Below are 57,206 nucleotides of genomic sequence, written 5' to 3'. Positions count from 1 at the left end.
GCGATGACGAAGCCGATCGTGGTGCCGCCGAGGCCAAGGCGCAGGAAGAAGGCGTAGATGGCGATGGCGAAGACCACCACCGGCAGCACCATCGGCGTCAGCAGAAGGCCACGCAGGATCTCGCGTCCGTGGAATTGGCCGCGAACCAGGGCGAAGGAGGCGAGCAGGCCGATCACCACTGCCAGGATCGCCGTCGTGGTGGCGATCTTGGCGCTGGTCAGCGCCGCGTCGAACCAGGCGGGGTCGGCAAAAAGCTCCTGGTACCATTTGAGCGTCCAGCCGGGCGGCGGAAAGGCCAGCCAGCGCGACGAGCCGAAGGAGAGCAGTACGATGAAGACCACCGGCAGCAGGAGAAAGCCGGCGACTAGCGCGGTGAAGCCGAGCAGGGCGATTTTCAGCCATCCCAGGCGGTCGTAGTCGAGCAGCATCTCAGATGCCTCCGCTCATGCGCCTGGCGCCGACGAGGCGCAGCTGCAACGCGTAGAGCACCATGGTGACGACCAGCAGGATGAAGGCGGCGGCGCTGCCGAGCCCCCAATTGAGCAGCGACTGGATCATCTGCGCGATCATTTCGGCCAGCATCATGTTCGACGTGCCGCCGAGCAGTGCCGGCGTGACGAAGTAGCCAAGCGACATGACGAAGACCATCAGGCCGCCGGCCGCGATGCCGGGCAGCGACAGCGGCAGCAGGATGCGGCGGAATGCCTGGAAGGGGCTTGCGCCGCACAGTGCCGCCGCCCGCAGCGTCATCGGATCGATCGCCCGCAGCGTGCCGACCAGCGGCAGGATCATGAACGGCAGCATGATGTAGACCATGCCGATGGTGACGCCGGTCAGGTTGTTGATGAGCGGCAGCGGCTGATCGATGACCCCAATGGCGAGCAGCGTCCGGTTGATGACACCGGTGCGCTGCAGCAGCACCATCCAGGCATAGGTGCGGGTCAGGAGATTGGTCCACATCGACAAGATGATAATGCCGAAGACGATCGAAGCCAGACGCGATGGCATGATCGCCAGCATCCAGGCGACCGGGAAGGCGACCAGCACGGTGACGGCGGTGACCACCGCGGCAACCAGGAAGGTGTTGAAGAACACCCGCGCATAGGTTCCGTCACCGAGCAGCGTTGCGTAGTTCTGCAGGCCGGGCTCGGGTTCGGTGATGCTGCGCAAAAGCAGGGTAAGCACGGGCACGACGAAAAACAGCGCAATCAGCACCAGTGCCGGAAAAAGGCCACCGAAGCCTGCCGGCATCCGAAATGTTGGTAGGCTCTGGCGTGTTTCGACCGACATGGCAGCGATCCGGCTGTGGGGACGAGACGCCGTCTCGTCCCTTTCTGTTCGAGGGCAGGCTTACTTCGCCTGCCAGGCATACCAGCGCGTGGCGATCTCGTCGCGGTGCTCGGCCCAGTAGTTCATGTCGAGGTTGATCTGCCCGTCGACGTGGGTATCCGGCAGCGCCTTCACCGCATCGGCCGGCATCTCGGCCTTGGCCTTGGTGTTGACAGGCGCATAGCCGCTGGCTTCGGCGAACTTCGCCTGGCCGGCCGGGCTGCTTGCCGCGGCGAGGAACTTCATCGCGGCGTCCTTGTTCTTGGCGCCCTTCGGCACCACCAGCACGTCGGCGGCGGTCAGGTTCTGGTTCCAGGAGACGCCGACATCGGCGCCATCCTTCTCCAGCGCGAAGACGCGGCCGTTCCACAGCTGGCCGAAGGTTGCTTCGCCGGATGCGATCAATTGCTGCGACTCCGCCCCGCCGCCCCACCAGACGATATCCGATTTGATGGTGTCGAGCTTCTTGAAGGCGCGGTCGAGGTCGAGCGGATAAAGCTTGTCGGCCGGAACGCCGTCGGCCAGCAGCGCGATCTCGATGACGCCGGGCGCCGACCATTTGTAGAAGGTCCGCTTGCCCGGGAACTTCTTGGTGTCGAACATGTCGGCCCAGCCGGCCGGGTCGCCCGAAACGGCGCCCTTGTTCCAGGCGAGCACGAAGGAATAGTAGAAGCTGCCCACGGCGTGATCGGTGGTGAAGCGTGGATCAAGGTCTGCCTTCGGCACGGCGGCGAAGTCGATCGGCTCCAGCAAGCCGTCCTTGGCCGCCTTGATGGCGAAATCCATTTCGACGTCGACGACATCCCAGTTGACGCTGCCGGCGTCGACCATTGCCTTCAGCTTGCCGTAGTCGGTCGGACCGTCCTGCATGACCTTGATGCCGGATGCGGCGCTGAACGGTTCGGCCCAGGATTTGGTCTGCGCTTCCTGGGTCGTCCCGCCCCAGCTGGTGAACACCATGTCCTCGGCCCTTGCGGCCGTCGATGCCAGAAGTGTCGTTGCGAGAAGTGTTGTTGCAAGAAGGCGGGCTAGGGCGCCGGTGATGATCAGTTTCATGTCGTTCTCCTCTGTTTGTTTTCGTTGGCTGTCCGCGACCGGCGTTTTCGCCTTGATCGCGTTTCCCCGGCATGCGGCGGCTACCGCATGACAAAAGGATCGGGAATGGGGTCGTCCGAGGTGCGTATCCAGACCGATTTCGAACGCGTGTAGTCGCGGATCGCGTCCATGCCGCCTTCGCGGCCGAGGCCTGACTGGCCATAACCGCCAAACGGAACCAGCGGCGAGACGGCGCGATAGGTGTTGACCCAGACCACGCCGGCATGGATGCCGCGCGCCATACGGTGCGCCTTGGCGAGATTGGTGGTGAAGACGCCGGAGGCGAGGCCGAACGGCGTGTCGTTGGCCAGCGTCAGGGCTTCGGCTTCCGTGTCGAAGGCGATCACGCTGAGCACCGGACCGAACAGCTCCTCGCGCACGCAGGGCAACCCGGTATTGTCATGCGCATCGATGATCGTCGGCGCGTAATAGAGCCCGCCTGCCTGACCGGCTGGTCTTTCACCGCCGGTGACCAGCCGCCCGCCTCCGGCAAGGCTTGCCGCGACGACGTTCTCGATCCATTCGCGCTGCCGCGACGTGGCCAGCGGCCCCATCTCGGTTGCCGGATCCTGCGGATCGCCTATCCGGATCGCCTCGGCCTTGCGCTTGAGCCTCGCCAGGAATTCGTCCTTTGCCGACCGCTCGACCAGCAGCCGGGAGCCGGCGACGCAGCTCTGGCCGGTGGCGGCGAAGATGCCGGAGACGACCGCGTTGGCGGCGCTGTCCAGGTCGGCATCGGCAAACACCACGACCGGGCTTTTGCCGCCCAGTTCGAGCGTCGTGTAGGCGAGGTTCTCGGCCGTGTTCCTGACGATCTGCCGGGCGGTTGCCGGACCGCCGGTGAAGGCGACGCGGGCGACGAGCGGATGGCTGGTCAGGCGCTGGCCGCAATCATGGCCGAAGCCGGTCAGGATGTTCACGGTCCCGGCCGGAAATCCTGCCTCATGGACGAGCTCGGCAAAGGCGAGCAACGGGGCAGGGCCGTCCTCGGAGGCCTTGAGGACGACGGTGCAGCCGGCCGCCAGCGCCGGCCCGAGTTTGACGGCGGACAGGAAGAGCTGCGAATTCCATGGCACCAGGGCGGCGACGACGCCGATCGGCTCGGGCCTGATCGTCACCTCCATGTCCGCCTTGTCGATGGGGACGAACGAGCCTTCGTGCTTGTCGGCCAGCCCGCCATAATAGCGGTAATAGTCGCCGACATAGGCGATCTGGGCGCGGGTCTCGCGGATGATCTTGCCGGTGTCGCGGGTTTCGAGTTGCGCCAGCCGATCGGCATTGGCGACGACGAGATCGCCGAGCCGCACCAGAATCTTGCCGCGCGCCGTCGCCGTCATCGATGCCCACGGGCCGGAGCGCAACGCCCGGTACGCTGCCTCGACGGCGCGGTCGACATCGGCGGTCGTCGCCGCCGGCATCTTTGCCCATGGCGTTCCTGTCGAAGGATCGATGCTGTCGAAAGTTGCCGCCGCTTCGGCGAAACCTCCGTCGATGTAGTTCCTGAATTCGTCGGTGCGCATCACGCGTGCGATCCTTCGAAGGCCGGCATCACTTTGTCGATGAAGAGCTGCAGCGACTTCTTCTTGCGCTGGTGGGAGAGGCCGCTGTCGATCCAGATCGAATACTGGTCGTAGCCGAGCGCCTCGTAGGCCTTCAGCCTGGCGATCACCTCGTCGGCTTCGCCGATGACCAGGTTCTGCCTGATCTTGTCCGGCGCATATTGCGGCATGGCCGCGATTTCGGCTTCGGTCAGCGGCTCCAATATGCCCTGGCGCACCGGCTTCTTGTTCTGGAACCAGGCGCCGAACTGGCAGTAGAATAGCGACAGATCCTTCGTCAGCTGCTCGGCATCGGCGGCGTCCTCGGCAACGAATGTGTGCATCAGCAGCATGATGTCAGGCCGCGCTATGTCGGGGTGGGCAGCACAGGCAGCGTTGAAGCGCTCCATAAGGCTCACCACTTCGCCATCGCCGGAGGCCAGCGGCGTCACCTGCACATTGCATTTGCTGGCGACAGCGAAGTCGTGCGAGTTGGGGTCGCGCGCCGCAACCCAGATCGGCGGATAGGGCTTTTGCAGCGGCTTGGGCGACGAGGTGGTCGAGGGGAACGACCAGAACTCGCCGGAGAGTTCGAAATCGCCATCCCACAGGCCACGGATTGCAGGCACCATTTCGCGCATGCGCTGGCCCGCGCCCCATGCTTCCAGGCCGGGGAACAGCCGCTGGTATTCGTAGGCGTAGGCGCCGCGCGCTATGCCGATATCGAGCCGGCCGCCGGCAATGACGTCGGCCATCGCGGCTTCGCCGGCGAGCTTGATCGGATGCCAGAACGGCGCGACGATGGTACCGGTGCCGAGCCGAATGCGCTTTGTCCTGGCTGCGAGCCAGGCGATGTTGATGAACGGGTTCGGCGAGATGGTGAATTCCATGCCATGGTGCTCGCCGATCCAGGCGGTCTCGAAGCCTGCCGCCTCGGCCTGCAGAACCAGCTCTTCCAGCTCGCCGACAAGCTCGGAATGCGGCTTTGCCAGATCCGAGCGCTCCATGTGGACAAAAAGCGAGAACTTCATCGGCTTCACCTGCGACCGGACTGAAGAATTGCGGAAGGCGAGGGCCAGGCGAGTGGCTGGACTTCACCTTCGACCTCGTTGCCGACATAGACGCCGAACGCATCTTGCGTACGTTCGCGCGCATAGCGGGCAAGCATCGAACGCACGGCCGGGTCGGCGATTTTCAACGCGGCGATCTGTTCGATGTCGACAAGCCTGACACGGCGGTCATCCGTGTAAGGGCCCTCGACCGTACCGCGATAATAGACATGCGTGCGCGAGGGGTTGGCTGCATCGTCCCACACGGCGAACAGGAAGCCGAGCTGCGCCTCGACAGCCCTGGCGGCAAGACATCCCTTGAGGCTGCGCGGATCTTTCGACGTGCCGAGCCCACGTCCGGCCGGCAATTCGTGAAACCCGTCGGATGTCTCGAAGAACAGCACACGGCCCTCATTTTCCAGAATGGCGCCGACTTCCGTGTCGGGCGGCACGGCCGCCAGCGCCTCCTGGCTGAGGCCGGGCGTCACATAGGTGCCCCGGCAATAGCCCAGCGGCTGCGCTCCATTGTGGCTGAAATCGCGAACGCGGCCGATGAGGATCGAATGATCGCCGGCGTCGACCAACTGCTCCATGGCGCAATCGAACACCGCCACGGAACCGTCGATCAGGGGATTGCCGGTCTGGCCGGCCTGCCAGCCGACGCTCGCGAACTTGTCCGCGGCCTTGGAGGCAAAGATGCCGGACTGGGCCTTTTGGCTCTCAGACAGGATGTTGATGGCAAAACCCCTCGATGTCGAGAAAGCGCTGTGACCCAGCGCTTTCTTGGCGATGCAGACAAGCACCAGCGGCGGTTCTAGCGAGACCGAGGTGAAGGAGTTGGCGGTGAAGCCGCGCGGCTCGCCCTCTGCCCCGATCGTGGTGACGATGGTGACGCCGGTCAGGAAGGAGCCGAGCGCACGCCGGAATTCGCTGCTGTCGAAGGCGCCGTCGGCCTGCGGCTTAGCGGCTTGCCCGGTGTCGAGGAAGGCATTGATGTGCCGGGTCACCCTTTCGGGCGAGGCGATCGCCATCATGTGCCTTTCTCCGCTCAGCACCAGGCATTGACCATGCGGCGCGAGCCTCGCCATCGCCGCCGACATCGCCGGGGTCGAATTGCTGTCTTGCGACCCGGTCATGAACAGGGCTGGTGCGGCAAGCCTGGCCAAGGTGTCGGCGTGCTCGGCATCGGCGCGGGCAAACAGGCGATAGGTGCGCGCGTAGCCCTCGGGGTCGACGCCTTCAAGGGCAGCACGTGCCGTCGCGGACGCACCGGCCAGGCTCTCCGGCAGCGGATCGCCGAACCAACGGGCCAATGTTGCCGCAATGGCGGAGGCATCGCCGTGCGAGCCAAGCGCCGCCGCACGCTCGCGCACCGCCTGCGCAAGGGTGGCCGGGCGGCGGAACACCGCGTTGAGGCAGACGAGGGAACGGACGCGCGACGGTGCGTGAAGGGCGATTTCCAGGGCGACCAGAGCCCCCATCGAATGACCGACGATCGACACCGAAGCCAGACCAAGATGGTCGATCAGGCGCAGTGCCTGATCGGCGAAGTCTGTGAGGCCAGCATCTTCAGGCGGCAGCGGCGAACCGCCATGGCCGAGCATGTCGATGGCGATCAGATCGTGATTGTCTTGCATCGACGCGATCTGATCGTGCCAGATCGTCGCGTTCATGCCGACGCCGTGGATGAGCAGCACCGGCGCGCCGGAGCCGGCACGGATGAAGCCGGTGCCGTCCGGCGCCGTTTGCCGGACCCATGCGGTGGCGGCGAGCTCAGCCATGCAGGTCCCCGACTTCCCTGAGGTCCTGATAGCGGTCGCCGATGCGGTGGTGCGGGCGCCCGCCGATCGACGCGCCGAGCGCCACCACCAGTTCATCGGGGGCGGGCGCATCGCCGATCTGGAAATGCACGGTCAGATAGTGCGAACGGCGGCCTTCATCGTTCTTGTCCATCAGCGGGATCATGATCGGCGTGTTCGGCCCGCCGCGCAGATTGGTGAAGGCGAGATAGGTCTTGGCGCCAACGGCCCGGCGGTAATGATTGCCGAAATGCAGCGTGTGGATCAGCGCGGATGCGTGCTCGATCTCGCCCGCCGTTCCGCAGATGGCGGCCTTGCCATAGCCTTCGATAGCCTCGCCCGAACCGGCGACGGCGATGATCCCGCGGGTCAGCATTTCGCCGAGGACGGGGGCAAAGGCGCGGATCTCCGGCGACAGGTCGTCGGTGAAGCCCCGGCCGGCCCAGGGGTTCGTCAGCACCGCGGCGACGCCGATAAGGCGCAACGGCTTGGGTACCGTCTTGCCGCCCTCGATCAGCGTGTTCTCGATGTAGGTGACGGTCTTGCGAATGGCCGGTTTCATCAGAAGTCCTTGGTCGGATGGCGCCTTGCCGCGCCGTCATCACTGTATCGTCTTATGGTATACCATGCTATGGAGCGCCAAGAACCTTGTCAATCGCCTATGGAATCTGTTTTGTGGCTGCGCGAGGAGGCAGAGAGAAATGTCAGACGATACGCTGCGGATCGACCGCTCTGCCAAGACATTGCGGACGCTGGCGCTGGAGCGCATGCGCGAGGCAATCATGGGCTTCCATTTCCAGCCTGGAGAAAGGCTGGTCGAGCGGCCGCTTTGCGATCAGCTCGGGGTCAGCCGTTCCGTTGTGCGCGAGGTCCTGCGGCAACTGGAGACGGAAGGCCTGGTGCAGATGATACCGGGCCACGGACCCGCCGTGGCCAAGCCGGACCTTGGCCGAACCGACGAGATCTATGAATTGCGGGCACTGCTGGAAGGCATCGCGGCGCGGGCCTGCGCGACCTCCGCGACCGAGGAGCAGATCGCCCTGCTCGACGGCGCCTTTGTGAAACTTCTTGAAGCCTGGGCGTCAGGGGAGCCGGTCGAGGTGATGCGGGCTACGGCGAACTTCTATGAGAAGTTCTTCGACGCTGCCGGAAAGCGCATCGCCTGGGAGATCGTGCAGGGATTGAATGTCCGCATCAATCAACTGCGCTCGATGACCATAAGTTCGACCAATCGCCGGGAGCCGGCGATAGCCGAAATGACCGCGATCATGGACGCCATCAAGTCGCGCGACCCTGACAAAGCCGAGGCCGCCGCCCGGCATCATGTCGAACAGGCCTGGTCCATCGCGCAGAAATTGCTGCGCTCGAGATGACCAGCCGTCTGTCATGAGGACCATGCGATAATTTGTCGACAACCTAGCCTGTGGACGCCGCGCGATCCGTCAGTCTCGGCGCTTGGGGAACGGCATGCATGCGCCACCGCATGTAAGCTTCGGTTCCCTGCGCTGGAATGGCGCTAGGGCATGATCCAATCCATCAAGGTTGCCGTGATCCCGACCGATGCCGTAGACAGGCGGCCGTAACGACGTTTTCCAGTGGTGGAGAAGAAACACATGTCGGACCAGATGAAGACCATCTCCGTTGCCAAGTCGCACGGCGGTGTGCAGGGCGTCTATTCCCACGCCTCGGATGCCTGCTCCTGCGACATGATTTTTGCCGTCTTCGTGCCGCCCCAGGCCCGTGAAAAGCCTTGCCCCGTCGTGTGGTACCTCTCCGGCCTCACCTGTACGCATGCCAATGTCATGGACAAGGGGGAATACAGGCGGATGGCCGCCGAGCTTGGCCTGATCGTCGTCTGTCCCGACACCAGTCCGCGTGGCGCCGATGTTCCCGACGAGAAGGACAATTGGCAGTTTGGCAGCGGTGCTGGCTTCTACGTCGACGCGACGCAAGCGCCCTACGCCACGAACTACCGCATGTATTCCTATGTGACCGAGGAATTGCCGGCGTTGATCGCGCGGGAATTTCCGGCCGACATGGCGCGCCAGGCGGTTTTTGGCCATTCCATGGGCGGGCATGGCGCACTGACCATAGCGCTCAAGAATCCCGGGCGCTTCAAAAGCTGCTCGGCCTTCGCGCCGATCGTGCAGCCGAGCATCGCCGGCTGGTCGCGCCCGGCCTTCGAAAAGTATCTCGGCGCGGACGAGACATCATGGCGGGGCTACGATGCCACCTGGCTCATCGAGGATGGCCACCGCTTCCCGGAGTTTTTCGTCGATCAAGGAACGTCGGACGGATTTCTCAATGACGGGCTGAGGCCCTGGCTTCTGGAAGCGGCCTGCGCCAAGGCCGGCATTGCGCTGACCTTGCGGATGCAGGACGGCTACGATCACTCGTATTTCTTCATCTCGACATTCATGGAAGACCATCTGAGATGGCATGCCCAGAGATTGTCCTAGAGATTATCCCCGAGATTGTCTGGCTAGCCTCTTGGCACCGGGCACGCTGAACCAAGGAATAACCCCGAGCGGGTCTAATCCCGTAGCAGGTCGAACATCAGCTTGAAGAAACGGTCCGCATCGACCTCGTGGGCGATCCGCGCATTGTCCTTCTCGCCGCGCTCGCCCCAGAAATCGGCGACCGTCGCGCCGAAAGCATAGGTGCCGGACAAATCGACGCCGATATGGGCGGGACGCGTGCGCACCAGTGTCGGGTCGATGGCGAGCGCCAGCGCCAAAGGATCGTGCATGGCGCCGCCGACGCCCATCGAGTTGCGGTGCAGCTTCTCATAGAACAGCAGCCAGTCGTTGACGAGCTTGCCGAGCGGCGTGTCGATTGTGGCAAGTTCGGCATATTGCGGTGCTTCGATCAGCACCTGCATGGTGACGTCGAGGCCGACCATCAGGATCGGCACGCCGCTGTCCAGCACGATCTTCAGTGCTTCCGGGTCGCAGAAGGCATTGAACTCGGTCGGCGTGATGATCTCGCTCTTGCGGTAGAAGACACCGCCCATCCAGATCAGTTCCTTGATCTTCGGCAGCACGTCGCGGTGCTTGAGGATCATCAGGCCGATATTGGTCAGCGGGCCGGTGGCGACGATCAGGATCGGCTCGGGCGCGGCGCGGAGCTTGTCGGCCAGGAAATCGACGGCGTGCCGGTCGATCGGCTTGATCGTGGCCTGCGGCAAATAGGGCGAACCCTCGAGGCCGCTTGGGCCATCGGCGGTGCCAAGCACCAGCGGCCGCGCCAGCGGACGATGGCAGCCCTGCGCCACCGGCACATCGCCGGCACCGATATACTCGAGGATGCGAAGCGCGTTGGCCGTCGTCTTCTCGACCTCGGCGTTGCCGCAGGTCGTGGTGACGCCGAGTAGCTCGATGGCCGGCGAGCGATGCGCCATGACCAGCGCGATGGCGTCGTCGTGGCCAGGGTCGCAGTCGAACAGGATCGGTGTTGCAATGGTCATGTTTTCCGTCCTCACGCCGCTTGCTCGTATCGCGCGATGGTTTGCTTGAAGAGGTTGAGGAAGCGGCGGCCGTCGAGATCGGTGCAGATCCGCGTGGTCTTCGGTCCGCCGCCGGGCAGCAACTGCCGGCCGCGATGGGCAACGGTCTGTCCACGCGCGAGGCGCCCGTCCAGCACGACATCGACGAAGAGCGGCTCGGTCATGGTGGCAAGGCCAGGATCAAAGGCCAGCGCGACGGTGATGACGTCGTCCATCGGGAAGCCGACAAGGTCGAAGAACTCGCGCCAGATGTCGATATAGATCGGGAAACTGTCGGCGATCATCTCGAAGACCGCGTTCTTACGGGCGATTGCCCGCATGTCGGCGATGTCGTCGCGCGTCAGCATCGAGGCGGCGACGCGGTTATCCTCGCAGATGTCGAGCGGCACCAGGATCTTGTCGACATCGGCATTGAGCACGATGCGTGAAGCTTCTGGATCGGCCCAGATGTTGTACTCCGACAGCGGCGTGATGTTGCCGGGCGTCTGGAAGTTGCCGCCCAGCACCAGCAACCGCTTGAGCGCGCCCGTCAGGCGCGGCTCCTGCAGCAGCGCCATTGCCGCATTGGTCAGCGGCCCCGTCGTCACCAGTGTGATCTCGCCGGGATTGGCCATGACGGTCTCGATGATGAAATCGACGGCATGTCCTGGCGTTGCTTGGCGGGACGGAGGCGGTGCCGGCGGATTGAATTTCTTCAGCCGGTCGCCGAAGCGGGCAGCGAGCCGCTTTTCGAAATGAACAGGCGCTTCCATGTCGGCCTTGGCATTGCCGACGATCGGCCGCCACGCGCCGGCGTGGACCGGGATGTCGTCGCGCCCGGCAAGCGTCAGCGTGTTGAGGACGACATTGGTGACCTGTTCGATGGGGCCGGCCGCACCGGTCACGGTGGTGACGCCTTCGAGCCGGACATTCGGGTTCGCCGCGGCAAACAAAACGGCGAGGATGTCGTCGCCGGCAGAATCCACGTCGAGGATTATGCGTTCCATGAGGGTTCCTTCATTGGGGATTTTTGTCGACCGGAGCGCTGTTCCTGTCCACCGACAGAAGTTTCTGCATCGATGCCAGCGTCTCCTTGATGATCCTTGGCCGCGCCCGGTAGGACAGTGCGAACAGCGCCGTCAGCGCGACGACGTAGGGCACGGTAAGCACCAGATAGGACGGGAACCCGAACGTCTGCAGACGCAGCGAGAAGGCGTCGGCGAAGCCGAACAAAAGGCAACCGGCCAGCACCTTCAGCGGATCGCCGTTGGAAAAGATGAGGATCGCTACCGCCATGAAGCCACGGCCTGAGGACATGTTCTCGGTGAACATGGTGATGTAGCCGAGCGACAGATGCGCGCCGGCGAGCCCCGCAAGCAACCCGCACAGCAGCGAGGCGACGTAACGGACGCGGGTGATCGAGATGCCGAGCGCCTCGGCGGCTTCGGGTTTTTCACCGACGACGCGGATATAGAGCCCGAGCCGGGTGCGGCTGTAGAACAGCACAAGCAGAGGCACCGCGATGAACGCGACATAGACGATCGGCGTGAAACCCGAGATCAGCGGCGCCCACGAGCCGAGCACCGCCTGGGCGCCGGGTATCTGCACCTTGGGCAGGCCGACGATACCATGGCCGACGATCGATCCGCGCGTGCCGAAGATCGCTTTCATCAGCGAGATCGTCATGCCGCCGGCGAGGATGTTGAGGGCCAGCCCAACGACCACTTCATTGGCCCGGAACGTTACCACCAGCACGGCAAAGGCGAGCGCGAAGGCAAGTGCGGCGGCAACGCCGCAGGCGACCCCCGCGAATGCCGAACCTGTCCAGATCGAGCCGATGACGGCGAAGAAGGCGCCTGCCAGCATCTGCCCCTCGAGGCCGATGTTGAAGATGCCGGCCTTGGTGGTGAACGACCCGCCAAGCGCGACCAGGAGAATGGGCGCGGTGGTGCGCAGCGTCGCCGCTATCAGCGCGACGTTGACGAGCTTGTCTAGAATTTCCATCGCCGCTCCCCCGCCTGGCTGTCGCCGCGGCGTCTGACCAGAACCTGCGCCGACACGCTGAGGATGATCAGCGCCTGGATCACGGTGATGATTTCGCGCGACGCGGTGGTGTCGACCTCGAGCAGCAGCGATCCGCTGCGAAGCGCGCCAAAGAACAGCGCCGTGACGATGGTGGCGACCGGCGAGCCGTTGGCGAGCAACGCCGCGATCAGCCCGTCGAAACCGAAACCCGGAGCAAAGCCCTCCATGAATCGGTGATGCACGCCAAGGGTCTCGATGCCTCCGGCCAGTCCACCGACGGCGCCCGAAAGCAGCAGCACCACGAAGCCCTGCCGTTTCACGTTGACGCCGCCATATTCGGCGAACTTCGGCGCGGAGCCGACCATCGTCACGCCATAGCCCCAACTGGTGTAGCGGAACACGAGCGCGACACCGAGCGCCAGCAGCAGGCCGATGACCAACCCCCAGTTCAGCCGCGAGAATGAAAAGATCTCCGGCAGATAGGCCGTTGCCAGGATCGGTGGCGTCTCGGACCAGCCGCCGGGCCGTTTGAACAGGAAGATGGTGAAGTAGGAAGTCAGCAGGACCGCGATATAGTTCGACAGGATCGTCGAAACGACTTCGTTGGTGTTGTAGCGGGCCCGGAAATAGGCGGGGATGGCGACCCAGGCCGCGCCCGCGACGACAGCAAGCGCCAGGGCCGCCAGCGTGTGAATGCCCGCGGGCAGGGAAAAGGAGAAACCGACCCAGGCGGCGGCAAATCCGCCAAGGAACAACTGCCCCTCTATGCCGACGTTGAACATGCCGCCGCGCAGCCCGATGCAGGCTGCGACACCGCAAATCAGGATCGGCGTCGTCTGCAGCAACGTGCCGGCGATCTTTTCCTGGTCGCCGAAGGCGCCACGCAACAGCGTCATGAAGACACGGACCGGGCTCTCGCCGACCATGAGGATGATGACCGCGCCCATCAGCAGGGCCACGCCTATGGCGATGATCTGGCCGGAAAAAGCGCGCAAACGGTCAGTCATTATGCGGACTCCATCTGCGGCGAGACACCCGCCATCATCATGCCGATCCTGTCTTCGTCGGCATCGTCGCCGGCAACTTCGCCCATGATGCGCCCGTTGAACATCACCAGGATGCGGTCGGCGAGGGCGGCCAGTTCGTCAAGCTGCACGGAGATCAGTAGGATGGCACGGCCGGCCGCGCGCTGGCGCATGATCTCGTCATGGATGGCCTCCTGGGCGCCGATGTCGACGCCGCGCGTCGGCTGGTCGATCAGCAGGAAGTCGGCGCCATTGGTGAATTCGCGCGCCAGCACCACTTTCTGGATGTTGCCGCCCGAAAGCCGCTTGACGGCGTCTCCTGATCCCTGCGCGCGGATGTCGAAGCTCTTGATCAGGGCGTTGGCGCCCTGGCCGATGGCCTTCCAGTTGAGGACGCCCTTGTTGGACCACGGCGCACGATGCTGGCGGCCCATCAACGTGTTTGCCGCGATCGACGCATTGCGATCGACCCCGCGCACCATGCGGTCGCCCGGAACATGGGCAAGGCCGGCCTCGCGAATTGCGGCGGTGGAGAGCGTGGTGAGATCCTGGCCCTTCAACCAGGCCCCGCCATGGCTTGCCGGCCGCAGGCCCGAAAGCACCTCAGCCAGTTCCGTCTGCCCGTTGCCGGCGACGCCGGCTATCCCCACCACCTCGCCGGAACGGACAGCAAAGCTTGCACCACGAACAGCCGGCAGCCGGCGATCGTCGCGTGCCCACAGATCCTTGACGTCGAGGACCACGTCGCCATGCAGCGCCGCGCGCGGCCGCCGGTCGAAACTGACCTCGCGGCCGACCATCATGCGCACCAGCTCGTCCTTGCTGAGTTCCGACGTCGGACGGGTCGCCACCTTCTTGCCGTTGCGCAGTACGGTCACCGTGTCGGACACCTCCATCACCTCTTCCAGATGGTGCGAGATGAAGATCACGGTCATGCCCTCGGCGACGAAGCTGCGCAGCGTCTGGAACAGTTCGCGGCTCTCTTGCGGCGTCAGCACGGCGGTCGGCTCGTCGAGGATGATGGTGCGGGCGCCGCGCACCAGGACTTTCAGGATTTCGATGCGCTGCTCGATGCCGACCGAGAGCAGCCGGACGCGCTCGGTTGGATCGACATGCAGTCCGAAGCGCTTCGACAGGTCGCGCGTGCGCAAAATCTGCGCGGCATGGTCGATCAGCCCATGCCGGCGGATTTCCATGCCGAGAAAGACGTTGTCGGCGACCGACAGCGAAGGCACCAGCTTGAAATGTTGGTGCACCATGCCGAGCCCAGCCTTGATGGCGACGGCCGGGTCGGCCACCACCGTGGCCTCACCATTCAGCCGGATCGACCCTTCGTCGGGCTGGAGCAGACCGAACAGGATGTTCATCAGCGTCGTCTTGCCGGCGCCATTCTCGCCGATGATGGCGTGGATTTCACCCCGGCGCACGGCAAGGTCGATACCGTCATTGGCAACGAACGCACCAAACCGCTTGGTGATAGCAGTCAACTCGACGGCCATTGCGGCAGTGCTGTGGAGGGTCGGTGACCCCGGCGCGTTCGACACTATGGCTCTCGTAGATTTGGGGCTCTCGCAGATTGGGAGCTCTGGCAGATTGGACGCTGATCCGCCACGGCAAGCCGCGGCGGATCAGCGTAGCGCTTTCTTGGGAGGAATGCGCTGCTGCTGGCTTACTTCGCCTTGGCGATCACGATCTTGCCGTCGAGGATGCCCTTCTTGATCTCGTCCAGCTTGGTGGTCACGTCAGCCGGGATCTTGGGGGCGATGTCGTCGCAGACCTTGACCTCGACGCCGCCCGAGGCGAGGTCAAACGTGCGGGTGCCCGCGGTGACCTTGCGGCCCTCGACCTCGTCCTTGATCAGCGTGTAGACGGCGATATCGCCGCGCTTCAACATGCTTGCGAGTACGTTCCCGGGCGCCGAGCCGCACATGTCGATGTCGACGCCGATCGAATATTTGTCGACCGCGGCACTTGCCTGCATCACGCCTTCGCCTGTCGGGCCGGCAACGTTGTAGACGATGTCGGAGCCCTGGCCGTAAAGCGCCTGGGCAAGCTCGCTGCCCTTGGCCGGATCGTCGAAAGTGCCGGCGAACACGGAATTCACCTTCACGTCGGGCGCGGCGTATTTGGCGCCCTGTTCGTAGCCGCCGAGGAAGTTGCGGATCACCGGGATGTCGCGGCCGCCGACGAAGCCGATTGCCTTGCCGTCGCCGATCTTGGGAAATTCGCTGCCCTTGGCCTCGATCATGCCGGCCAGCGCGCCGGCGACGAAGGAGCCTTGTTCCTCGGCGAAGTTGGCGTAGATCATCTTGGGGTTGTCGAGCACGCCGTCGATGAAGACGAAGCGCTGGTCGGGATACTCCTTGCTGACCTTCTGCAGCGAATCCACCAGTTCCCAGCCCATCACGAAGATCAGGTCGTACTGCTTGGCCTTGGCGAGGTTCTCGAACTGCTCCTCGTAGTCGAGGGCCCGGTTGCCGGTATCGACCAGCTTGAGGTCGATGCCGAAGTCGGTCTTGGCCTTGTTGAGGCCGTTGACGATCGAAACGCCGAAGCCCTGGGCAAAATAGCCCGAGATGGCGGCCACGGAGACCTTGGTCTGTGCGGCAGCCGAACCCAACGAAACGGCAAGCATCGTGCCTGCCAGGAATAAACTCTTGAGCGCCCTTTTCATGTCATTCCCCTTCAGCTTTTTTCAGCTTTAAAGCCATGCCTTGACCATCCCCCACGTATCGCCGGGACAACGGCGAGTTCGTTGATGGTCATATGAGTTTATGAGCGGCCCGACAGGCTGTCAATCGGCATCCATTGCAGTTTTCCTGGCCGCTCCATTCGCTTGCTCGACGTCGACGCTTGACAAACATCGACGATGGATAATTGTTGATACTCTAACGAGTTTTCATGAGTGACGGGACGAAGGATACGCGCAATGCCAGCTGTGGTGGTCAGAAAATTTCTGGTCCAGGTCGAGGAGATCTTCCATGAGGGCGGGCCGCCCGCGGCACGCCCGCCCAAGCGCGGCGCGATTGTCGCCGTCATCGCCAACCCTTTTGCTGGACGCTACGTCGAAGAGATCACCGGCTTCATGGAGGATCTGAGGCCGCTCGGCCTCGAAATGGCACGGCGGCTGATCGATGCCATGGGTGATGGCGTCGCTGCTGTCGAAGGCTATGGCAAGGGTGCCATCGTCGGCGCCGCCGGCGAGCTTGAACATGGCGCACTGTGGCACAATCCGGGCGGCTACGCGATGCGCGAACTACTCGGCGACGCCAAGGCCATCGTGCCATCGACCAAAAAGGTCGGCGGCCCCGGAACGCGCATCGACATTCCGATCACCCACATCAACGCCTCTTACGTGCGCAGCCATTTCGACGCGATCGAGATCGGCGTTGGCGATGCACCGCGCAGCGACGAGATGGCGGTCATCCTGGCGATGACCACCGGTGCGCGCGTTCATGCGCGGGTCGGCGGCCTGGCTGCAGCCGACATCAAGGGCGAGGACGGATTGCGATGAGCATGGAAATCCGCCGCATCATCACCATCGTCGAGGAAACCCGGATCGAAGGCGGGCGCCCTGTCGACCCGCCGACGCGGCGCGCCGCTTCCATCGCCGTGATCCGTAACCCATATGCCGGGACCTTTGTCGAGGATCTGTCGGCGTTGAGCGCCATTGGCGAGGCGCTGGGCGATATATTGCCCAGGCGTGCCGTCGCTGCCCTCGGCATCGCCGGCGACCAGGTCGAAAGCTTCGGCAAGGCAGCCGCCGTCGGCGCCGACGGCGAGCTCGAACATGCCGCCGCCATCCTTCATCCAAAGCTCGGCGCCCCGTTTCGCGATGTGCTCGGCAAGGGCGCCGCGCTCATTCCCTCATCGAAAAAGCGTGGCGGCCTTGGCGTGCCGCTCGACATTCCGCTTGGCCACAAGGATGCGGCACGGGTGCGCAGTCATTTCGACGGCATGGAGGTTCGCGTTCCCGACGCACCGCGCGCCGACGAGATCGTCGTCGCCAACGCCGTCACCGATTCCGGCAGGCCGCACCCCCGCGTCGGCGGGCTGACCAAGGACAAGATTATCGGCAAGGACGGCGTCAGCTAGGCCGCTCTGACTTCCGGCACCCGCATTGCCGGCGGGGTGTTGCGGCTGCGGCCGGTACGCACCTCGCCATCGATGACGACCATGCCGATGCCCGGCAGATTGCCCAACGCCACGCTGTCGAGCAGCCCGTCGCCGGCGCCGCCCATCGCCTGATCGATGAAGATAAGGTCGGCGGCGCGGCCAACTTCGATGATGCCCCGGTCAGCCAGCCCGCGGACCCGCGCCGTGTTGCCGCTGGCGAGGCAGAACGCCACTTCCGGCGCAATACCACCCAGCGAAGCCAGCATGGTCAGGATCCGCAGGATGCCGAGCGGCTGCACGCCCGATCCGGCAGGGCTGTCCGTGCCGAGGACGATGCGCGAAAGCTCGCCGCGCTGCCTTGCCAGGTCGAGCACGAACAGGCCGGTGCGCAGATTGCCGTTGTGGACAATTTCAAGCGCCCGAGAGCCGTTTTCGCAAATCTGCCGGATCTCGCTTTCGGGCAGAGCCGTCGGCCCGCCATTGACGTGGGCAACGATATCGGCGTCGACCTCCAGCACGACGTCGGCGCCGATGCGGCCGGAGCCGGGCAGGGACGGACCGCCCGTATGGGTCATTGAGGTCATGCCGTATTTGCGCGCCCAGGCGATCATCTGCCTGCCGGTCGGACCGTCCTTGACGCCGCCTAGTCCAACCTCGCCGACGAGCGTCACACCAGCTTCGGCCAAGGTGCGGAAATCGTCCTCTGTGAGGCCGGGCTCAAGGATGGGCGCGCCGGCCAGGATCTTCATCCCGTTGGGACGGAAGTTGGAGAAGGTCCGCTGCGCCGCGATCGCCAGCGCCTTCAGCCCGATCAGGTCGCGTGGGCGGCCGGGCGTGTGGACCTCGCCCGCCGAAATGATCGTGGTGACGCCGCCATGCACGGTCGAATCCATCCAGCCGATCTGGTTCTGCCGGGGCGTCCAGTCGCCAGCCACGGGATGGGCATGGTTGTCGATAAGCCCCGGCGCCACCGCGCAGCCCATCGCATCGATGATAGTCGCCGCATTGCCGCTGTCGACGTCATCGGCCTTGCCAATACCGGTTATGCGCCCGTCGGCCACGACAATGGTGTCGGCGTCGATGATGGGATGGCTGAGGTCGCCGCTCAGCATCAGGCCGATGTTGCGGACGACGAGCGTGTTGGCAGACGACTTGGGGTCGGACGACATCGGTTCTCATTTCTGCTGGTATGGAAAAGGGCCTGGGCGCGGCTTATTTGCCGTTGTCCCCATTCGATGGATCGTCGTCATTGATGCGCTGGAGCAGCCGCAGCAACGTCGCTTGCTCGGTGGCTGACAGAGGCGACAGGAACCGCCGTCCGACCTCGACACTGCGTTCGAGCCGCTCGAGCGTATATTCGGTACCTTTCTCGGTCAGCGCGATCATCGACAGGCGCTGATCGGTGTCGGAAGCGCTGCGCGTGATCAGCCCGTGCTTGAGCAGCTTGCGCATGACGATGCTGATGGTCGACGGGTCCATCGCCGTCAGCCGGCCGAGATGGTTCTGCGAGACTTCGCCATGTTTGAGGATCGTGGCAAGCGCCGCGAACTGGGTTGGCGAAAGGTCTTCGCCAGCCATGACCTGCTGGAAGCGCAGTGTCGCGCGCTGATGCGCCTTGCGGATGACGTGCGCCGGGTGGCGGTCCAACTCGTATCCGGTCTCGGCGTATCGCTCCAGCATCTGCTCGCGGCTCAGCGGCACCGCGCTGCCGCGTTGCCGCCTCGGCGTCTCATCTTTCCCGGATTTCTTTTCGGTCGTCAAACCGGACTCCTATCGCATGTCTTGGATGCCGCTGGCTCTAAAAGGCTCACGCCGCGACGCTCGCCGGCTGCAGCGACGTCCCGTCGCGCAATGCCGCGACGACATCAGCCGAATCGCTGACCACGCCGAAATGCGTCGCTATGTCGTAGAGCGAGCTTTCCTGCTCGCGCGGTCCGGTCGCCGCGCAGCAATCGCTCGGCACCACCACTTCATAACCCTGGAAAAAAGCGTCGTGGACGGTCGATCTCACGCAGATATTGGTGACCACGCCGAAGATGATCAACTGGTCGACCTGCATGTCCTTGAGGGTCAGGTCGAGGTCGGTCTGGAAGAAGGCCGAGTAGCGCCGCTTGATGACGTGGATCTCGTCGTCGCGCGCACCGAGATCCTCGATGATTTCCGGTCCCCAGCTTCCCTCCACGCAATGCGGTGTGCGCTTTACCCATTCACGCTCGCGGCGCATGCCGGGCCGGTGGGCATCGTGAACCCAGATCACCGGCACACCGGCGGCGCGCGCAGCCTCGATGACGGCCAGTTGCGGCGCGACCAGCGTCTCGTATCCAGGCAGGACCATGGCCCCGCCGGGCTTGCAGAATTCATTGACCATGTCGATGACGACAATGGCTGCGCGTTGCGGATCGAGGCGCACCGCATCATCGTGCCGATGCGAGGAAAAAACGTCCACGGCCATGGCGATCTCCTTTGGTCGATCGTTGATGCTCATACAAAAAACCTTGGCGGATGCCAAGTCAATCCCGTTCGACGCAAAGCTGTGCTCTCCGGCCTTGCGCACGCCGCTCCGATAAGCGTATGCGCTATTTGTCCAGTGCGATATGGCCTTGACAAGGGTATGCAATCTTGCGCTCGATTTGTATGACCATCAATGATATTCAAGCCATTGAGCGTGCGAGCCGAGGGCCGTGATTATGAAGACGATTGTCACCGGAGCCAGTGGCCTGCTCGGCCGTCATGTGGCCGAGGCACTGATTGCCGCCGGCCATGATGTGCTGGGCATCGATGCGGTGGCGCCGGTCGGGAGCGCATGGCGTCATGCCACCGCCGACCTGACGGACCTGGGATCGGCGCTTCAACTGGTGCGCGACTGCGATGCCGTCGTGCATGTCGCGGCCATTCCGCGGCCGACCGGTCGGGCCGGCGGCGAGGTGTTCAGGACCAACGTCGCGACCGCCTACAATGTCGTCGAAGCTGCGGCCCTGGCTGGCATCGGGCGCTTCGTCTATGCCTCCTCCTTCAGCGTCTTCGGTTATCCCTTCTTCGAGAAGGCGGTCATTCCGCCCTATCTGCCGGTCGACATGAACCATCCGGTCGGTGCGCAGGATCCTTACGGCTTGTCGAAGTGGCTGGGTGAGGAAATCGTCGACGCGGCGGTGCGCCGCGGCGCTTTTTCGGCGGTCAGCATCCGCATGCCGTGGATCCAGACCCCGCAATCCTTTTTCGCCGGCGTCGGCCCGCGCCGCGCCACCGCCGACAGTGCCCGCGACCTGTGGAGCTATCTCGATGCGCGTGATGCCGGGCAGGGCTTCCTGCGGGCGCTCGAATGGCAAGGCGGCGGCCATCTGCGGGTCCTGCTCAGTGCCGCCGACACCTTCATGGAAGAGGAAACCGAAGCGCTGGTCCGCCGGGTCTATCCGGGGGTCGCCCTGTCGCGGCCAATCGCCGGTTTCGGCGCCGTGCTCGATACGGCCCACGCGCGCGCGACGATCGGCTTCGCGCCGGAGCACTCATGGCGTTCCTATCCAAAGCCGGAGACCCAGGGATGAAACGGTTCGACCAGAAGACGGTCCTCGTCACCGGCGGCGCCGGCGCCATTGGCAGTGCCGCGGTCCGGCGTTTCCGCGACGAAGGCGCGCGGGTTGCCATTGTCGACCGCAACGGCGCGGCGGCCCGGCAACTGGCCAGCTCTCTCGGCGAAGACACGGTCGCCATCGAAGCCGACGTCACCGATGAGCAGAATGTGCGCAACGCCGTCGAAACGACCGTCGAGGCATTTGGCGGCCTGGACGTCGTATTCAACAATGCCGGGATTTCGGGCGCCGTCGCTCCCGTGCATGATTTGCCGGTCGAGGACTGGGACACCATCATCCGCATCAATTTGCGCGGCATCTTCCTCGTCCTGCAGGCCTCGCTCCAGGCCATGATCAAGGCCGGAGCCGGCGGCTCGATCGTCAACATGGGTTCGTCCATGGCCGGCTCGGACGTGCTTTCGGGCGGCGCCGGTTATGTCGCTTCGAAACATGGCGTCGTCGGGCTGACGCGCGTCGCCGCGCTCGATGCCGCCCCCTACGGCATACGCGTCAACGCCATTTGCCCCGGCGTGATCGAGACGACGCTCGGCGTGCCGGCTGCAGGCGACGGCGATTTCAAAAGCAGCGTCCAGCATTTCGCCGACCGGATCCCCCTGCGCCGCATTGGCCAGCCGGAGGATGTCGCTGCCGCGGTGGCCTTCCTCGCTTCGGACGAGGCAAGGCATGTGACCGGCGTCGACTGGTTGATCGACGGCGGTCAGACCTTGCAGAGCTGGGCCAACGCGCCGGCCGGCGGCGCGTTTCCAAAGTATCGCTAGGGGTCGCCGCAAATTCCCGGGCGGATGTACCGTCAGAGCCGTTTTGGCGGCATTGCCTGGATCATCCGGACCGCAAGATCGAGATCGGTAAGCCCGCCTGAAAGTGGGGTGCGCGGCGTTGCCCCGGACAGGATGCAATCGGCGAAATGCTGCCATTCCCGACGGAACGAGGTGTCCGGGAAACCCGGTATGGTGCGCTCGGACGCGGTTTCGCCTGTTGCCTCGCGCAGGCGCACGGTTGCCGAGGCATTGCGGAAATAGGGGTTCTGGAATTCGATCCGCACCTCATCGCGCTCGCCATGCACATGGATCCACTCGTCCCACCATTCATACTGGGCAAGTGCCATGTCGAAGAGGCAAGGAACGCCATCATAGTCGAGGACCGCCAGCAACTGGTTCGGACCGGCCTGTTGCGCATGGACGACACGGTCGGGCGTGCCGAACGCGCCGCGCATGACGGCAAGGTCATGGCTGGCGAGGCTGAGCAGTACAAGATAGAGATCGCGATAGCCGGCATGGTCCACACCGAGCGCCGCCTCGACGCGCCGGGCGACCGTTTCGCGTCCCGCCGCCAACACGTCGGCCGGCACGTCGGTGATCCGGGTCTGCGTGTAGAGTTTGCCATAGCGGTCGAAGCGGCCCCCGAAATCGTGGATATGGATCGACTTCGGCCGGCCGATGGCGGCTATGCGCTCCAACCCGGTCTCATAACCGGGATCGTAGAATTTCATGTAGCCGACAAGGGCGACGAGGCCGCTCCGCTCGGCCTGTTCGACCAGCGGACGTGCCTCTTGCGGCGTGAAGGCGAGCGGTTTCTCGACGATCAGGTGCTTGCCGGCGCGGATCGCGTCGGCGACCATCTCGCCATGATCGTAAGTGCAGATCACCACCGCATCGACATTCGGGTCGGCGAGCAGGGCGCGATGATCGGTATACCTTCCCGCGACACCATAGTGCTCCCCGACCTTGTCGACCGTCCCCCGCGAGATGTCGCAGAGAGCGGCGATGCGAAACGCCGGCAATTCCATGAGATACGGCAAATGCATCAGCTGGGCGATTTCGCCGCAACCGATGACGCCAACGCCAATGAGGCGATCCTGCATATCAACCCTTCACGGCGCCGGCTGTCAGGCCGGCGATGAACTGCCGTTGCATGGCAACGAAGACGACGATCACCGGCAGTGTCGTGATCGTCAACGCGGCGAAATAGAGCGTCCAGAGCGAATCATACTGCTGGAAGAAGCTGACCAGGCCGAGCGGGATGGTCTGTACGGAAGGGTCGCGCAGCAGCAGGAAGGCGAGGAAGAAATCGTTCCAGATCTCGATGAAGCCGAAGATCGTGATCAGCGCGACGCCCGGCCGGACCAGCGGCAGCATGATGTGGATCAGGATCTCGAGGCGGCTCGCGCCGTCGACGCGCGCTGCGTCCTCGAGATCGGCGGGCAGCGTGACGAAGAAGCTGCGCAGGATGAAGACCGACAGCGGCAGCGACGTCGCCGCATAGACGAAGGCAATCCCGAGCCGGTTGTTGATCAGGCCGAGATCGCGCGCCACCATGAACAGCGGAATGGCCATCACCTGCGGGGGCACCAGCATGGCCGCCACTGCCACCGCCACCACGAGGCCGCGTCCAGGAAACCGCAGGCGCGCCAATGCATAGGCGCAGGGCGTTGCCACGACGACCAGGATGATCAGGGCCGAACCGGTGACGAGAATGCTGCTGACGATACGCGATCCCATGCCGGCGATGCGCCAGGCATCGACATAGTTCTGCAGCACCAGGCTCGATGGCGGGCCCCAGATGTTGCTCAGCATCTCCTCTTTGGTCTTGAGCGAGCCGAACAGCACCCAAAGCAAGGGATAGAGCGTCTCGATGAGCACCAAAGCGAGCGCCGCGTAGATACCCGCGACTTCGAGCAGGTCGCGCGTGCCAAGGCGACGGCGGCTGTAGGCCGCGCCATCATCGAGGGTGGGCAAAGGGTCGGCCGCGCCGTTCATCATACGTCCAGCCTTTGTCGCCGCATCAGGGCGAGCAGGCCGACGCTGGCCAGCCCGACGATCAGGAACAGCACATAGCCGATGGCCGCGGCATAGCTCATGGCGCCGTCCTGGAAAGCCTTGCTCATCATGTAGGTGAGTACGACTTCGGTGGCATGGTTCGGACCGCCCTTGGTCAAGACATAGACGATGTCGAAGTTGCGCACGAAGGCGCCGGAAAGGCCGAGGATGGTGTTGATGAACACGATCGGCATCATCATCGGCACGGTGACGTGCCGAAAGCGCTGCAGCGGGCCGGCGCCGTCCATCTTGGCCGATTCATAGAGTTCCGACGGGATCGTCTGCAACCCCGCGAGGTAGATGACGGCATGGAAGCCGAGCCATTTCCAGACGTCGACGACGATGATCGAATAGAGCGCGATGTCGGCGTCGCCAAGCCATGATTGTTTCAGCGCGCCGAGGCCGAACAGGTCGAGCGCGCCGTTGAGCAGGCCGAAGACCGGATTGTAGATCCAGGACCAGAGCAGTCCGACGGCGACGAAGGACATCGTCACCGGAACGAATGCGGCTGCACGAAAGAAAGCGCGGCCGACCAGCGCCCGGTTTAGCAGCAGCGCCAGCCCGAGGCCGAGCACGTTCTTCAAGATGACGACGGCAACGACGAAGATCAAATTGTTGCGCAGCGCGCCGAGGAAGATGCGGTCGTGCAGGAGGCGTTGATAGTTGGAAAAGCCTGCCCAGGTCGGGTCCGAAAACCCGTCCCAATTGTGCAGGCTGAGCCAGAAACCGTTGATGAACGGCCAAAGGTAGAAGAGGCAAAACAGGATCGCGGCGGGCAGGATCATCAAGAAGGCGACGGCACCGTCCCCGGCACCGAAGCGCCAAGCGCCGGAACGACCCGGAGCAGGAGCGACTTCTTGTGGCCGCGTGATCATGCGGCCTTCGCGCTTTGCGGCGTCAGCACCAGCCCGAGCGTGTCCCTGGTATAGGCGATGCTTTCCAGCGCGCTTTGCTCCGCCGTCTTCTTCGACGCATCCAGCTCGATGATGGCGAGACCGTCGTAATTGGCCTCCAGCAACACGTCGACGATGCCGGCGAGATCGACGACGCCGGCGCCGAGTTCGCAAAAGGCGCCATAGCGGTCATAGCCCTTCAGGCCCGGGTCCACCCTGGTATCCTTGAAATGCATGTAGCGCACGGCCGAAATGTAGGTCCTGACCGCGTCCACAGGATCGGAATTGGTGTGGGCAAGATGGGCCGGATCGATGCACAGGCCGGCAAGATCGGTATCGAGCTCATCCATCATACGATCGAGCTGGTCGCGGCGCTCGATAAAGGTATCGAGATGCGGGTGATAGACCGTCTCAATGCCGAGGTCCTTTGTCCGCCTGCCGACATCCTCCAGGGCCCGGCAAAAGGCGCGGTAGTCGTCGGCCGTGTGGGCGCCGGCGATGGCTTCCGAGGGACCGCCACCGAGAACCAGCACCGGTGACCCAAAACCCCTGAGCATCCTGGTCAGCGCCACCAGCACGTCGCGTTCGTAAGGCCAGGCGACAGGGTTGGTGAAGATCGCATTGACGTAGAAGGAGGAGAGCTTGATGCCATGCTCGCTCTGGCCTTCCGAGAGCAGTGCATAGCGCCGCAGGATGTCGGTGTCGGTGGTCACCCCCATTGGCGCCTGATTGCCGAGCTGCATGTATTTGCGGGCGTACTGGTCCGAAAGGCTGGTGAAGGCGAGGATCTCGAACCAGCCGAAACCCTGTTCGGCCAGGAATTTGATGGCCGGCCCGAGCGGAAGGCCGGTCAGGTCCCAGCTGTTCAGGTGATAGCCGATCGAGAAGCGCTGCCGCTCGGCGCGAGTCTGCGTCATGTGTTCTCTCCGATTGATGAGGCTGCCCCGAAGCGGGCGGCCCCTGTTTTCATGCTTGGCGCATCACTCGGCTGAATGCGCGTCCGCCCAAGATCGGCGCTTACTTCGGCGGCCAATTGCCCTGGGCCTTGAGGTCGTCGAAGGTGGTTTGGATCGAGGTGGCGGCATCCTCGGGCGTCGTCGTGCCGCCGACGATGCCGGCGATGGCCGAAGCCGTGGCCGTCGCGACTTCCGACGGCCAGATCCAGTCGAGGAACTTGATCGTGCTCGGGAAGGCTTGCTTGCGCAGTTCGACGGCATAGGCATCGTCGACCTGCGGCACCCCCTTGATCGAGGCCGCGATCGGCTGCTCCGGTGCAAGATAGAGCGTCGCCACCTCCGGCTTAGTCAGATATTCGATGAACTTGACGGCGGCATCGAGCTTCTCGGGCGGGATCGACGAGGAAACGCACATGCCGTTGTCGGCACCGCCGCCATGGCCCGGCGCCCCCGGCGTTCCGTCCATTTTAGGAAAGGCAAAGACGCCCCATTTGAAGTTCTTGACGCTGGTCTGGAGCGAGGGGACTTCCCAGGTTCCGCCATAATACATGGCGCTCTTGCCGGCGGCGAAGGCCGCACGCATGCCGTCCTGGTCGACCGAGAGCGAATCCTTGGAAAGGATGCCGTCATCGACCCACTGCTTGATCAGCTTGAACCCTTCGACATCGGGCGCATCGGTGAACTTCGCCGTGCCCTCGAGGTTCTTCTGGGTCTTGGCGACGGCATCGCCCGAGGCCTGCGAGAAGGTTTCGAAATACCACATCGGCCACATCACGGTGTTCGAGCCCTGATGCAGAAGCGGGATCACGCCGTCGGCCTTGAATTTCGGCACCGCCGCCTTCAGGTCGTCATAGGTCGGCGGCACCGGGATGGCGAGTTTCTGGAAGAGGTCGACATTGTAGAAGATCGTCGACGTCGAGAGCGTCGAGATCGGCACGCCGTAGACCTGGCCGCTGATGGTGAAGGCGCCAAGTGCCGCGGCGTCGATCCGGTCCTGGAACGGCTTGATCTTGTCGGTGATGGGCATGACCAGCTTGCGCCGGACATAGGCGCCATTGGTGTAGAAGGCCGGGCAGGCGATCAGGTCCATTTCCTGGTTTGCAAGCTTGGCGGTCATCAGGCGCTGGATCGAATCGGTCTGTGGCCCCTGCGCGTCCCATTCGACAGCGGTCACCTCGGGGTTGGCCTTGAGGAACCCGTCGATGACCTGCTGCTGGATCTTCTTCTGCTCGTCCGGCGGTTGGCGCGGCGCGAGTTCGTCAAGCGCCGAGCCGCCGAAAACCTTGAGTGTGATCCCATCGGCATGGCCTATGCCGGGCATTGTGATCAGGCTGAGGCTTAGCAGCGCGGTGGCGAGGATGGAACTGGCGGGGCTTTGTTTCGAACGATGGGTCACTCTCTGCTGAACGGGCATCTGGCTCTCCTTTTCGCCAATGCCGAGGGGCAACCTCGGGACCAAGATCGTTGATGGTCATATGATCTTGGTCCCCTGTTATGATTTTTGTCAATCGGCAAGTATGCCTATAATTTGGTCGGCCACGCGGTAGCGCTACCGAGCGAAAATGGCTGGCTTCGCGTTCGAATATGAAAAGGGCGCGGACCAAAAACGCCGGCAGCCCGTGACAGGTCCCAGGGCCGTCAGGCCGGGCGAACTCTTCGCGTCAGAGGCCGAACCGATCCTTCAGTCGCCCCGAAAGGATCGCCGCCTTCACGCCGAGCGGCCAGAAGCGGTGAAACCGGATTGGCTTGAGCGGCGATATCGGCATGGGAAACGGCGACGTCTCATCACCGCGCAGGCGCTGCGCCAGGGCAGCGCCCATCGCCGAGGCCATGGCGACGCCACGGCCGTTATAGCCAAGGCAGATCAGCACGCCATCTTCCGGCTCGTGAACGTGCAGGAGATGGTCCTTGGTGATTGCGACCCGGCCATTCCAGCCATGTGTCCACCGTACCCCCGCAAGCGCCGGCCAAAGCCGCAGTGCATAGTCGGTGAGATAGCGAATGGCGGAGGCATTTTCGATCGGGCTCATCGGTCCCCGGCCGCCCATGAGAAGGCGCCCGTCGGCATCGATGCGGTAGTACACGGTGATGTTGCCGGCTTCGTAGACGACGGGCCTTTCGGGCAGGATTGCGGCCGCGATCGCCGGCGTAAGCGGTTCGGTCGCCGCAATCGCGCTGAACACAGGAACAAGGGACTGCTCAAGCCCTGGCCATAGGGCGCCTGTATAGCCGTTGGTCGCGATAAGCACCTTCTCGGCGCTGACGGTGCCGCCGGTGGTTTTGAGCACCCACCGTCCAGCCTCCCTCTTCAGCGCGAAGACTTCGCTGCCGCCAAAAATCCGCGCGCCGGCGCTCTGCGCGGCGGCAGCCAGGCCAAGGCTGTATTTCAAGGGATGGAGGTCGCCGCCGCGGGCATCGAACATGCCGGATGTATATCTGTCGGTTCCGGTTCGTGCCGCCATCGCCTTTGCGTCCAGCATGTCGACCGGCATGCCTCGCCGCGCGCATTGGGCGGCCGTGGCCCGAACAGCGGCTTCCGGCTTCGGCCGGATGGCCGCGCGTATGGTACCGTTCTGCCGCGCCTCGCAGGCGATCGACAGGCGCTTGATGAGGCCGAAGGTGAAATCCGGCGCGCCATAGGAGAAATCGATCATCCGCAGCCCCAGCTCTGGGCCGAACATTGCCTCGATCGTGTCGGGGTCGTATTTGAGACCGGGATTGACCTGGCCGCCATTTCTGCCCGAAGCGCCCCAACCCGGCTGCTGAGCCTCGAGCACGGCAACGTCGTCGCCGGCTTCCGCCAGATGCAAGGCGGTCGAAAGGCCTGTGAAGCCGCCGCCGACAATGGCGATCCTTGCCCGCTGCGCGCCGGCGAGCGTGGGATAACTGCCGGTGCCGCCTGCCGTTTCGCGGTAGAGGCTCCTGGGCAGGCTGCTCTCGGACATATTGCGGGCTCTTATGGGCTTGGTGGTGGCGTGACTGCGCCCGCGAGAAATGGCAGACCCGCGAATATCGAGCCGGGCGCGCGGCAATTCAGCATGGCTTTCGGGAAATCACAACAGTTGCGAGAGCGCGGCCATGAAGTGATCGTTCTCCAACGGTGAGCCCATGCTGACACGCACATACGTGTCGTAGCCTTCCTGTCTCCAGGGTTTGACGATGACGCCTTCGCGCAGCAAGCCCTCGACGAATGCGCTGGCATTTTGCCGGCAGTTGAAGAACAGGAAGTTGCCTCTGGAAGGCGCGACCTCGACGCCCTTGCTGATGAGGAAACTCTCGACGCGTGCTCTCTCCGCCTTGGCCAGCGCGACCACCTTGGCGAGGTGTTCCTCATCGGCGAGCGCCGCGAGTGCTGCGGCCTGGGCCATGGCGTTGACGTTGAATGGTGTGCGGACACAATCAAACAGCGCACGCAGTTCCGGGTCGCCGACGATGCCGAAGCCGATGCGCAGGCCCGCTAGGCCAAATGCCTTCGAAAATGTCCGCAATACGATCCAGGACCGGTCACGTTTGGCGAGACAGGGCAGGGAGGAAACATAGTCGTCGCCCACGGCATATTCGGCATAGGCCTCGTCGACGACGATCAGCGTCTCGTCGCCGACTGCATCCAGCACCCTCGACAGATCGCTGCCCGACAGCCAACTGCCGACCGGGTTCATCGGGTTCGAAAACACCAGCATGCGGGGACGCTCGCGCACCGCCTCGGTCAGCGCATCGACGTTGATCGTGAGGTCGTCGTTGACGGCAACGCGCCTGACGGTCGCGCCCATCAACGTGGCGTAGTCTTCGTGCAGCGGGAACGACGGATAGAGTGTGACGACGGCGTCGCCCGGCCGCAAGACGGCGCGGCTTATGACGGAGAGAAGGTCTTCGGAGCCGTTGCCAAGGATGACCTGATCCTCGGCGACGGCATATTTGTCGCCGATCGCCTGGCGGAGCTTGCGCCCTGCGGGGTCCGGATAAAGCCGGAACATCTCGGAGCCGGCCTCCATTGTCGTCGCCAGGGTCGGGCTCGGCCCAAGCGGGTTTTCGTTCGAACCTAGCTTGGCGATCCTGGCGGGCGCGTATCGCGCCATGACCTCGTCGATTGTCAGCCCTGAATTGTAAGGCGACAGATGCGTGACTTCGGTTCTGACCATATGCGAGGCTTTCGACACGGGGCGCGGGCTCCTCTTCGGCAGCCGACAGACTCCCGTCATCGGCCGGGTTCTCAAACACCGGATTTCGCTGCATCCTCCCGGGGGCAAGCCGGTCGCCTGCAGGGTGCACTGGTGGACGACGTCACAAATAGCCTAGCTGAAATGGTTTGTATATGCTTGTATATGGAACCTAAGGTTGGTTAGTCTTGGACTTGGCGCCGAAGCTGCCCAGGAGGATCACATGCGCAATGCTTCTCTCTTCGACCTCTCCGGCAGGAAAGCGCTTGTCACCGGTGCCAGCCGCGGCATCGGGCGCAGCATCGCCGAGGCGCTGAGCGCGGCCGGCGCCGACGTTGCGGTCACGGCGCGCAGCCTGGCCTCCCTCGATGAGACGATAGCGGCCATCCGCGCGGCCGGCGGAGTTGCGCATGCCGTCGCCCTCGACGTCACCGATGTCGGCCGTTGCCGGGCGGCCACCGCCGAGGCTGCTAGCCTGCTGGGCGGTCTCGACATCCTCGTCAACAATGCCGGGATGGAAGAAGTGCGGCCTTCGCTCGATGTCGACGAGGCGCTCTGGGACCGGATCGTCGACACCAATCTCAAAGGAGCCTTCTTCTGCGCCCAGGCAGCGGCGCGGCAGATGCGCGACGCCGGACGGCCCGGCGCCATCATCAATCTATGCTCGCTGACATCCGAAGTCGGCATTCCGACCGCGGTCCCGTACGGCTCGTCCAAGTCGGGCCTGCTCGGCATGACGCGGGCGCTGGCAGCGGAGTGGGCGGATCTGGGCATCAGGGTCAATGCCATTGCCCCGGGCTACTTCAGGACGGCGATGACGGACGTGTTCTACAGCAGCGAGGCGTGGCAGCAGTCGATGTTGGCCAAGATCCCGCAGCACCGTTTCGGCGATCTGCGCGACCTGCACGGCGTAGCCGTGTTCCTTGCCTCGGATGCTGCAGCCTACATCACCGGCCAATCCATTCCGGTGGATGGCGGCTTCCTGGCATCGATCTGAGGCAGCCCGCTATAGGTTCGAAATCCAAGTTTTCCGCAATGTGACCGGCCGGCACGTTGCGTTCCAACAGAAGGAAATTTCCATGTCCGACGTCAGCTTCCACGATCTGTCATCGCTCGATGCCACCCAGCGGGCCGGCCTTCTGAAACGCGCCGAGGGCGATCTGTCGGTCTTCGTCGAAAAGGTCCGCCCGATCATCCAGGCCGTCAAGGACGAGGGCGACGCCGCTTTGATCCGCTTCGCCAGGGAACTCGACAAGGCCGATGTCGCCGAGGGCGGACTGAAGGTGTCTCAGGCCGAGTTCGACGCGGCATTCGACAAGGTCGAGAAGGATGTCGTGGAAAGCATCGGCTTCGGCATCGACAACATCAGGCGCTTCCATGAAGAGCAGAAGCCGGAAACGATGTGGCTCAAGGAAGTCCGGCCGGGCGCCTATGCCGGCGACCGGTACACGCCGATCGCCTCCGTGGCGCTTTACGTACCGCGCGGCAAGGGTGCATTTCCCTCGGTGACGATGATGACATCGGTACCGGCTGTCATCGCCGGCGTGCCGCAGATCGCGATCGTGACGCCGCCGACATCGGATGGTTCGGTGGACGCTGCGACCTTGGTCGCCGCTCGCCTCGCCGGGGTGAGCACCGTCTACAAATGCGGCGGCGCGCAAGCGGTCGCCGCCGTCGCCTACGGCACCGAGACCGTGCAGCCGGCGCTCAAGATCGTCGGTCCCGGCAGCCCGTGGGTGGTGGCGGCCAAGAGCGTGCTGTCCTCGATCATCAACACCGGCCTGCCTGCCGGCCCGTCTGAAGCGATCATCTTTGCCGACGACAGCGTCGACGGCGGCCTCGCCGCGCTCGATCTGTTGATCGAAGCCGAGCACGGGCCGGATTCCTCGGCCTATCTGGTTACCCACAGCCGCAAGGTGGCCGAGGCTGCGCTTGCGGCACTTCCTGAACATTGGTCGCGGATGACCGAACAGCGCGTCGAATTCTCGCGCGCGGTGCTGACCGGAAAGCGTGGCGGCATCGTGCTGACCGCGTCGCTGGAAGACAGCTACCGTTTCATCAACGACTATGCGCCCGAACATCTGGAAATCTTGTCGAAGGAGCCGTTCGCGCATCTCGGGCACATCACCGAGGCGGCCGAAATCCTCATGGGACCGCATACGCCGGTGACGCTTGCCAATTTCGTCCTCGGGCCGAACGCGGTGCTGCCGACCAGCCGCTGGGCGCGAACCTATGGGCCGCTCTCGGTGACGGATTTCGTCAAGCGCTCGTCGGTTGGCTATGTCACCTCGGCCGCCTATCCGGAACTGGCGCGGCACGCCCGCAGACTCGCCCGCTACGAGGGTTTCAGCTCGCATGAAAACGCGGTCTCGGAGATCCGCGACCGCTACCTCGCCGGCTGAACGGAGGCGATCGCGATGAAGGCGGCACGACTTTATGGCCCCGGTGATCTGCGCGTCGAAGATATAGCCACGCCAGGGATTCCGGATGTGGGCTGGGTGAAGCTCAGGGTCGATGCCGCCGGCATCTGCGGTTCGGACCTGCACAATTTCCGCACCGGGCAGTGGATAAGCCGCTCGCCATCGACGGCCGGCCATGAGCTGACCGGCACGGTGATCGCCATCGGCGAGGGCGTCGATACCGTCTCCGTCGGCGACAGGGTGGTCGCCGATTCCCGGTTCTGGTGCGGGGACTGCGCGCAATGCCGCGCCGGCAGGCGGCATCTCTGCGGGTCGCTGGGTTTCGTCGGAGAAATCTGCGACGGCGGCTTTGCCGAACAGGCCATGTTGCCCGCACGTCTGCTGCATGTCATCGATGCCGACCTTGACGAGCGGGTTGCCGCGATGGCCGAGCCGCTTGCGGTGGCGCTGCACGCGGTGCGGCGCCTGCCAAAGACGACGGGCTCGGTGCTTGTTGTCGGCTGCGGGCCGATTGGCGGTCTTGCCGCGCTGCTGCTGTCGCAAACCTTCGCCGGCACGGTGCTGGTCGCCGACCGCAACCAGGCCCGCTGCGCCCGTGTGGCCCAGGTGACTGGAGCCACGATTGTCGATCTCGACCGCGATGCCATTGCCGCGGCAACCGCCAACGCCCCGCTGCTGGCCGCCATCGAGGCGACGGGCAGCATCGCCGCATTCAATCAGTTGCTCGGCGTGCTCGATTCCGGCAGCGCGGTGGCGATGGTCGGTATCTTCCATGGTCGCCTCGACATCGATCCCAACCTTCTGGTCGAACGCGAGATCGCGTTGCTGGGATGCCATGCCTTCGCCGACGAACTGCCCGACGCGGTGCGGATGCTGGGTGAACTTAGTGAACAGCTGCTCGCCCTGATCGATCGCGAGATCGGCCTGGACGAGGTTCCGGCTGCTTATGAACGGCTGTTGGCGGGGCGCAGCGATGGCTTAAAAACGATCATCCGCGTGCGGCAACCTGTTGAGTCCGCTTTGATTTCCGATAAATTGGCGGAAAGGATTTTGACATGATCGATTTGCCCGATACGGCGAGCCCGCTCTACGAGAAGGTGAAGGATTATATCCTGACCAACATCGGAACGGGCCGGTGGGGCAAAGATCGCAAGCTGCCGTCCGAGAATGAGTTGGTGGTTTCGCTTGGTGTGTCGCGAATGACGGTTCACCGCGCCCTGCGGGAACTGACCGCGGCGGGATTCCTGATCCGATTGCAAGGTGTCGGCACGTTCATCGCGCCGCCTAGGCCGCAGTCGACGCTGATCGAGATCAACAACATCGCGGCAGAGATCGTCGAGCGCGGCAACAGGCATCGCTCCGAGGTTCTCGTCCTCGAAACGATCATGCCGTCGAAGGAGCTCGCGCTGTCGTTCGAGTTTCCAAAGCGGGTCTCGATCTATCATTCGGTGGTCGTCAATTTCGAGAACGACCTGCCGGTTCAATTGGAAGAGCGCTTCGTCAATCCGAGCCTGATCCCAGACTACGACAAGCAGGATTTCACCAAGACGGCGACCTATGACTACCTCATGCAGAAGACCCCGGTGACCGAGGTCGAGCATATCATCTCCGCGATTCCGGCCGACAAGGAGACGGCGCGGCATCTGGGCATCGATGTCGGCAGCTGTTGCCTTCTCCTGCACCGCCGCACGTGGACGGGCGCGGTTGTCGCCACGATCAGCAAGCTCACCTACGCCGGCAGCCGCTATTCGCTCGGCAGCCGCTATTCCCCCTCCAGAACCAATTGACGTCAACGAGAAGCACAGCCGCGGAGCGTTCGCTGTAAATGTATATACATGTACTGAGGAAGGTGGCTTTGCCTCTGCTGGACGGCCTGGCTGGAAGGGACGGCAGATGACGCAGCCACGGAGCCGCACGGCGCGAATCCGGGCCCTCGCGCAGCATGATGTCGCGGCGGCGCAGCAAGCGCTTTCGGCATTGCTGGGCGATCTGTTCGGGATGAACCCCGGCAATGTCCGCATAAACGTGGACAAATACAGCCTCAATTCTTTGAACGGTTTCTTCGATAGCGACGGCGGGGCCTACTTCTTCAAGTTCCATCAGGAGGAGCGGGAGGAAGGCATGACCGGTGAGTACTACCGGGCCGAGATCCTGTCGCGCGCCGGCCTGCCGGTCGACCAGCCCGTCCATATGTCGGCCCAGCCGGGCGAACAGATCCTTGTCTATCGCCGCCGCATGGATCCGAGATTTTCGGACGTGCTGTTCGCGCTGGATGCCGAAGATGATCCTGAGAAAAGGCGACAGGCGGCCCTTGCCGAGCGCGACCTGTCCGCAAGGTTGCTCGAGGTCTATCTCGAGACGCTGCATCCTGTGACCGTCGCGGAGGTCGCGGCGGAGCCTATCCACCGGCTGTTTTATGAGCGGCTGATCGATCCGGATACACGCGCATCGCCAGGCGGCCGGCTGGCCGATTTCTATGTCGGCAAGTCGTTTGCCTTTCCCGGCGCGGAACTCGACTGGGACCGGTTTTCGCGGCTGAAGTTCGTCATCAACGGCCAGCTCTACACCAAGGGCATCGGTGAGCTTTTCGATGCCGCGGCCGCGCGCTTGCGGCCGGATCGGCTTGCCGATGCCGGCGGTGTGGTCGCGCATGGCGACGCCCACAACGCCAATGTCTGGTACACCGAGAAAACGGGGAGGGCGGCACTGTCCTTCTTCGATCCCGCCTTTGCCGGCTCGCATATCCCGACGCTGCTGGCGGAGGTGAAAGCGACGTTCCACAACATCTTCGCCCATCCGTTCTGGCTCTACGATCCGGACATCGCGACCGAGGCTTTTCGCGCGCAGGCGCGGCTGGACGGGAACCTCTTCCATGTCGACACGGACTGGGACCTGAGCCCCGTCCGCCGCGACTTGCTGGAGGTCAAGGCGACGATGCTGTGGCGGCCATTGCTGCTGGAGCTCGAGCGGCGCGGCATGCTCCCTGCGGATTGGCGATCGGTGCTGCGCTCAGGGCTCTTCCTGTCGCCAACCCTGGTCATGAACCTGCGGGCCGGTGCGCGCAGTCACACGCCGGTCTCCTCCCTCATTGCCTTTTCGGTTGCGGTCATGGTCGGCAGCGAGCCTGACACCGGAGCCGATCGGGTGAGCGATTTCCTCGACCGGATCGATCCAGAAAGAGCATGATTGATGGCTGCGGGGGATGCGGGCGGAAGGCTTGCCCATGGTGGAAAATTGAGTCATTCCAACTTGTATATGCATGTATGTATTTTAGCCTTGACATCCGCCGCCGCTGACGCTGAAATATCCTCGCACTTCACCATGAAGTGGCGGGCAAGACGCCGAGGCACAGTGCCGCAAGAGCAGACCCCGCAGTCTCACCAGACCGGACGCCTGGGTAAAAGAGCGGTCTGATCATCAAGGGGAACTAGAGACGATGCATAAGCTAGCAGGACAATTTCGCGCGCTCGTGATGGCCGCCGCCATCGGGCTCGCTGCCGCCCCGGCAGCCCACGCGGCCGAAGCGGCCATTCCCACGACGCCCGAGGCCGGATCGTTCAAGATCGGCATCGAGCCTTGGCTCGGCTACGGCCAGTGGCACGTCGCCGACGCTAAGGGCCTGTTCAAGGCAAACGGACTGTCGGACGTCCAGATCGTCAACTTCGCCGAGGACAAGGACATCAACGCCGCGCTCGCCAGCGGCCAGCTCGACGCCGCCAACATCGCCACCCACACGGCGATGGGCATGGTTGCCGCCGGCCTGCCGGTGAAGATCGTTTTGCTGCTCGATGTCTCCATGACGGCCGACGCCATCATCGCCGGCAAGGACGTCACCTCCATCGCGGACCTCAAAGGCAAGCAGGTCGCTTTCGAGGAAGGCACGACGAGCGACATCCTGCTCAAATACGCGCTATCCAGGAACGGCATGTCGGTCGCCGATATCCAGCCGGTTCCAATGCCCGCCGCCGATGCCGGTGGTGCCTTGATCGCGGGCCAGGTACCGGTCGCGGTCACCTACGAGCCGTATCTCACTGTGGCCATGGCGCAGAACAAGGACGTCAAGCTGCTTTTCACCGCCGGCGAGGATCCCGGCCTGATCAGCGACGTGCTGGTGGTGCGCGACGAGGTGATCAAGTCACGGCCCGGCCAGGTGCTGGCCATGATCAAAACCTGGGATGCGGCGCTGAAGGACTACAAGGCCGACACGCCTGGTGGCCGCGCCATCATCGCCAAGGCCGTCGGTTCGGACGTCAAGGATCTCAACACCGCCTTTGATGGCGTGCGTTACTATTCGCTCGCCGAAAACAAGACGGCGCTCACCGGCGACTTCACCACCAAGACATTCGCCGATGTCGAAGCGGCGGCCAAGAACGCCAAGCTGCTGCAGGCCGACGTGACGCCGGAGCAGATGATCGACCCGTCCTTCGTCAAGGCGGCGGAATGACGACGGCCGGATCGCGGTGGTGACGCAGATGTCCGCAGAGCCCTCCGCGAAAACGGCCCCGGCTCGCTCCGCACCGGGATCGGTCACGAAACAGGCAAGGCGCCGTCGATCCTCCGGGATCGGGGTGCCGATCGCCAGGTCGCGTTTCCTGATGATCGCGGTGGCCGTCTTTGTCGGGCTTGGTCTCGCCTGGTGGGCGGCGACCGGCCTGGGATGGGTAAAGCCCATCTTCCTGCCGTCGCCGGGCAGTGTCGCGACCCAGATCGTCAAGCTCGCGACCGAGGGTACGTTGTGGCTGGACCTCAGGGCCTCGATGTACCGCATTTCCATCGGTTTCCTCATCGCCTCGGCGCTGTCCATACCGATCGGCGTGCTGATCGGCAGCTTCCGCTCATGGGAAGCGGCCATCGAGCCGCTGGTGGATTTCATCCGCTACATGCCGGTCGTCGCTTTCGTACCCCTCTCCATCCTGTGGGCGGGCACCGGCGATACGCAGAAATTCCTGATCATCTTCATCGGCACTTTCTTCCAGCAGGTGCTGATGATCATGGACAATGTGAAACGGGTGCCAGCCGATTTCATAGGCCTCGGTCGCACGCTCGGCCTGCCGGACCGCAAGATCCTGACGCGCATCGTCGTTCCCAGTGCCTTGCCCGGTATCTGGGATACGCTGCGCATCAGCCTGGGCTGGGCATGGACCTGGCTAGTGCTGGCCGAACTCGTCGCAGCGACATCTGGCCTCGGCTATCGCATCACCGTGTCGCAGCGCTATTTCCAGACAAACACCATCATCGGCTACATCCTGCTGCTCGGCGTGCTCGGCCTCATAACCGATCAGGTCATGAAGGCGCTGGAAAAGGTGCTGTTCAGGCAGGATGGCCACCCGCAATGAGGAACGGCCGATGAACCCTCCCAAATTGCGCATCGCGGGTCTCCACAAGAGCTTCGGCACGGGAGAGCGGCGCACCGAAGTGCTGCGCGACATCAACCTCGATCTTGCCGACAACGAATTCGTTTCTCTCGTCGGCACATCGGGCTGCGGCAAGAGCACGCTGCTCTCGATCGTGGCCGGACTGCAGGACTTCGACGCTGGCGATCTCAGCATCGATGCCGCACCGATCCTGCAGCCGGGTCTCGATCGTGGCGTCGTCTTCCAGTCCTACACGCTGCTTCCCTGGCTGACGGCGCGGCAGAACATCGAGTTTGCCCTCAAGGCCGCGGGTTACGATCGCGCGGCCTGCCGCGAGATCGCGCTCGAGCATCTCGATCTCGTCAAGCTGTCGGACAGCGCCGAGCGCTATCCATCGGAACTCTCGGGCGGCATGAAGCAGCGCGTCGCCATTGCGCGCGCGCTTTCCTATCGGCCCAAGATGCTTTTGATGGACGAGCCTTTTGGCGCGCTGGACGCCTTGACCCGGCACCAGATGCAGGAACTGCTGACCCAGATATGGGAGGAGCACCGGCTCACCGTGCTCTTCGTCACGCATGACGTCGAGGAGGCCGTCTATCTGTCGGACCGCATCGTCGTCATGGGGATCGGCCCGGGACGCATCATGCAGACCTTCAACGTCGACATCGAGCGTCCGCGCCGGGAAGAGGTGATGGAAACTCCGGCTTTCATGGATTTGCAGCGCGGCGTGCACAAGGCGATCCGCGAGGCGTCAAGACGTCCCGAAATGGCGTAGCATCCGCGCGCTCACACTTTGCCGATCCGCTCAGCGGTCAGGACTCAAGGACCATGGGGACTGCATATGCCGAGCGTCCATGCAATGGTTCCGCAGAAGCCGCCGACATACCCACGATAGCTGCCGTAGCCATTGTAGTAGCTGTCCATCCCGCCATTGACGCCGGCCGAGTTGTCGCCAGTCAAACCGTCGCCAACCACCACATATTCGTGGTGAACGGCATGCCGATACCTGTCACCATGATGAGTTGTGGTGTGGACAAAATGGTGCCTGACCGCATGGTGCCTGACCGCGGCATCGGCGATGGAACTGAATGAAATCGCGCTTGCGGCCGCCAATATGATGACACCGGTGGACATCATCTGCCGTTTCATGAGGATGCCTCCTGTTCATGCGAGACATGCATGACCAGAAAACGGCCTCCGCACCCGATGCGTTCCTTCACAAAATCGGGACAGGGATTCGCCGGATGCATTGTGTCCCTGGGCAACCGCTGACAGCGATCATCCCGCTGCTCTCCATTCCTGTCCGGTTCTGCCGCAACCCTCACGTCGCTTTGCCGACAGCCGCGTCCATTCTCATTTCCTCCTCGGAAATGTCGTCGAACGAAGCGTAGTTCATGTTGTAAAGGCGGGCGTAGAGGCCTTTCTTCCGCATCAGCTGTTCGTGGTTGCCGCTTTCGACGATCTCGCCATTCTGCAGGACGATGATGCGGTCGGCGCCGCGTATGGTGGCCAGACGGTGGGCGATGACCAGCCCGGTGCGGCCCTCCAGCAATTTGATCAACGCCTTCTGGATCAGCATCTCGGTGTAGGAATCGATGCTGGCCGTGGCCTCGTCGAGCACCAGGATCTTGGCGTCGGCCACCAGCGCGCGTGCAAAACTGATCAGCTGGCGCTGGCCGAGCGAGAGATTGCCGCCGCGCTGCTCGAGCTCGGTGTCGTAGCCATTGGGCAGGTGCTCGATGAAGTCGTGCGCGCCCACGGCTTGTGCCGCGCGCACCACTTCCTCGTGGGTCGCGCCGGTCTTGTGATAGCGGATGTTCTCCAGCACCGTGCCGGAAAACAGGAACGGCTCCTGCAGCACCATGGCCACCTGGTCTCCGAGCGAATCCTGCGTCAGGTCGCGCACATCATGGCCGCCGACCAGGACCTCACCCGACCAGACATCGTAGAAACGGTGCACCAGCGCCATGGAACTCGACTTGCCCGACCCGGTCGGGCCGACAAGGGCGACGGTCTCACCCGGATTGACGCGGAAAGAGATGTTCTTCAGCACCGGCTGGTTTTGCCTGTAGCCGAAGGTGACGTTCCTGAACTCGACCGAGCCGTCCATGTCGCGCGACAGCGTCACGGCATTCTCCTTGTCGCCGACATCCACCGGTACGTCTAGCACTTCGGAGATGCGCTGGCCCGAAGCCATGGCGCGCTGCATGACGCTGTACTGCATGGTGAGCGAGCGGATCGGGTCGAAGAAACGCTGGATGTAGAACAGGAACGCCACCATGACGCCGACATCGAGGCTGTGCGACAGCACCATCGAACCGCCGACGACGATGACCGTCGCCATGGCGATGCCGGTCAGCGTATCGACGATCGGCACCATCACCTGCGCGTATTTGGCCGACCGCAGGTGGGCATTGAGATTGGCCAGCACCTTCTCGTCGTAGAGGTCGAAATTGACATGCTGGCGCTCGAGGCTCTGCACGGTGCGCACGCCATGGATGCCTTCTGCGAGCGCCCCGTTGGCGATCGAGTTGGTCTCGTGCGCCGCCATGAAGGCGACCTTGGCGCGCGGCAGCCAGAACAGGCGCACGATGAACAGCACCGGCATGGTCGATAGCGTCAAGAGCCCGAGCCGGAAGTCGAGCCACAAAAGCACGCAGACGATACCGAACAAGAGCACGATGTCGCCCACCGACATCACGGATGTTTCGAGGAACTCCTGCATCGAATTGACGTCGCCCTGCAGGCGCGACATCAGGCGGCCGACCTCGGTCTTGTCCATGAAGCTCAGCGAGACGCGCTGCAGGTGGCTGAACATGGCGCGGCGCAAATCGGACAGCACGTTCTCGGCCACCTTGCCGACGACGCTTTCCTGCACATGGCTGGCGGCATAGTTGATGAGGATGATCACCGCGAAGACACCGGTCGCCGAGATCATCACCGAGTGGTCTAGCCTGCCCGCGGCCATGCCATGATCGATGGCGTAGCGGATGACCAGCGGGATCGCGAGCTGCGTCAGCGTGAACACCAGCACAGCGGCGACCGAGATGAAAATCCGGCCCCGATACGGCCTGACGAAGCTCCAGATGCGCCTGATGATGCGAGGATCGTAAGCCTTGCCGAAAACCTCTTCCTCGTCGCGATGCGACCCGACGACGGCCTTGGTCGGCCGCCCGCTGGTGTCTTCCTTCTCATCGTCGATGTGTTTCGACATCACGCGGCTCTATCTCTTTAGTTTTGACGCAATTCCCAAGGGAAAGCGCTACGCGCTTTTCCCGGGAAAACCGGTTTCCACTTTTCCTGGAATTGCTCCCGCGGGTCGGTCCTCGTCCGGCCGCAATTGCAGGTCGTAGAGTGCGCGATAGCGTCCGCCGAGCGCCAGCAGCTCCTCATGCGTGCCGCGCTCGACGATGCGGCCGCCCTCCACGAACAGGATCTGGTCGGCATGCATCAGCGAACTCAGCCGGTGCGAGATGATCAGCGTCACGCGATCCCTGGCGAAGCGCTTCATCGCCGCCCGAATCCGCTGCTCGGTGCCGGCATCGATGGCAGCGGTCGAATCGTCGAAGACCAGCACCGATGGCCGCAGCATCAGGCTGCGCGCGATGGTCAGCCGCTGCCGCTGGCCGCCGGAAAGCGATGCGCCGCGCTCGCCGACGACCGTGGTGTAGCCGGCGGGAAGTCCAATGATGTAGTTGTGCAACTGGGCATATTCGGCTGCCTGCCCGATGCGGGTCTCGCGCGCCCACGGATTGCCATAGGCAATGTTGTTCTCGATCGAGGTGGTGAACAGGAACGCGTCCTGCTGCACGACGCCGACCGCCTTGCGCAATGATTGCAGCGTGACCTTGCGGATATCCTGGCCGTCGATGGTGATCGCGCCCGATGTCACATCGTAGAAGCGCGGAATCAGATGCGCGATGGTCGACTTGCCGCTGCCCGGAGGGCCGACAATGCCGATGGTTTCGCCGGACCTGGCCTCGAACGAAATGCCCGACAGTGTCGGCCGGCCGCCTGAACCCTCGTAACGGAAGCCGACATCATCGAAGCGCAGCACGCCCTCGGTAACGACAAGATCCGTGGCGTCGGGCGCGTCCTCGATGTCGAGTTCGGTGTCGAGCAGTTCGAACAGCCGCGTGCCGCAGGTCGAGGCGCGCGCGAATGAGTTGACCATCAGGCCGAGCTGGCGCACCGGCATCTGCAAAATGGTCATGAAGGTGAGGAACTGCGCCAGTGTGCCGACGCTGATCTGGCCTGCGATCACCTTCTGGCCGCCGAACCACAGCACCAACCCCATGGCGGCGAGGAAGGAAAAGTTCATGGCGCTGGTATTGCTGACGCGGATGTCGACGCGCCTATTGGCAAGGTCCAGCGCATCCTGCTTGGCACGGTCGAATTTTTTGAGCTCGTGCCGCTGCGCCGCGAAGGCGCGCACGACGCGGATGCCGCCGAGGTTCTCGTCCATAACCCGGCTCAGCACCGACAGACGCTCCTGCAGCGTCAGCCAGGTGCTGCGCAGCGCCAGTTGCGTCACCGAGGAGCGCCAGGCGACGAACGGCACGAAGCTCAGACTGAGCAGCCCAAGCACGAGATCGGTGCTGATCAGAAGATAGGCGCCGACGCCGATCAGCACGCCGAGCAGCACCACCCGCAGGATGCCGGTGGAAAAGAACATGCGCACGCCGTCGAGATCGAGCAGGCCGAGCGTGATCAGATCGCCGCTATGGACCTCGTCGTGGAAGGAGAAGCTCAGGCGCTGGATCTTCTCGTAGAACGCCAGGCGCAATTCATAGCCGGTCCGGTGGCCGACGGCCTCGCCATAGTAGTTCTGCGCCATGGTGAAGAGACCGCGCAGGATGCTGATCACGAGCAGCGTCAGCGCCGTGTTCCACAGCGCCTGCTCGGCCGCGGTGCCGGCACCCGCGGCCATCACGCCTTGCGCCTGGTCGATGGCCCGTCCCAAGAGGCGTGGAATGAAAAGCTGCAGCGTCGCGGCGATGAAGGTCGAGACCAGGGTGATGGCGACTTGCCAGGGATGGCGCAGCGTCATGCGCACGATGCGCAGCAGCGTGCTGAGGCCCTTGCCCCAGGAGGCTTCGGCCACATGGGCAAACGATTTGCCGCGCTTTGCTGCGCCGCTGGTTGCATCCGTAAGCAAGGAAAATATCCAGTCTAATCCGGACATTAGCCCGGACGAATACGACAGACTCAGTTCTGATGACGCGATGTTACGCGTGTCCGACTTGACCCTTCAAGGGGCCAATGGCGGCATCGCACTGTGCCTGAAGCGCCGCCGCGATTGGCATCCATCTGCATCAACAACTTTATTGCATTGGCACGCAGATTCTCCAGCTCGACCCAGCCATGACGGACTATCAGTTCGGTCAGGTATCACCGACATTCCACGCAAGCGGCCAGGGCGGCCAAGGGCCAGCTACCGCCGTGGAACCAGGAGGATCGTATTCTTTGACACGTTTTCCCTTCACCGAAGCCATGCCGATCCAGTTTCAGGCGCCGTTGCCGAAGGACGCGGAGGTTGTGATCATTGGCGGCGGCATCATCGGCGTGACAACGGCTTTGTTCCTGGCGCGACGGAACATTTCGGTGACATTGCTGGAAAAAGGGCGCATCGCCGGCGAGCAATCGTCGCGGAACTGGGGCTGGATCCGGCAGCAGGGTCGCGATGCCGATGAACTGCCGATCGTGATCGAAGCGCAACGCCTCTGGTGTCAACTGGCCGAAGAATGCGGCGAAGACATCGGATTGAAGCAGACCGGCGTTACCTATCTCGCGCGAACCGACAAGGAGATGGCCGGCTTCGCCAAGTTCCTGAAGATCGCCGAGATGCATGGCGTAGACACGCGTCTGCTTGACCAAAGCGAGACGGCCAGGCTGATCCCGGCCATGTCGCGTCCCTTCAAGGGCGCGATGACCACTCCATCGGACATGCGGGCCGAGCCCTGGGTGGCGGTGCCGGCACTTGCTCGCCTGGCCGCCCGGCAGGGCGTTACGATCATCGAGAATTGTGCGGCGCGGATGCTCGACATTTCGGCGGGACGCATCAGCGGCGTCTGGACCGAGCAGGGTCGTATCGTCACCTCGAACGTCGTCGTCGCGAGTGGTGCGTGGACGTCGCTCTTCCTGCGCGCACACGGCGTTTCCATCCCGCAGCTCAGTGTCAGGGCAACCGTCGCCGCGACCGAACCCATGCCTGAAATCCATTCGGGTGCCGTCGCCGATGAGCATATCGCATTCCGGCGCAGGCAGGATGGCGGCTACACGCTGGCATCGGGAGGCTCCAGTCAACTCTATGTCGGGCCTGACGCGTTTCGCCACGCGGGCAAATATGTCCCCGCCCTGTTGGCCAATCCTCTTGGCATCCGCTACCTGCCGGCGGCGCCGCGAGGCTATCCGGACAGCTGGTCGACCCCGCGCAAATGGAACGCGGACGAGGAAAGCCCGTTCGAACGGATGCGTATCCTCAATCCCGCCCCCAAAGCCTCCGCGCTCCGCGATATCGACCGCGAATTCACCGCACTTTTCCCGCAGTTCAAGACGGTGCCGCTCAAGGCGAGCTGGGCGGGCATGATCGATGCGATGCCGGATGTCGTGCCCATCGTTGATCGCGCCGCCGAAATTCCGGGTCTCGTTGTCGCCACCGGGATGAGTGGCCACGGCTTCGGCATCGGACCAGGAATGGGCCGCGTCGTGTCCGACCTCGTCCAGGGAAACGAGACAGGACATAGTCTTCACAGGTTCCGTCAATCCCGGTTCAGCGACGGCAGCCCGATCGAGCTTGGACCCAGCCTCTAGATCGTGTCGCAACTTGCTGCCGGTTTGCCGCCAGCGATCGATCTGACGCCCTTCCGGGCGGATAGGTTCTGATCGAGAGCGTGCTGTACCGGCAGGCCTTTCAGTTCTTGCATGGGGAAACGACGTGACCGCGAACACCAATACACAGGCCGCGAACCTAATCGATCCGCAACGCGCCTACGCCGTGCTGATCTGCGATCTGGTCGGCCTGCGTTTCGGGCCTGAGGGCAAGCCCGACCCGAGCGAAGTGCGCGCCCATATCGAAGCCAAGGGGGGCCGCTTCCATCTGTCCGCGCTTGGCGACAAAGCGGGTCTTGAGCATGGCCGCGCGCATTTCTTTTACCAGCCGGACCTCAGCACCCGCGAAGAGCTGATCGGGGCCGCCGGCGACGGGCGCTATGACGCCGTCATCGCCGCCGCGACTTTCCTTCCCGCGGAAACCGTTTTTCCGCTGGCCGGCGTGAGGATCGGTGCCGGCACCGGCAATATGGGCTCGCGCTCCTGGGGCGGCGGCAGCGGCGAGGGCGGCACGGCGGTGCTGATGAACACGCCCGGCATCAACAGCCGCGCCACGGCGCAGATGGTGATGAAGGCGATCCTGAAAGTGCTGCCAGACCTCCCGGTCGACACGCTTCATGAGCGGGTGGCGCGCGGCGCTTTCGACACCGGCAGGGAACTGCGCGATTTTCCGACCGAAAAAATCGAAGGCAAGAGGATCGCGATCATCGGTTACGGCAATATCGGCCGCGAGGTCGCCAAGCTCGCCCGCGCCTTCGGCATGCGCGTGGTGATCCACGCACGGCCGCGGCATCGGGGCTGGGTGGAAGCCGAGGGTTTTGTTTTCGCGCAAGACCTCGGCGATGCGGCTGATGGTGCCGATGTGCTGAGCGTCCATGTCGGCCTGGGCAAGCAGGACGCGCAAACCGGCCGCTACGCCAATGCCGGACTCATCGGTGCGGACGTCCTGTCACGCATGAACAACGGCGCGGTGCTGGTCAATTATGATCGTGGCGAGCTGGTCAACGTAGAGGCCCTTGCCGATGCCCTGAATACGGGGCAGGTGCGCCACGCGGCGATCGATGCCGACCTTTTCAGGGATGCCTCGACCGGCAGTCTCTCCGGCCCGATGCTGCCTTATCTCGATCTCGTCGGGAAGCATGGCGGCAGGCTTGAACTTCTGCCGCATGCGGCGGCCGACACGGACCATCCTTCGCGCGTCGCTGGCGCCAAGCAGGCCGTCGACCAGCTGTTCGATGTCATCTGCCGCAATTCGGTGACGAACGCGAAAGGCACCGTGCCACCCGGCTATCTTTCCCTTGGAGTGACGACGCCCCTTGGCATCGGGCCGGTGACGGCGGATCACATCTTGAAACTGACCTCCAGCGAATGCTCCGAACTGGCGGATGTCTGTGACCGGCAAAGCCGCTTGTGGCAGGCCCTCTCGGACGTCGCACCTGCCGAGCGCGGGGTCGTGGCCGAACAAGGCGAAGAGCTTGTCCGGCTGATCGATCGGTTTTGCCTCCTGGCGGAGAAACTGAATCTCCGCGGGCCTTATCAATAGCACCAACCCGCCGCTGCGGTTGAGGCCTTCTCTCGCGGCTTGCGGAGCAGGGTGATTTCAGCGCCGCTCGCGCATCGCGGCGGCGACTGCCGCGTCCCAGCCCTCGTTCGGTCGGCGAAAAGTCGGAATGCGCTCGGCGACTGGCGGCAACGGTGCAAACGGCTTGTGCGGCTCGGCTTGGTACCAGAAGGCGACCGACGAGATGTCATCGGCGCGCCGGTTGGCGTGGCCGTGCTCGATGCTGACCCGGATGCGTTTGTGGAAGATCACCGGATCCTCGATATGCCATCGGTAAAGCGTCACCGGTTCGGTCCAGTTCGGGCCGCCGGCGGCGATGATGCCGTGATAAGGCGCGGAATAGTCCTGCGTCGGGCACCAGGCAGTGTTGAAATAATCCTCCGTGCCGGTGCCGTGCAGTGTCGGCGGCCAGGCTTCGTTGGCGCCCGCCGAGCTTTCCGCGCGCGGCTCGATGAGTGCCGCCTTCGGGCCGATGCGCGGGTCGGGCTTGCGTACCGTGTCGGGCACCGAGAGGCCGGGCTCGCCATCAATGAAGATCATGTCGTCGCCCTCGCCATACCAGTCCCAGAGCTCGGAGCGGCGACGCGAATAGACGCTGTAGAGCACGCCGACATAGTGGCCGCGGCCCTCGGCCTCGAGGATCGTGTAATTGTCCTTGCCGTCCGTGGTCTCGCCGCCGAACAGGAACTGCTCGTTGGTGAGGCCGGTCTCCGCCATGCCCTGAGGCCGCGCCTGGCGGTATTGCGCATGGAAGCGGCCGAGATCGTCCTCCAGCCGCTCATGCAGCTCGAGGTCGACATAATAGTAGAACAGGAGATCGTCCTCGGCCTCGTTGGTGATCGTCATCTTCATTCCGGCCGCGAAAGGCATTGGGAAATAGCAATTGAAAGCCTTGCCGTCCTCGGGGCTTGCCTGCACCGGCAGGCTGGCGAAGTTCTTCGTGCGGGCGTGACCCATGCCAAAGAAGTCGCCGACGGGGGTCTCGACGCTGGGCTGGTCCTCGCCGTCCCAGTAGGCGCGCAGCACGATCTTGCGCAAAAAACTTTCGCTCTTGCAGGCAAGCGTCGCCCAGATATGGGTGACGATGCCGGCGCCGTCGTATTCGGCGATTGTCACGGTCTTGCCCGGCTCGATGTGCAGGCGGTCGTCATTGCCGCCGGTGCGGTCGTAACTGGAGAAGCGGCGCGTGCTCGCATCGCGCAGCTTGGCGAGGCCGCGCAGCGGTGAAAGTCCGGCTTGGGTCATCGGTTGTTCCTATGCTTGTTACTCACTTGAGGCCGCTGGTCTTGATGGATTCGGTGATCTGCCGCTGGAAGATCACGAACAGCACGAGCATCGGCAGCGCCACGATGGTCGAGGCGGCCATGACATAGTTCCAGGCGCCGGCGTACTGGCTCTTGAAGTTGGTGATCGCCACCTGGACGACCCACAGCCTGGTGTCGGAGGCGACGGTGAGCGGCCACAGGAACGCGTTCCAGTTGGCGAGGAAGAACAGGATTGCCAGCGCGGCCAGGATCGGCCGGCTGAGCGGCAGCACGATCGACCAGTAGATGCGCCAGCGGCTGGCGCCGTCCATGACGGCGGCCTCCTCCAGTTCACGCGGCAGGGAGAGATAATACTGCCGCAGCAGGAAGATGCCGAAGGCATTGAAGATCGAGGGCACGATCAGGCCGGCATAGGTGTTGATGAGGCCGAGCGCCTTCACCAGGATGAACAACGGCACGATGATCACCGGCAGCGACACCAGGAAGGTCGAGAACATGGCGAGGAAGATGAAGTCGCGGCCGGGGAAATTGAGCCGTGCCAGCGCGTAGCCGGCCATCGAGTGGAAGAACAGCGCCACGATGGTGACGGTCGCCGACATGAAGAAGGAATTGGCGAGATAGCGCAGGAAGGGGACTTCGGTCAGCACGTAGAGGAAATTGCCTGTTGTGGGCGAGACCGGCAGGAAGTTCGGCGAGAACACCTCCGGCGCCGGCTTGAAGGCGATGACGAGCATCCAGACAAGCGGGAAGATGGTCATCAGCGCCAAGATGGCCGATATCAGCATCCAGAGGAAACGCAGGATGTGCGTGGAGCCGGCGGCGCGCTTGTCCCGCATGGCGGCATCAGTCATGGTCGAACCGCCCGCCGCGGGTGAGCGCGAACAGCAGCAGCGTGACCAGCATCAGCAGCACCACCAGCAGCGAAGCCATTGCCGAGGCATAGCCGAAAGCGCCGAGCTGGAAGGCCTGCTTGTAGATGTAGACGATCAGTGCGGCGGTGGCGTTGACCGGACCGCCATTGGTCATGACGTAGATCAGGTCGAAGACCTGGCCGCCAGCCGCGGCCATGACGATGGAGACGAGCAGCACGAAGAAGCTGGTCGGTTTGAGCAAGGGCAGCGTGATGTACCAGAAGCTGACGACCGGCCCTGCGCCGTCGATCTTGGCCGCCTCGTAATATTCGCCCGGAATGTCCTGCAGGCCGCCGAGGAAGATCAGCATATAGAAGCCCATCAAGAACCAGACGCTGACGACCACCAGGGTGATCAGCGCAAGGTTCGGGTCGCCGAGGAAGGAGACGGCACCCCAGCCGAGCGAGGCGGCGAGGCGGCCGATAATGCCGACCTTCTCGACCAGCAGGATCTGCCAGACCAGCGCGACCACCACGAGGCTGACCATCTGCGGCGCGAAGAACATGGCGCGGATCACCGTCTCGAAGCGGCCGCCGCGCTGCACGAGCAGCGCCAGACCGAGACCTGAGACATAGAGCGCCGGCACCAGCATGACGGCGTAAAGCACGGTGACGCGCAGTGCTGTCCAGAACAGCGGATCGTTCCACATGCGCACGTAATTCTTGAAGGCGACGAATTTGTACGTGCCGAAACCGTCGACCTCGAAGAAGCCGATACCGAGCGCGAGCAGCATCGGCAGGCCGACGAAGACGAGCAGCCCCAGCGCATCCGGCAGCACGAAGAGATAACCGGCCAGCCAGTCGCGGCGGTTCTTGCGCGAGACTATGGGGCGGTCTTCCTCGGTCGTGGAGGTCAAGGCGGTAGAGGGATAGGTCATGTCGGGTCGGCCCGTTGGCGAACCCTCTCTTGCCTGGAACGCAAGAGAGGCTTCGATGCGAATTCTCCTGAAGGCTAAAGAATAGGCGCTCCCGAGTAGCCGGCCAGGAAGGCGTCGAGCTGCTGGCTGGCTGATGTCGCGGTCTGCTGGGGATCGGCGCCGCCGAGCTGTGCGGCCTGGATGGCGTCGGAGATGATCTTGTAGACCTCGGGCGGCACGCGGGGCTCGGCCCGGGTGCCCGGATAGATGTCCTTGGAGAAGACGCCCATCTTGCCGTTGGTGAAAGCGGCACCGCCGGCAGCGAGCGCGCTGTTGCGCGGCGGGATGTCGCTTTTGGCCACCGTGCACCAGTCCACGACGCGTTGGACCGAGCCCTTGTCCATGGAGGCGAGCGCCCAGGCGCAGAACTGCGCGGCCGCTTCCGGGTTCTTGCCCTTGGCGTTGGCGACGAAGGCCCAGCCGCCGCCAACCGTCACATATTTGCCGTTGGCGGGCGTTGGCAGCCTGAAGATCCCGTAGGGCGTGTTCTTGGCGTTGTTGTCCATGGCCGAGATGCCCCAGATGCCGACATTCTGCATGGCGCAATAGCCGGAGCCGAGATTGGCGACGACATCGAAGCCGCCGCTCAACACCTGGCGTGGTGCGGCACCGGATTTGATGGCGTCCTGCCAGAGCTTCAGCGCCTGGACCGTGGCCGGAGAATCGAACGCACTCTTGCCGTCCTTGCCCTGGAATTCGCCGCCGCCCTGCCACAGGAAGGGATACCAGGTGAAATTCTGATAGTAGCCCGGCGTCGTCTCGAACAGAACGCCGTAGCGGTTGGGCGTCGTGAGCTTCTTGGCGGTTTCAAGCAGTTCGTCCCAGCTCTTGGGCACGTCGTTCTCGTTGAGGCCCGCGTCCTCGAAGGCCTTGACCGAATAGTAGAAGGCCATCGGCTCGACCTCCATAGGCACGCCGTAGATCTTGCCGTCGACCATGCGGTTGGCGATCACGCTTTCCGGGAAATCGGCTCTTACGGCGGCGTCGATGTAAGGTGTCAGGTCGGCCAGCACGCCGCCATTGTAGTAGCGCAGGAAGTCGCCGGGGCTGATGATGAAGATGTCCGGCCCTTCTCCCGACGCAAAGGCCGTGGAGAGCTTCGAGCCGTTCATGTACTCGCTATTGGTCACATATTCGAGCTCGACCTTGACGTCATGGCCGGCGTTCCAGCCGGCAACCATATCCTCGAACCATTTCACCTGCGGCTTCACGTCGCCGCCCGGCGCGTAGAACTGCCAGAACTTCAGTGCCGCGCCCTCGGCGCGGGCGATGCGGTTGATGAAAGGCAAGCCGGCGATGCCGCCGGCGAGGGCAGCACCTTGCTGCAGGATGCGGCGGCGTGTCAGGCCGGATACGATTGGCGAAGTTGGTCGATCAGTCACGGTTTCCTCCCTGTTGATCGTCTCTGGTGAACTTTTCGGGCCGAGTGGTCTCCCGCTGGCTTTCAAACTCCTCACGCCGTGTCGAAGGGGTGGAGGAAGGACGGCACCACTACGGTGCGCGGTTCGCCGGCATAGGCGCCCGAGAGCCTTTCGAGCAGCATCCGCGTCGCCTCCCGAGCGAGGTCGGCCGGGCTGTTGCCGACACGCGTGAGGCGCGGCCGCACATATTCGAGCTGCGGCAGATCCTCGAAAACCGCGACGGCGATGTCGCGGGGCACGACGATGCCGCGGTCGTGAAACGCCGCCAGCGCGCCCGCCGCCATCAGATAGTTGGCAAAGAAGATGGCGCTCGGCAGCGGATCGCTGTGCCGTTCCAGCAGCCAGGCGACCGCCTCGACACCGGAGGGCGGCAGATAGCTGCCGGTGAAACGCAGGTCGGCCAGGGGCGGCGCGCCATTGTCGGCAAGCCCTTTCTCAAAACCTTCGGCGCGTTCCATCGCCTCCCGGAACGAGGTCGGCCCGGTGACGTAGGCGACGCGCCGATGGCCTTTGCGCGCCAGATACTCGCCCATCAGGTAACCGCCGCCATGGTCGTCCAGCCTGACATTGTCGACGGCGCGGTTAGGCAGGTCGCCGATGAAGACGGTAGGGATGTCGATGCCGATCAGCGTGTCATGCATGCCATGCAATGCGAAATCGCCGACGATCAGCGCATCGACCCGGCGGTGCCGGATTTGGCGCAGATACTCATGGCCGTGCTCCTGGCTGTGGCCGCCGGGCACGTCGGTGTTGAAGATCAGCATGTCGAGGCCGACGGCCTCGAACTCGGACTGCGCGGTCTTGACCAGCTCCGGATAGAACGGGTTGCGGATGTCGGGAATGAGCATGGCGACCGTATTGGTGCGCCCGGTGCGCAGGCTCTGGGCCTGCGGGTTGGGTGAATAGCCAAGCTCGGCGATCGCCTTCTCCACCCGCTCGCGCAGTGATTTCGACACGCGGTCGGCGTGGTTGATCACGTGCGAAACGGTCGTCCGCGATACGCCTGCCCGCTCGGCAACCTTGGAGATCGTGCTCATGGAAAGGCACTATTACGCCTTGTGAATGCATTTGCAAATCGATTTTCACAGGAAGTTTGGAAAATTTGGCCTGTGTCGCGGCCTCCACACCGCGACACACGGGTGATGTCCTGTGCGAGAAAATAATGCCCGGACAGCGAGTCCGGAAAATGGGTGACAGGCGGATAGAGCGCCGCTCAGTACCGGGGACCGGCCACCATCCGCGCGACCCGCGTCATGTCGGCGCTCATCTCGCGGTCGTCGTCGAGCGGGCTGACGAGCGCGCGCACCGCGGCAAAGGTCCGCTGCGGCCCTTCGCCCATGCTGTCGACGACGCCGCGCAATTCCACGCCCGTCGCCGCGAAGATCAGCTCCATCGCAACCAGATAGCGCATGCGCTCGACGATCTCGGCTGTCTTGGCCACCACCCGCGGCGCCATCGACGATTGGTCCTCGATACCATCCGAAACGGCAAGCGGGCTGAGCGACATCGGGTTGGCCAGATGGCGGATCTCGGCTTCCAGCGCGGCCAGCGGCTTTTGCAGTTCGGCATAGCCCTGGCGGCTGCCGCCCCTGGCCGACAGGAAGCGCGGCAGTTCGGCAGTTATCGGCGACATGAGCTTCATGCCGCGGTTGGCGATGCCGACTGCGCAATGCGCCAGCGCCTGGCCAAGCTGTTCCCAGGCCAGCGTCATCGCCGTGAGATCGAAATTGCCGTTCGAGATCACCCGCTCGCCCTCGGCCAGGATCACAGGATTGTCGCCTGAGTGGGTCAGTTCGATCTCCGTCGCCAGCCGCGCCTGCTCGAACGCGTGGAGCAGGCCACCCCAGACCTGGGGCACGCAGCGATAGCTGAGCGGATCCTGGAGGCGCCGTGCCGCCTTGTCCTTCCACAGGCCGCTTCCCGCCAGTTCCTTGCGCAGCCGGGCACCGATCTCGCGCTGGCCGAAGGCCGGCCGCGCGGCCAGCGCATGCTCGTCGATCGCGGTGAGGGAAGAACGGAACGCCTCATAGTTGAGGGCCACCGCTGCCAGCGCCCAGTCGATGAGATGCGCGACGTCCTCGAGGCACAGGCAGGCCGTTCCGGTCGACAGGCTGTTGGCGACGATGATGGCGTGGCCGTCCTTCTCGCGCAGGTCGAGCGGCTCGAGCCCGGCCAGCGCCAGCGCTTCGGCGGACGGCATGATCCTGCCGCGGAATTCCGCTTCGCCGTCGCCGCCCAGCGCCCTTGCCATATGGCCGAGATGGGCAAGGTCCGCCGCCCCGATCGATCCCCAGGTGGGAATCACCGGATGGACGCCGGCGTTAAGCGCCGCCACAAGGCCCATCACCACGCGTTCGGAGGTGCCGGTGCCGCCGGCCGCCATGCCTGCGATGCGCGCGGTGATCATCGCCCGTACCGCCTCGGTCGGCAGGGCGGGTCCGATGCCCATGCTGTGGCTGAGCGGCACGCTGTGCTGGAAGGCGATCAGGTCGGCCTGCGCGAGTGGTGTGTCGACACAGGCGCCCAGGCCCGTGGTGACGCCGTACATCGGCTTGCCGAGCTGCGTCAGATGCTCGATGAGGGAACGGCTCGCCCGGATGCGGCGCATCGCCTCGTCGCCCAGCATGAGCCGGGCGTTGCGCCGTGCGATCTCGGCGACATCCGCGACGCCGAGCGGCTTGGCGTCGAGCATTATCATTCGGGCTGTCATTCTCGCCTGTATCCTGTGACCGGAGGCCCGGACCAGCGGCGCGGCGGGCGTCACTGTTTGTGACGGCTTGCAGGCTGGACTGCAAGCCGTTCCCGTTATGGCAGCGGTGGGAGGACGGCAGAAGCGAGGATGCCTGGATTTCCGGAACTACGCCGATCGCTCCGCGACCGCGTCGGGCACCACCACCAGCTTGCCAACGAAATCCTTGGCGATGAAATCGGCCTGCGCGCGATGGAAATCCGACAGCCTGTAGACGCCGCCGACCAGCGGCCGGATTTTTTTCGCCTCGATATATCCGACGATGCGGCGAAAATCGGCGCGCGTGCCCTGGCTCGAGCCGTGCAGTTGCAGCTGCTTGAGATACATGGTCCTGAGATCGAGCTGCACGACCGGACCGGCGATCGCGCCGGCGGTGGTGTAGCGCCCCTCGGGCCTCAGGATGCGCAGCAGGTCGTTGAAGATCGCGCCGCCGACGAGGTCGGCGACCACGTCGATCGGCTTGCCACCGGTTGCCGCGTACACGGCGTGCGGCAGGTCGGCGACGCCACGGGTGATGACAGCCTCGGCGCCGATATCGCGCACCGCCTGCTCCTTGCCTTTGCCGACGACGGCATAGGGGATGGCGCCGCGCGCCCGTGCCAACTGCACGATGCCGGAGCCAACGCCGCCCGAGGCGCCCGTGACCAGCACGCGCTCACCGGCTTTCAGGCCGGCGCGTTCCAGCATCTGTTCGCCGGTAAGATAGGCGCAGCAGAAGGTGGCGAGTTCGACATCGCTCATCTCCGTATCGACGACATGCGCATTCTCGGCCGGCACGGTCTGATACTCGGCGTAACCGCCATCGCGGCCGTGCCCCATATAGTCGATGTCGGCCAGTGAATCGTCGTCGCGGCTATAGATGGAGAAATCGACCATCACCCGTTCGCCGAGACGATCCGGCGGGACGCCTTCGCCGACGGCGGCGATGATGCCCACCGTGTCGGTGCCCTGGACGCGCGGAAAGGTCAGCGTGTTGCCCTGGCGCCGCCAGGTCGACACGGCGGCGGCGTCCTCTTCGGTGCCATAGGCGCCCTGGCGCACCCAGACATCGGTGTTGTTCATCCCGCAGGCGCTGACTTTCACCAGCACTTCGCCAGGGGCGGGGGCGGGCACTTTCACATCGGTGCGGTAGACGAGCTTTTCCGGTCCGCCGTGCCCGGTAAGAAGCACGGCGGCCATGGTGGCGGGAAGGGTTGTGGTCATGGCATTCATGGATCGATTTCAGAGATTGGCAAAAACGCTGTTCACCGCATCGGCGGTCCTGGAGACGACGATGTCGGCTTCTTCGCGGGTCAGGCAGAGCGGCGGCGCAAAACCGAGAATATCGCCCTGTGGCATCGCTCGGCCGATGACGCCGCTGGCGGCAAGTGCCGTTGCCACCTGCGGACCGATCTTCTGCGAGGCGTCGAAGAACACCCGGTCGTCCTTGTCGGCGACGAACTCGACCGCCGCCAGCATGCCGTCGCCGCGCACGTCGCCGACATTTTTGTGGCCGCCGACGGCCTTCGCCAGTTCGGCACGGAAATAGGCGCCGGTCTCGCGGGCATTCGTCACCAGATCCATCTCGTCGATCAGTTCGAGATTGGCGACGCCGGCGGCAACGCAGATCGGATGCGCCGAATAGGTCCAGCCATGGCCGAGCGAGCCGAGCTTGTCGGAACCCTGCACCAGCACCTGCCACATCTTGTCGGCGACGATGACGCCCGACAGCGGCGCATAGGCCGAGGTCAGGCCCTTGGCGATGGTGATCAGGTCGGGCTTGATGCCGTAATGGTCGGAACCGAACATGGTGCCCAGCCGGCCGAAGCCCGTCACCACTTCATCGGCGACCAGAAGCACGTCGTACTTCTTCAGCACGGCCTGGATCTTTTCCCAATAGCCGGCGGGCGGCGGCACGATGCCGCCGGTGCCGAGGATCGGCTCGCCGATGAAGGCGGCGACGGTCTCGGGGCCTTCTGCCAGGATCATCTCCTCGAGCTTGTCGGCGCAATGTTGCGAGAACTGCTCCTCGCTCATCGAGCGGTCGGCGCAGCGGAAGTAATAGGGCGCCTCGGTGTGCAGGATTGGCGCGCGCGGCAGGTCGAAGGCGTTGTGGAAGAGATCGAGCCCGGTCAGCGATCCGGTCATCACGCCCGAGCCGTGATAGCCACGCCAGCGCGAGATGATCTTCTTCTTCTCCGGCCGGCCAAGCACATTGTTGTAGTACCAGATCAGCTTGATGTTGGTTTCGTTGGCATCCGAACCGGAGAGGCCGAAATAGACCCTCGACATGCCCTTCGGCGCGCGGTCGATGATCATCTTGGCCAATGTGATCGAGGCCTCGGTGCCGTGCCCGACATAGGCGTGGTAATAGGCAAGGTTCTTCGCCTGGGTGGCGATGGCGTCGGCGATCTTCTGCCGGCCATAGCCGACATTGACGCAATAGAGACCGGCGAAGGCGTCGATGCTCTTCCTGCCATTGTTGTCCCAGACGGTAACGCCTTCACCGCCGGCCATGATGCGGGTCGGGCTCTCGCCCCGCGCGTGCGTGCCCATATGCGTCGAGGGATGGAAGAAGTGGTCGCGATCCCAGGCGGCGAGTTCGTTGGACTGGTCGAGCATTTTTTTGACTCCTGACGAAAAGGGCGATTCCGATGCAGCTTAGGCTACATCGAGGCAGAGATATTTGAGATCGGTGAAAGCTTCGAGGCCATGGCGCGAGCCTTCGCGGCCGATACCGGACTGCTTGACGCCGCCGAACGGGATCGGCGCGCCGGTAATCTTGACGCGGTTGACGGCGACCATGCCGTAGTCGAGGGCACGGCCGAGACGCTGCTGGCGGGCGCCGTTCTCGGTCACGACATAGGCGACGAGACCGTACTCGGTGGCATTGGCGCGGGCGATCACCTCGCCCTCGCTGTCGAAAGGTGTGATTGCGGCAACCGGGCCAAAGGTTTCCTCGCGCATGATCAGCGCCTCGTCGGGCACATCGGCCAGCAATGTCGGCTGGTAGAACAGCGGCCCGGCCTGATGCCGCTTGCCGCCGACGAGGCAGCGCGCGCCGTGGGCGATGGCATCGGCGACCTGCTCCTCGACCTTGGTGACGGCGCGCTCATGCATCAGCGGCCCGATGTCGGTTTCCTGCATAAGGCCGTTACCGGTCCGCAATGCTTCGATGCGGCTGGCGAAGGCGGCGCAGAAGCGATCATGGATCGGGCGCTGGACATAGATGCGGTTGGCGGCCAGGCAATCCTGGCCCGAAGTGGCGAATTTGGCGTCGATGGCGATGCTCACCGCCTTGTCCAGATCGGCATCGGCAAAGACGATCAGCGGTGCGTGGCCGCCAAGCTCCATCACCAGCCGCTTCATCGTCGGCGCACTCTGCGCGGCGATCAGCCTGCCGATTTCGGTCGAACCGGTGAAGCTCATGGCGCGAACGCGCGGATCCTCGCACATGCGGCCGACAATCGTCGCGGCCTTGCCGGTGATGATGTTGAAGACGCCGGCAGGCAGACCGGCGCGCTCGCCGAGTTCCGCCAGCCCCAGCGCCGACAGCGGCGTCTCCGAGGACGGATGCGCAACGATTGTGCAGCCGGCGGCCAGTGCCGCCGCCGCCTTGCGGGTCAGCATGGCCGATGGAAAATTCCACGGCGTGACGACACCGACGACGCCAAGCGGTTCGCGCCGCACCATCATTTCCGCGTTCGGCAGATGGCTGGTGACGCTTTCCGCGTTGAGGCGTTTTGCTTCCTCGGCGTACCACTCGACGAAGGAGGCGGCATAGTCGATTTCACCAATCGACTCCCGCAGCGGCTTGCCCTGTTCCAGCGTCATCAGCAGGGCAAGATCGTCTTTCGCGGCGATGATCAGCTCGAACCATTTCCGCAGGATTTTCGAGCGCTCTTGCGGCAGCAGCGCCCGCCAGGCCGG

At 63.9% G+C, this 57,206-nt stretch carries 51 protein-coding genes (2 of these 51 only partly in view); 16 read left to right on the top strand and 35 right to left on the bottom strand.

From position 1 onward, the window contains the following. From FJ978_RS16060 to FJ978_RS16030, 7 genes are all read right to left on the bottom strand, one after another. Window positions 1–428: the 5' portion of an ABC transporter permease gene (locus FJ978_RS16060; RefSeq protein WP_140572883.1), read on the bottom strand. The gene continues 373 nt to the left of window position 1, outside the view; 428 of the gene's 801 nt are visible here — the first part of the coding sequence; it begins with the start codon at window positions 426–428; the stop codon falls past the left edge of the window. Window position 429: 1 nt separating this feature from the next. Further along, entirely contained in the window at window positions 430–1,290 is an 861-nt protein-coding gene (locus FJ978_RS16055; protein WP_140572882.1) for an ABC transporter permease, read from the bottom strand. A 60-nt stretch (window positions 1,291–1,350) separates the two neighbouring features. Further along, entirely contained in the window at window positions 1,351–2,385 is a 1,035-nt protein-coding gene (locus tag FJ978_RS16050; RefSeq protein WP_140572881.1) for an ABC transporter substrate-binding protein, read from the bottom strand. Between the two features lie 80 nt (window positions 2,386–2,465). Continuing rightward, on the bottom strand, window positions 2,466–3,944 hold the full coding sequence (locus FJ978_RS16045; RefSeq protein WP_013897019.1) for an aldehyde dehydrogenase: 1,479 nt from the start codon (window positions 3,942–3,944) through the stop codon (window positions 2,466–2,468). Next, window positions 3,944–4,993 carry an LLM class flavin-dependent oxidoreductase gene (locus tag FJ978_RS16040; RefSeq protein WP_013897018.1) on the bottom strand — a complete coding sequence of 350 codons (1,050 nt, stop codon included), beginning with the start codon at window positions 4,991–4,993 and terminating at the stop codon, window positions 3,944–3,946. Before FJ978_RS16040 ends, FJ978_RS16045 begins: the two co-directional genes overlap by 1 nt. A gap of 5 nt (window positions 4,994–4,998) precedes the next feature. Further along, window positions 4,999–6,792, bottom strand: coding sequence for an alpha/beta fold hydrolase (locus FJ978_RS16035; RefSeq protein WP_140572880.1), 1,794 nt, complete (start codon window positions 6,790–6,792; stop codon window positions 4,999–5,001). Next, window positions 6,785–7,372 (bottom strand): amino acid synthesis family protein, encoded by a 588-nt coding sequence (locus tag FJ978_RS16030; protein ID WP_140572879.1) that lies wholly within the window; start codon window positions 7,370–7,372, stop codon window positions 6,785–6,787. The genes FJ978_RS16035 and FJ978_RS16030 overlap by 8 nt, the downstream gene beginning before the upstream one ends. Before the next feature lie 139 nt (window positions 7,373–7,511). Here FJ978_RS16030 and FJ978_RS16025 point away from each other — a divergent pair, with 139 nt between their 5' ends. Together FJ978_RS16025 and fghA are read left to right on the top strand one after the other, a co-directional pair. Beyond that, window positions 7,512–8,183, top strand: a complete 672-nt coding sequence (locus FJ978_RS16025; protein ID WP_140572878.1) for a GntR family transcriptional regulator — start codon at window positions 7,512–7,514, stop codon at window positions 8,181–8,183. Between the two features lie 240 nt (window positions 8,184–8,423). Then, window positions 8,424–9,269: an S-formylglutathione hydrolase gene (gene fghA / locus FJ978_RS16020; protein WP_140572877.1), complete on the top strand. Its 846-nt coding sequence runs from the start codon at window positions 8,424–8,426 to the stop codon at window positions 9,267–9,269. Between the two features lie 74 nt (window positions 9,270–9,343). Here the strand turns inward: fghA and FJ978_RS16015 are convergent, their stop codons facing one another. From FJ978_RS16015 to FJ978_RS15990, 6 genes are all read right to left on the bottom strand, one after another. Next, window positions 9,344–10,276: a nucleoside hydrolase gene (locus FJ978_RS16015; protein ID WP_140572876.1), complete on the bottom strand. Its 933-nt coding sequence runs from the start codon at window positions 10,274–10,276 to the stop codon at window positions 9,344–9,346. 11 nt (window positions 10,277–10,287) lie between these two features. Continuing rightward, entirely contained in the window at window positions 10,288–11,301 is a 1,014-nt protein-coding gene (locus FJ978_RS16010; protein WP_140572875.1) for a nucleoside hydrolase, read from the bottom strand. 10 nt (window positions 11,302–11,311) lie between these two features. After that, window positions 11,312–12,298, bottom strand: coding sequence for an ABC transporter permease (locus FJ978_RS16005; RefSeq protein WP_140572874.1), 987 nt, complete (start codon window positions 12,296–12,298; stop codon window positions 11,312–11,314). Further along, window positions 12,286–13,326, bottom strand: coding sequence for an ABC transporter permease (locus FJ978_RS16000; protein ID WP_140572873.1), 1,041 nt, complete (start codon window positions 13,324–13,326; stop codon window positions 12,286–12,288). The genes FJ978_RS16005 and FJ978_RS16000 overlap by 13 nt, the downstream gene beginning before the upstream one ends. After that, entirely contained in the window at window positions 13,326–14,843 is a 1,518-nt protein-coding gene (locus tag FJ978_RS15995; RefSeq protein ID WP_246678145.1) for an ABC transporter ATP-binding protein, read from the bottom strand. The genes FJ978_RS16000 and FJ978_RS15995 overlap by 1 nt, the downstream gene beginning before the upstream one ends. A gap of 170 nt (window positions 14,844–15,013) precedes the next feature. Further along, a complete protein-coding gene (locus FJ978_RS15990; protein WP_013897008.1) occupies window positions 15,014–16,018 on the bottom strand; it encodes a BMP family ABC transporter substrate-binding protein in 1,005 nt (334 codons plus the stop codon). A 255-nt stretch (window positions 16,019–16,273) separates the two neighbouring features. Between FJ978_RS15990 and FJ978_RS15985 the strand changes: the two genes are divergently transcribed. After that, a complete protein-coding gene (locus FJ978_RS15985; RefSeq protein WP_013897007.1) occupies window positions 16,274–16,858 on the top strand; it encodes an amino acid synthesis family protein in 585 nt (194 codons plus the stop codon). Continuing rightward, a complete protein-coding gene (locus FJ978_RS15980; RefSeq protein ID WP_140572871.1) occupies window positions 16,855–17,439 on the top strand; it encodes an amino acid synthesis family protein in 585 nt (194 codons plus the stop codon). Before FJ978_RS15985 ends, FJ978_RS15980 begins: the two co-directional genes overlap by 4 nt. On the opposite strand, the gene FJ978_RS15975 is transcribed toward FJ978_RS15980, so the two are convergent. From FJ978_RS15975 to FJ978_RS15965, 3 genes are read right to left on the bottom strand one after another with little or no spacing between them, the layout of a single operon-like run. Next, window positions 17,436–18,629 (bottom strand): amidohydrolase family protein, encoded by a 1,194-nt coding sequence (locus FJ978_RS15975; protein WP_013897005.1) that lies wholly within the window; start codon window positions 18,627–18,629, stop codon window positions 17,436–17,438. The two genes, FJ978_RS15980 and FJ978_RS15975, sit on opposite strands and share 4 nt — an antisense overlap. 43 nt (window positions 18,630–18,672) lie before the next feature. Further along, on the bottom strand, window positions 18,673–19,221 hold the full coding sequence (locus FJ978_RS15970) for a MarR family winged helix-turn-helix transcriptional regulator (protein ID WP_013897004.1): 549 nt from the start codon (window positions 19,219–19,221) through the stop codon (window positions 18,673–18,675). A gap of 46 nt (window positions 19,222–19,267) precedes the next feature. Beyond that, window positions 19,268–19,912, bottom strand: a complete 645-nt coding sequence (locus FJ978_RS15965; RefSeq protein WP_013897003.1) for an isochorismatase family cysteine hydrolase — start codon at window positions 19,910–19,912, stop codon at window positions 19,268–19,270. 235 nt (window positions 19,913–20,147) lie between these two features. Between FJ978_RS15965 and FJ978_RS15960 the strand changes: the two genes are divergently transcribed. Then, window positions 20,148–21,002, top strand: a complete 855-nt coding sequence (locus FJ978_RS15960) for an NAD(P)-dependent oxidoreductase (RefSeq protein ID WP_013897002.1) — start codon at window positions 20,148–20,150, stop codon at window positions 21,000–21,002. Continuing rightward, a complete protein-coding gene (locus tag FJ978_RS15955; protein ID WP_140572870.1) occupies window positions 20,999–21,805 on the top strand; it encodes an SDR family oxidoreductase in 807 nt (268 codons plus the stop codon). The genes FJ978_RS15960 and FJ978_RS15955 overlap by 4 nt, the downstream gene beginning before the upstream one ends. Before the next feature lie 32 nt (window positions 21,806–21,837). Here the strand turns inward: FJ978_RS15955 and FJ978_RS15950 are convergent, their stop codons facing one another. The 7 genes from FJ978_RS15950 to FJ978_RS15920 all read right to left on the bottom strand — a co-directional run bounded on the left by FJ978_RS15950 (window position 21,838) and on the right by FJ978_RS15920 (window position 29,869). Next, entirely contained in the window at window positions 21,838–22,908 is a 1,071-nt protein-coding gene (locus FJ978_RS15950; RefSeq protein ID WP_140572869.1) for a Gfo/Idh/MocA family oxidoreductase, read from the bottom strand. 1 nt (window position 22,909) lies between these two features. Then, on the bottom strand, window positions 22,910–23,806 hold the full coding sequence (locus FJ978_RS15945) for a carbohydrate ABC transporter permease (RefSeq protein WP_013896999.1): 897 nt from the start codon (window positions 23,804–23,806) through the stop codon (window positions 22,910–22,912). Then, window positions 23,803–24,738 carry a sugar ABC transporter permease gene (locus FJ978_RS15940; RefSeq protein WP_013896998.1) on the bottom strand — a complete coding sequence of 312 codons (936 nt, stop codon included), beginning with the start codon at window positions 24,736–24,738 and terminating at the stop codon, window positions 23,803–23,805. The genes FJ978_RS15945 and FJ978_RS15940 overlap by 4 nt, the downstream gene beginning before the upstream one ends. Continuing rightward, window positions 24,735–25,673 carry a sugar phosphate isomerase/epimerase gene (locus tag FJ978_RS15935; RefSeq protein ID WP_013896997.1) on the bottom strand — a complete coding sequence of 313 codons (939 nt, stop codon included), beginning with the start codon at window positions 25,671–25,673 and terminating at the stop codon, window positions 24,735–24,737. The genes FJ978_RS15940 and FJ978_RS15935 overlap by 4 nt, the downstream gene beginning before the upstream one ends. Before the next feature lie 100 nt (window positions 25,674–25,773). After that, window positions 25,774–27,126 (bottom strand): extracellular solute-binding protein, encoded by a 1,353-nt coding sequence (locus FJ978_RS15930; RefSeq protein ID WP_140572868.1) that lies wholly within the window; start codon window positions 27,124–27,126, stop codon window positions 25,774–25,776. Window positions 27,127–27,373: 247 nt separating this feature from the next. Continuing rightward, complete coding sequence (locus tag FJ978_RS15925) at window positions 27,374–28,657, bottom strand: FAD-binding oxidoreductase (protein ID WP_140572867.1); 1,284 nt, start codon at window positions 28,655–28,657, stop codon at window positions 27,374–27,376. A 108-nt stretch (window positions 28,658–28,765) separates the two neighbouring features. Beyond that, entirely contained in the window at window positions 28,766–29,869 is a 1,104-nt protein-coding gene (locus FJ978_RS15920; RefSeq protein WP_140572866.1) for a histidinol-phosphate transaminase, read from the bottom strand. Between the two features lie 223 nt (window positions 29,870–30,092). On the opposite strand from FJ978_RS15920, the gene FJ978_RS15915 reads away from it, so the two are divergent. The 8 genes from FJ978_RS15915 to FJ978_RS15880 all read left to right on the top strand — a co-directional run bounded on the left by FJ978_RS15915 (window position 30,093) and on the right by FJ978_RS15880 (window position 38,418). Continuing rightward, window positions 30,093–30,866 (top strand): glucose 1-dehydrogenase, encoded by a 774-nt coding sequence (locus FJ978_RS15915; protein ID WP_140572865.1) that lies wholly within the window; start codon window positions 30,093–30,095, stop codon window positions 30,864–30,866. Between the two features lie 82 nt (window positions 30,867–30,948). Then, window positions 30,949–32,271 carry a histidinol dehydrogenase gene (gene hisD, locus FJ978_RS15910; protein ID WP_140572864.1) on the top strand — a complete coding sequence of 441 codons (1,323 nt, stop codon included), beginning with the start codon at window positions 30,949–30,951 and terminating at the stop codon, window positions 32,269–32,271. A 15-nt stretch (window positions 32,272–32,286) separates the two neighbouring features. After that, complete coding sequence (locus FJ978_RS15905) at window positions 32,287–33,348, top strand: alcohol dehydrogenase catalytic domain-containing protein (protein ID WP_140572863.1); 1,062 nt, start codon at window positions 32,287–32,289, stop codon at window positions 33,346–33,348. Further along, the gene (gene hutC, locus FJ978_RS15900) at window positions 33,345–34,076 is read left to right on the top strand and encodes a histidine utilization repressor (RefSeq protein ID WP_013896990.1); all 732 of its coding nucleotides are present in this window, start codon (window positions 33,345–33,347) and stop codon (window positions 34,074–34,076) included. The genes FJ978_RS15905 and hutC overlap by 4 nt, the downstream gene beginning before the upstream one ends. Before the next feature lie 106 nt (window positions 34,077–34,182). Then, window positions 34,183–35,475, top strand: coding sequence for a hypothetical protein (locus FJ978_RS15895; RefSeq protein ID WP_140572862.1), 1,293 nt, complete (start codon window positions 34,183–34,185; stop codon window positions 35,473–35,475). Between the two features lie 250 nt (window positions 35,476–35,725). Further along, on the top strand, window positions 35,726–36,733 hold the full coding sequence (locus FJ978_RS15890; RefSeq protein WP_140572861.1) for an ABC transporter substrate-binding protein: 1,008 nt from the start codon (window positions 35,726–35,728) through the stop codon (window positions 36,731–36,733). A 124-nt stretch (window positions 36,734–36,857) separates the two neighbouring features. Further along, complete coding sequence (locus FJ978_RS15885) at window positions 36,858–37,625, top strand: ABC transporter permease (protein WP_181180411.1); 768 nt, start codon at window positions 36,858–36,860, stop codon at window positions 37,623–37,625. Between the two features lie 10 nt (window positions 37,626–37,635). Continuing rightward, window positions 37,636–38,418: an ABC transporter ATP-binding protein gene (locus tag FJ978_RS15880; RefSeq protein ID WP_140572859.1), complete on the top strand. Its 783-nt coding sequence runs from the start codon at window positions 37,636–37,638 to the stop codon at window positions 38,416–38,418. Between the two features lie 44 nt (window positions 38,419–38,462). Here FJ978_RS15880 and FJ978_RS15875 read toward each other — a convergent pair whose 3' ends face one another. The 3 genes from FJ978_RS15875 to FJ978_RS15865 form a co-directional block, all read right to left on the bottom strand. Then, on the bottom strand, window positions 38,463–38,792 hold the full coding sequence (locus tag FJ978_RS15875) for a hypothetical protein (RefSeq protein ID WP_013896985.1): 330 nt from the start codon (window positions 38,790–38,792) through the stop codon (window positions 38,463–38,465). A gap of 172 nt (window positions 38,793–38,964) precedes the next feature. Continuing rightward, the gene (locus FJ978_RS15870) at window positions 38,965–40,857 is read right to left on the bottom strand and encodes an ABC transporter ATP-binding protein (protein ID WP_140572858.1); all 1,893 of its coding nucleotides are present in this window, start codon (window positions 40,855–40,857) and stop codon (window positions 38,965–38,967) included. Window positions 40,858–40,905: 48 nt separating this feature from the next. Continuing rightward, window positions 40,906–42,801, bottom strand: coding sequence for an ABC transporter ATP-binding protein (locus FJ978_RS15865; protein WP_140572857.1), 1,896 nt, complete (start codon window positions 42,799–42,801; stop codon window positions 40,906–40,908). Between the two features lie 308 nt (window positions 42,802–43,109). Here FJ978_RS15865 and FJ978_RS15860 point away from each other — a divergent pair, with 308 nt between their 5' ends. Then, a complete protein-coding gene (locus FJ978_RS15860; protein ID WP_140572856.1) occupies window positions 43,110–44,456 on the top strand; it encodes an FAD-binding oxidoreductase in 1,347 nt (448 codons plus the stop codon). A 124-nt stretch (window positions 44,457–44,580) separates the two neighbouring features. After that, window positions 44,581–46,017, top strand: coding sequence for a 2-hydroxyacid dehydrogenase (locus FJ978_RS15855; protein ID WP_140572855.1), 1,437 nt, complete (start codon window positions 44,581–44,583; stop codon window positions 46,015–46,017). Window positions 46,018–46,074: 57 nt separating this feature from the next. On the opposite strand, the gene FJ978_RS15850 is transcribed toward FJ978_RS15855, so the two are convergent. The 9 genes from FJ978_RS15850 to FJ978_RS15810 form a co-directional block, all read right to left on the bottom strand. Further along, the gene (locus FJ978_RS15850; RefSeq protein ID WP_140572854.1) at window positions 46,075–47,280 is read right to left on the bottom strand and encodes a glycoside hydrolase family 172 protein; all 1,206 of its coding nucleotides are present in this window, start codon (window positions 47,278–47,280) and stop codon (window positions 46,075–46,077) included. 22 nt (window positions 47,281–47,302) lie between these two features. Further along, window positions 47,303–48,151, bottom strand: coding sequence for a carbohydrate ABC transporter permease (locus FJ978_RS15845; protein ID WP_181180410.1), 849 nt, complete (start codon window positions 48,149–48,151; stop codon window positions 47,303–47,305). Next, window positions 48,144–49,088: a sugar ABC transporter permease gene (locus tag FJ978_RS15840; RefSeq protein ID WP_140572853.1), complete on the bottom strand. Its 945-nt coding sequence runs from the start codon at window positions 49,086–49,088 to the stop codon at window positions 48,144–48,146. The genes FJ978_RS15845 and FJ978_RS15840 overlap by 8 nt, the downstream gene beginning before the upstream one ends. A 74-nt stretch (window positions 49,089–49,162) precedes the next feature. After that, window positions 49,163–50,509: a sugar ABC transporter substrate-binding protein gene (locus FJ978_RS15835; protein WP_140572852.1), complete on the bottom strand. Its 1,347-nt coding sequence runs from the start codon at window positions 50,507–50,509 to the stop codon at window positions 49,163–49,165. 71 nt (window positions 50,510–50,580) lie between these two features. Beyond that, the gene (locus tag FJ978_RS15830; RefSeq protein WP_140572851.1) at window positions 50,581–51,585 is read right to left on the bottom strand and encodes a LacI family DNA-binding transcriptional regulator; all 1,005 of its coding nucleotides are present in this window, start codon (window positions 51,583–51,585) and stop codon (window positions 50,581–50,583) included. Between the two features lie 176 nt (window positions 51,586–51,761). Continuing rightward, window positions 51,762–53,258, bottom strand: coding sequence for a histidine ammonia-lyase (gene hutH, locus FJ978_RS15825; protein WP_140572850.1), 1,497 nt, complete (start codon window positions 53,256–53,258; stop codon window positions 51,762–51,764). Window positions 53,259–53,405: 147 nt separating this feature from the next. Further along, a complete protein-coding gene (locus tag FJ978_RS15820; protein ID WP_140572849.1) occupies window positions 53,406–54,509 on the bottom strand; it encodes an alcohol dehydrogenase family protein in 1,104 nt (367 codons plus the stop codon). A gap of 9 nt (window positions 54,510–54,518) precedes the next feature. After that, on the bottom strand, window positions 54,519–55,898 hold the full coding sequence (locus FJ978_RS15815; RefSeq protein ID WP_140572848.1) for an aspartate aminotransferase family protein: 1,380 nt from the start codon (window positions 55,896–55,898) through the stop codon (window positions 54,519–54,521). 39 nt (window positions 55,899–55,937) lie between these two features. Then, window positions 55,938–57,206, bottom strand: partial view of an NAD-dependent succinate-semialdehyde dehydrogenase gene (locus tag FJ978_RS15810; RefSeq protein WP_140572847.1) — the 3' portion only. Its footprint extends 225 nt past the window's final position; the window shows 1,269 of its 1,494 coding nt (coding positions 226–1,494); its start codon lies off the right edge, out of view — the gene reads right to left on this strand; its stop codon occupies window positions 55,938–55,940.

Source organism: Mesorhizobium sp. B1-1-7, from assembly GCF_006442705.1.
Lineage (GTDB): Bacteria > Pseudomonadota > Alphaproteobacteria > Rhizobiales > Rhizobiaceae > Mesorhizobium > Mesorhizobium opportunistum.
The sequence above is the reverse complement of the archived record's forward strand: the minus strand, read 5'-3'. Positions and strand labels throughout refer to the sequence as shown.

Coding starts and splice junctions, on each gene's coding strand:
- FJ978_RS16055 (WP_140572882.1), bottom strand. CDS start 1,290: ATGTCGGTCGAAACACGCCAGAGCCTACCAACATTTCGGATGCCGGCA.
- FJ978_RS16050 (WP_140572881.1), bottom strand. CDS start 2,385: ATGAAACTGATCATCACCGGCGCCCTAGCCCGCCTTCTTGCAACAACA.
- FJ978_RS16045 (WP_013897019.1), bottom strand. CDS start 3,944: ATGCGCACCGACGAATTCAGGAACTACATCGACGGAGGTTTCGCCGAA.
- FJ978_RS16040 (WP_013897018.1), bottom strand. CDS start 4,993: ATGAAGTTCTCGCTTTTTGTCCACATGGAGCGCTCGGATCTGGCAAAG.
- FJ978_RS16035 (WP_140572880.1), bottom strand. CDS start 6,792: ATGGCTGAGCTCGCCGCCACCGCATGGGTCCGGCAAACGGCGCCGGAC.
- FJ978_RS16030 (WP_140572879.1), bottom strand. CDS start 7,372: ATGAAACCGGCCATTCGCAAGACCGTCACCTACATCGAGAACACGCTG.
- FJ978_RS16025 (WP_140572878.1), top strand. CDS start 7,512: ATGTCAGACGATACGCTGCGGATCGACCGCTCTGCCAAGACATTGCGG.
- fghA (WP_140572877.1), top strand. CDS start 8,424: ATGTCGGACCAGATGAAGACCATCTCCGTTGCCAAGTCGCACGGCGGT.
- FJ978_RS16015 (WP_140572876.1), bottom strand. CDS start 10,276: ATGACCATTGCAACACCGATCCTGTTCGACTGCGACCCTGGCCACGAC.
- FJ978_RS16010 (WP_140572875.1), bottom strand. CDS start 11,301: ATGGAACGCATAATCCTCGACGTGGATTCTGCCGGCGACGACATCCTC.
- FJ978_RS16005 (WP_140572874.1), bottom strand. CDS start 12,298: ATGGAAATTCTAGACAAGCTCGTCAACGTCGCGCTGATAGCGGCGACG.
- FJ978_RS16000 (WP_140572873.1), bottom strand. CDS start 13,326: ATGACTGACCGTTTGCGCGCTTTTTCCGGCCAGATCATCGCCATAGGC.
- FJ978_RS15995 (WP_246678145.1), bottom strand. CDS start 14,843: ATGGCCGTCGAGTTGACTGCTATCACCAAGCGGTTTGGTGCGTTCGTT.
- FJ978_RS15990 (WP_013897008.1), bottom strand. CDS start 16,018: ATGAAAAGGGCGCTCAAGAGTTTATTCCTGGCAGGCACGATGCTTGCC.
- FJ978_RS15985 (WP_013897007.1), top strand. CDS start 16,274: ATGCCAGCTGTGGTGGTCAGAAAATTTCTGGTCCAGGTCGAGGAGATC.
- FJ978_RS15980 (WP_140572871.1), top strand. CDS start 16,855: ATGAGCATGGAAATCCGCCGCATCATCACCATCGTCGAGGAAACCCGG.
- FJ978_RS15975 (WP_013897005.1), bottom strand. CDS start 18,629: ATGTCGTCCGACCCCAAGTCGTCTGCCAACACGCTCGTCGTCCGCAAC.
- FJ978_RS15965 (WP_013897003.1), bottom strand. CDS start 19,912: ATGGCCGTGGACGTTTTTTCCTCGCATCGGCACGATGATGCGGTGCGC.
- FJ978_RS15960 (WP_013897002.1), top strand. CDS start 20,148: ATGAAGACGATTGTCACCGGAGCCAGTGGCCTGCTCGGCCGTCATGTG.
- FJ978_RS15955 (WP_140572870.1), top strand. CDS start 20,999: ATGAAACGGTTCGACCAGAAGACGGTCCTCGTCACCGGCGGCGCCGGC.
- FJ978_RS15950 (WP_140572869.1), bottom strand. CDS start 22,908: ATGCAGGATCGCCTCATTGGCGTTGGCGTCATCGGTTGCGGCGAAATC.
- FJ978_RS15945 (WP_013896999.1), bottom strand. CDS start 23,806: ATGATGAACGGCGCGGCCGACCCTTTGCCCACCCTCGATGATGGCGCG.
- FJ978_RS15940 (WP_013896998.1), bottom strand. CDS start 24,738: ATGATCACGCGGCCACAAGAAGTCGCTCCTGCTCCGGGTCGTTCCGGC.
- FJ978_RS15935 (WP_013896997.1), bottom strand. CDS start 25,673: ATGACGCAGACTCGCGCCGAGCGGCAGCGCTTCTCGATCGGCTATCAC.
- FJ978_RS15930 (WP_140572868.1), bottom strand. CDS start 27,126: ATGCCCGTTCAGCAGAGAGTGACCCATCGTTCGAAACAAAGCCCCGCC.
- FJ978_RS15925 (WP_140572867.1), bottom strand. CDS start 28,657: ATGTCCGAGAGCAGCCTGCCCAGGAGCCTCTACCGCGAAACGGCAGGC.
- FJ978_RS15915 (WP_140572865.1), top strand. CDS start 30,093: ATGCGCAATGCTTCTCTCTTCGACCTCTCCGGCAGGAAAGCGCTTGTC.
- hisD (WP_140572864.1), top strand. CDS start 30,949: ATGTCCGACGTCAGCTTCCACGATCTGTCATCGCTCGATGCCACCCAG.
- FJ978_RS15905 (WP_140572863.1), top strand. CDS start 32,287: ATGAAGGCGGCACGACTTTATGGCCCCGGTGATCTGCGCGTCGAAGAT.
- hutC (WP_013896990.1), top strand. CDS start 33,345: ATGATCGATTTGCCCGATACGGCGAGCCCGCTCTACGAGAAGGTGAAG.
- FJ978_RS15895 (WP_140572862.1), top strand. CDS start 34,183: ATGACGCAGCCACGGAGCCGCACGGCGCGAATCCGGGCCCTCGCGCAG.
- FJ978_RS15890 (WP_140572861.1), top strand. CDS start 35,726: ATGCATAAGCTAGCAGGACAATTTCGCGCGCTCGTGATGGCCGCCGCC.
- FJ978_RS15880 (WP_140572859.1), top strand. CDS start 37,636: ATGAACCCTCCCAAATTGCGCATCGCGGGTCTCCACAAGAGCTTCGGC.
- FJ978_RS15875 (WP_013896985.1), bottom strand. CDS start 38,792: ATGAAACGGCAGATGATGTCCACCGGTGTCATCATATTGGCGGCCGCA.
- FJ978_RS15870 (WP_140572858.1), bottom strand. CDS start 40,857: ATGTCGAAACACATCGACGATGAGAAGGAAGACACCAGCGGGCGGCCG.
- FJ978_RS15850 (WP_140572854.1), bottom strand. CDS start 47,280: ATGACCCAAGCCGGACTTTCACCGCTGCGCGGCCTCGCCAAGCTGCGC.
- FJ978_RS15845 (WP_181180410.1), bottom strand. CDS start 48,151: ATGACTGATGCCGCCATGCGGGACAAGCGCGCCGCCGGCTCCACGCAC.
- FJ978_RS15840 (WP_140572853.1), bottom strand. CDS start 49,088: ATGACCTATCCCTCTACCGCCTTGACCTCCACGACCGAGGAAGACCGC.
- FJ978_RS15830 (WP_140572851.1), bottom strand. CDS start 51,585: ATGAGCACGATCTCCAAGGTTGCCGAGCGGGCAGGCGTATCGCGGACG.
- hutH (WP_140572850.1), bottom strand. CDS start 53,258: ATGACAGCCCGAATGATAATGCTCGACGCCAAGCCGCTCGGCGTCGCG.
- FJ978_RS15820 (WP_140572849.1), bottom strand. CDS start 54,509: ATGAATGCCATGACCACAACCCTTCCCGCCACCATGGCCGCCGTGCTT.
- FJ978_RS15815 (WP_140572848.1), bottom strand. CDS start 55,898: ATGCTCGACCAGTCCAACGAACTCGCCGCCTGGGATCGCGACCACTTC.